Below are 55,924 nucleotides of genomic sequence, written 5' to 3' on the forward strand. Positions count from 1 at the left end.
CATCGGGTTGAGAATACGGTCCTTATGGGTGGAGTAACCATAGGCAAAACGGCCCTTGACGCAGGAATGACCGCGATTGGCCTTGCCATCCTTGTAAGGAACCATACGCACCACTTCTTCACCGCGCATTTCAGCTTTGAACGAGCAACCGACACCGCAATAGGCACAGGTTGTGACCTTGGAATGTTCGGGCTGTCCAATCTGGATAACTGACTTTTCAGTCAGCGTAGCAGTGGGGCAAGCCTGAACACAGGCACCGCAAGAGACACACTCGCTGTCGAGGAAATGCTCATGCATGCCGGGTGATACGCGGCTGGAAAAACCACGGCCCTCAATGGTCAGCGCGAACGTACCCTGCACTTCTTCACAGGCGCGGACGCAGCGCGAGCAGACGATGCATTTCGCCGGGTCGTAGGTAAAGTAAGGGTTGGATTCATCCTTCGGCATCCAGCGATCGTTGGAAACACCTTCGTTCTTTGCAAATACGTGGTTGTCGCCCTCATATCCATAACGCACATCCCGCAGGCCAACTGCTCCTGCCATATCCTGCAACTCGCAATCGCCATTGGCGGCGCAGGTCAGGCAATCAAGCGGATGATCGGAGATATAAAGCTCCATTACGCCTTTGCGGATATCCTTCAGACGCTTGGTTTGCGTATGGACGACCAACCCTTCCATCGCAGGGGTCGTGCAGGACGCCGGTGTGCCATTGCGGCCCTCGATCTCGATCAGGCAAAGACGGCACGAACCGAATGCATCGACCATATCTGTGGCGCAAAGTTTCGGGACCTGAATGCCAGCTTCCATGGCAGCACGCATCAGAGAGGTTCCCTCAGGAACGGTTACCTCGCTGCCATCAATGGTCAGCGTCACCATCTTCTCGGAAAGGGAAGCTGGCGTGCCGTAATCGATCTCGTGAACCAGGGACATGGTGAACTCCTATTCCGCCGCAACGGCGAGCGGTGCCGGGCGGAAATCTTCAGGAAAATGATTGAGCGCGCTCATGACGGGATATGGCGTAAAGCCACCCAAGGCGCACAGCGAACCAAACTTCATTGTGTTGCAAAGATCGGTGAGAACCGCGATCTGCTTTTCAGGCTCAATATTGGCTGCAAGACGGTCTACGACCTCAACGCCACGTGTCGAACCAATGCGGCATGGCGTGCACTTGCCACAGGACTCCACGGCGCAGAACTCCATGGCAAAGCGCGCCTGCTTCAGCATGTCGACGCTGTCGTCGAAAACAACGAGCCCGGCATGGCCGATCAGCCCGTCCTTGGCTGCAAAGGCCTCATAGTCAAAAGGCGTATCGAACAGCGCACGGGGGAAATAAGCCCCAAGCGGACCACCCACCTGCACAGCCTTGACCGGGCGTCCTGTCGCGGTACCACCGCCGATATCGTCGACAATCTCACCAAGGGTAAGGCCAAAAGCAGCTTCGAAAAGGCCGCCATATTTGACGTTACCGGCTATCTGCAGCGGAATGGTTCCGCGCGAGCGACCCATTCCGAAATCTTTATAGAAGGCTGCGCCGCGATCCATGATGATCGGTACGGAGGCGAGTGAAATCACATTGTTGATGACAGTGGGCTTACCGAACAATCCCTTATGCGCAGGAAGCGGCGGCTTGGCGCGGACAATACCGCGACGACCCTCCAAGCTTTCAAGCAAGGCTGTTTCTTCGCCGCAAACATAGGCACCGGCACCAACACGCACTTCCATATCAAACGCATAATTCGAACCAAGCACGCAAGCGCCCAGAACACCGGCTGTGCGCGCAACCTCAATAGCCTCGTTCATGACGGCAATGGCGTGCGGATATTCAGAACGGATATAGATGTAACCCTTGCTCGCTTCTACGGCGATACCCGCAATCGTCATGCCCTCAATGAGCACAAACGGATCGCCTTCCATGATCATCCGATCGGCGAAGGTGCCGCTATCGCCTTCATCCGCATTGCAGACGATATACTTCTGTGGAGCTTCGGTATCGAGAACGGTCTTCCACTTGATGCCTGTCGGAAATCCGGCCCCGCCTCGTCCACGCAGCCCGGACTCTGTCACCTGAGCAACGATTTCGGTCCGCGATAATGCCAAAGCATTCTGCAGCCCCTTCAAGCCATCATGGGCGCGATAATCATCCAGTGAAACCGGATCGGTGATGCCGCACCGGGCAAATGTCAGGCGGGTCTGCTTTGCAAGAAAGGGGAGATGATCGGTCAGGCCGAGCCAAAGTGGATGCACCCTGCCCTCAGCCAGACCACCATCAAGCAATGCGGCAACGTCCGAAGCCTTGACCGGCCCATAGGCCACGCGGCCATTGGGTGTTTCCACCTCGACCATCGGTTCAAGCCAGTACATGCCACGCGAACCATTGCGCACGATTTTTGCATCAAGTTTGCGAGCGGTAATTTCATTCTCAAGCGTCCTGGCGACTTTTTCAGCCCCAAGAGCAAGTGCGCCGGAATCACGCGGTACAAAAAAGGTGACGGTCATAAGCGCACCTCAACTGCGATTTCATCAAGCTGATCAGCATCGAGGCGGCCAATGACCTCGCCATCCAGCATCGCTGCCGGAGCACAGGCGCAAAGGCCGAGACAATAGACCGGCTCAAGCGTAACAGCGCCATCGGCGGTTGTGCCATGCCAATCAATACCCAGCAATTGGCGGGCACGGTCAGCCAATGCGTCACCGCCCATCGATTGACAGGCTTCGGCGCGGCAAAGCTTCAGGACATGCCGACCTGCGGGATGATCGCGATAATCATGATAGAAGGAAAATACGCCGTGAACTTCCGCCCGGGAAATATTGAGAGCATGTGCGATCAAAGGCAGAGTTTCTTGCGGCACATAGCCAAACTCATCCTGCAACTCATGCAAGATGGGCAGTAAAGGCCCTTCTTTGCCCTTGAATTGATCGATAATGCCTATCGCCCTTGCAGCGACATCGGTACTTGCGCTCTGCATTTTTAGCAGCGCCCTCCCTAAATTTCTCCTCGTGACTTAGAACAGATCAAAAAACTGATATATAATCAATATCGCAGACTCGTTAGTCGATAGAAAATTTCTATTAAGAAACATCCATTGTGAGGGCCAGCGCCCGTGCCTCGTGCAATAATGCGGAGACGAGCGGCGTATGCGGCTCACGATCTGCCGTAACGAGACCAACCAGATGGCGCGCATCCGGCTCAACGATGGGAATTGAACGGATCGGTTCGGCAAAGCCCAAAGTCTCGGAAAGATTGAGCGGCATGATGCTTACCCACTTGCCGGTGCGTATATGGGAGAACAGCACGATCATTGAATTCGACTCGAGTGTCGGGCTGACTTCAACGCCGGCATCATGCAAATGCTTGTTGATAAGACGCCGGTTCTGCATGTCTTTTGTGAGCAGACAAAGCGGCAATTGGCCAACCTCCGCCCAAGTGACAGATGTTCTGTCTGAATATGTATTCCCCGCCGCCGTTATCAGTTGATAGCGCTCGGCATAAAGAGGAACCGATGTGACGCGTCCTAACGGCTCGTTATCCAGGTAGCTAATGCCAGCATCTATCTCAAAATTACTGAGCAATGTCAGAACTTCGAGTGACGTGCGGGATGTAATGGAAAAAGTAACGTCGGGGTGTTTTTCCCTGAAAGGCGTGGTGAGCTTGGAAACCATCGCGAGAGCCGTTGGGATAGCGGCAATTTTCAGATGCCCGGCAAGCCCCGAATGCGCTGCACGGATTTCCTCACGCATTGTTCTGGTGTCACCGACAATGCGCCGCGCCCATTCGAGCACGCGCTGACCTTCGGAGGTCAGACCATTAAAACGCGACCCGCGTTGGACCAGAACGGCCCCAAGCGTATTTTCAAGCTGGCGAATAGCCGCTGAAAGCGTCGGCTGCGTAACACCGCATTCCTCTGCGGCCCGGCCAAAATGCTTGTGGCGAGCCAATGCAATAAAAAACTCCAGCTTGTCGATCATTCCGATTGCTCCCCCACACTGACTCTAATGGTGATCCATGCAAATGAGCAAGTCCCCCGATAGTCACGCCGCTTTGATCTGGCAAAGCGCATTGTTTGATGTATGTTGCCGTCAACACCCACGCTTCCAAGGACATGAAAATGGATATCCGTCAGATTGACGATCGCTATGCTGTGACTGGCCAAATTTCACCGGACGATGTTCGCGATATTGTTGCGGCTGGTTATGGCGCGCTTATTTGCAACCGCCCGGATGGCGAAACGCCGGACCAGCCCGATTTTGCCGAGATTGCAAGAGTGGCGGAAAAGGCTGGCATCCCTGTCTATTACGTGCCTGTCGTTTCCGGTCAGCTAACACAGGATGATGTGGACGCAATGGCTTCGGCTCTAGAACAGGCCGAAGGCCCGGTTCTCGCTTATTGCCGCTCCGGTGCGCGTTCTACCAATATTTACGGGATTGTGCAGCAGCAAAAGGACTGATCAGTGCGTCTAGCAAGCATTGCGCTGACATTCGCCTTTTCAGTGGCGCTGGCTGTTTCTGCCAGCGCCCAAGACAAACCAACGCCCGTCGAAAATGACAAGAAGCCTTTGGCTTCCATTAAAAAGCTGATGGATGATCTCGACAGGTTGTTAAAGAACAGCTCTACCGTGAAACCGGCAAGCAGCGGCAATATTGAAGATCGCATGATGAACGAGATTCAAGCCTGCTGGGCTCTTCCTGCTTATAAGCAGGGCGATATTTTGCCCGAAACGAAAGTTACCGTAAATGTCGGAAAAGACGGATCGCTACTCAGCGATCCGATTGTTTTGAAGTCTGGAACGGACCCTTTGGGTAAACAGCTTGCTGAAAGCGCTGTTCGAGCCATCAAGCGTTGCGCGCCCTTCAAAACAGTGAAAGACAATCCCGATTCCTATGAAAAACTTCGAACGATTGTCTTCAACTTCAAGCCGTCCGCATTATAATTCTGGATCAGAAAAACGCCTGAATGCCAGTCTGGGCTCGTCCGAGAATGAGTGCATGCACATCATGCGTGCCTTCATAGGTATTCACAGTTTCAAGATTTTGCGAGTGACGCATGACATGGTAACCGATCTGAATACCATTACCGCCATGCATGTCGCGTGCCACACGAGCTATATCCAATGCTTTGCCGCAATTGTTGCGCTTGACGAGACTGATCATCTCCGGTGCCATCCGGTCTTCATCCATGAGACGGCCAACGCGCAATGATGCCTGCAAGCCGAGGGTAATTTCGGTCTGCATATCGGCAAACTTCTTCTGGAAAAGCTGAGTGGCGGCCAATGGGCGACCAAATTGCTTTCGATCAAGGCCATATTGCACGGTTCGCTGCCAGCAATCTTCAGCAGCGCCTAGAACTCCCCAGGAAATGCCGTAACGGGCACGATTAAGACAGCCGAACGGGCCTTTGAGACCAGCCACGTTTGGCAGCACATGTTCTTCGCCGACGATAACGCCATCCATGACGATTTCACCGGTGATGGAAGCGCGTAGTGAAAGCTTGCCGTCAATTTTAGGCGCAGAAAGTCCTTTCATGCCTTTTTCAAGCACGAAGCCCTTGATCTGCCCGTCATGTGCGTCGGACTTGGCCCAGACAACGAACACATCAGCAATCGGAGAATTGGAAATCCACATTTTTGAGCCGGAGATGCTGTAACCATCCGCAACCTTGGTTGCACGGGTCTTCATGCCTGCCGGATCGGAACCAGCATCCGGTTCAGTCAGACCAAAACAGCCAATCCACTCACCAGAGGCGAGCTTTGGCAGATATTTTTTGCGCTGTTCCTCGGAGCCATAAGCGTAGATGGGGTACATCACCAGCGAAGATTGCACGCTCATCATTGACCGATAGCCACTGTCCACGCGTTCCACCTCGCGTGCGACAAGACCATAGGCAACATAAGAGGCGCCAGCCGTGCCGTATTCTTCAGGCAACGTGACGCCGAGCAGCCCTGCGCCACCCATGAGCCTGAAGAGTTCAGGATCGGTTTTTTCCTGGAGATAGGCCTCTTCAATGCGAGGCAGAAGCTCACTCTGGGCAAAGGAACGCGCACTGTCGCGAATCATCCTTTCATCTTCTGTCAGTTGATCTTCCAACAAAAAGGGATCGGTCCAGACAAAGGACGGCTTGGAATTTGCCATTAGGGTCTTCTCCTCGAATAGTTCTCAAGGACTATCATCAAATCTGTGCCGGTGGCCAGATGATAACATTGCTAATATTTGCTTGGATGATGAGCAGCACGCATGATTTGCACGTTTCAGTACTCAGCCGAATCCACTATATCTGGGCAATGGCAATCAAACATCTCACCGAAACCATCATAAACCAGATCGCGGCGGGCGAAGTTATCGAACGGCCTGCCAGCGTTGTGAAAGAGTTGGTTGAAAATGCCATCGACGCCGGTGCCACGCGTATCGATATCGTCACTGCCGGTGGTGGAAAGAACCTCATCCGCATAACCGACAATGGTTCGGGCATTCCTTCGGATGAGCTTGCGTTGGCCGTGTCACGGCATTGCACGTCCAAATTGACCGACAATGTGCACGACATCAGAGCTCTTGGTTTTCGCGGTGAAGCGCTGCCATCTATCGGGTCTATCTCGCGGCTTTCCTTGAAATCACGCGTGGCAGATGCTGATTCCGGATTTGAGATTGCCGTCAATGGCGGGCGAATGGATGGGCCACGCCCCACAGGCATGAATGGCGGAACGATTGCCGAAGTGCGTGATCTTTTCTTTTCAACGCCAGCACGCCTGAAATTCATGAAAACGGACCGCGCTGAAGCGACTGCGATCAGCGACGTCGTTCGGCGTGTTGCGATAGCCTTCCCGCATATCCGCTTCTCCATTACAGGCAGCGACCGTTCTCCGCTGGAAATGGCGGCCACCGGTATTGGTTCTGCTGGTATGCTGGAACGTATCTCGCAGGTTCTCGGCAAAGACTTTCCAGAGAATGCCATTGCCATAGATGCCATGCGCGATGGAGTAAGGTTGACTGGCTTTGCGGGCATTCCTGCTTTCAATCGCGCCAACAGCCTGCACCAATTTGCCTATGTGAATGGGCGGCCGGTGCGCGATAAACAGATTTGGGGCGCTACTCGTGGGGCCTATGCAGATGTCATGTCGCGCGACCGCCATCCGGTCGTCGTGTTGTTTCTTAATCTTGATCCCGAACTCGTTGACGTGAACGTTCATCCGGCAAAAGCAGATGTGCGCTTTCGCGATCCTGGCCTTGTGCGCGGCTTGATTGTCGGAGCAATTCGCGAGGCTCTCGGACAATCTGGAATTCGTGCAGCAACGACAGGCGCCGAAGGAATGCTGCACTCGTTTCGCCTCGGTGGCGCAGAACCTCGCCTTGCAGCGCAGTCATGGGGTAATGGGAACACCTATTCCAGTAATCAGAACTATTCGGCTCAGCAATCGCCGTTTCGACCCTTCGAGCAGACACCTGTCGCAGCCAATGATGGGCATGGGCTCGCCGAGGCTGTGCAGGAATTTCTTTATGACGGTGCTAATGCGTTAAGCGCTGATGCGCGGGCCAGCACGATTGCTGCACCGCCGGAACTGCTTGCCATGCCGCTTGGTGCCGCCCGCGCGCAAGTCCATGCAAATTATATAGTCGCCCAGACTGATGACAGCCTTGTCATTGTCGACCAGCATGCCGCGCATGAACGTCTCGTTTATGAAGCGTTGAAGAACGCACTTCATTCACGCCCCTTACCCGCGCAAATGCTGCTGATCCCGGAAATTGTTGATCTTCCTGAAGATGATGTAGGGCGGCTCGTCGCCCATGCCGAAACACTCCAACGGTTTGGACTAGGGATAGAGGCGTTCGGCCCGGGAGCAGTTGCCGTGCGGGAAACGCCATCCATGCTGGGCGAGATTGATACGCAACAGCTGGTTCGCGACCTTGCAGATGAGATTGCCGAGCATGACACTTCGGACGGATTGAAAGCCATTCTTGATCATGTAGCAGCGACCATGGCTTGCCATGGTTCGGTCAGGTCCGGAAGGCGGCTTAAGCCTGATGAGATGAACGCATTGCTTCGGCAAATGGAAGCGACGCCGGGATCAGGTACGTGCAATCACGGACGCCCGACCTATATAGAATTGAAGCTGACAGACATCGAGCGGCTGTTTGGCAGGCGTTAGAGCCAGAGCTTGACCGCGAAAGTCGTAAGGCCGTAAATAGCGGCTACTGATAAACTGGAACAGATGTAATGAACCGATTTGAAGGCCCCGGCTCGCGAGAAGCCAAGATTCGCTACCTTGATGGCGACTTTCAGGTTTTGTCGCCGGGTGCCTATGTGCTGTGTGCAGTTACCGCAGAAAAGATTGCTATCGATGAACTAAGATATTGGAGCGTCGCCCGGCAGGAGCCTTATGTCGATGCCCGTACATCGTTCAATCGCGAACTTCAGGAAAATCCCGATTTGCGGCAGCGGAGCAAAGGTTGAACATGCAGAACCGTCGTACGCTGCTGCTTTCCATTGTAGGTTTTGGCCTTGCTATCAGCGGTTGCGCGACCAACACTCCGGCTCCAGCCTATAGCGGGCCGACAAAAACTATTCGCGGTTATTTGCAAGGGCCACCCTATGCCCGGCTTACTGCCAGCACGGTTGTATTTATAACTGCATATGATGCCACCAATGGCGCAACGGGTTCCATGCCCAAAATCGGCGCGACCAGCTTTACGCTCAATCGCAATGGTTATTTCCCAGTCGCCTATGAGATCGAGATTCCGGCAAGCCATGCAGCACCGCGAATTTCGCTTGCAGTGGAAATGCGCCAGTATGGCAGGGTGACATTCACCAATGATCGGCAATACAGCCAGACGACCGGACGCAATCTCGACATACCCGTAAGAGAAGCGCCGCCACGGGTGAAAAGCCGCAATTACCTATAGAGTTTTGAGGGCTCGAGCCTTTGCACGCTCGCGCGTATCCCGGATAATGTTCTGTGCCGTTTGTGGATGGTTGAAAATCAGATCCACCTCCAGAACGAGCGTCTGTTCAGCGAGCTTTCTGGCAGTAGGGCTGCCGTCAAGCAATCGCACATGATCCTTTGCAGTCGTAATCAAAGTAAGGTGGTTCTCGGCAGCATCCTTGATTAAGTCTGCTGCCTCTTCATCCGTAAAAGGATGGTGATCCGGAAACGGCTTTGTTTGGACAATCTCAAGTCTTTCCTCATTCAAGGTTGTAAAGAACTTTGACGGATCGCCAATGCCGGCAAAAGCCAAGAAACGCTGCTGCGAAATGTGCTCAACCCCAACCGGTCGCAGTACAGCTTCGTAAATTGGTTTTGCCGCCCTTGCCGCACTGCGAACGACTTGGTCCGCGCCACTAGCAGTGCCAATCTTGAGCAGCGCGTCGGTCCGAACCAGTTGGTCAGTCAAGGGTGCACGCAAAGGCCCGGCAGGAAGAACTTTGCCGTTGCCTATGCCCCTGCCCGCATCCACGACCATAAGTGCATAATCGAAATGCAACCGGGCGCTTTGGAAACCATCGTCCATGATGATGAAATCACACCCGCCCTCGATCAGAGCTGACGCACCGGCAACGCGGTCAGCACAAACGACAACCTGTGCGTGACGTGCCAACAGGATAGGTTCATCGCCAACATGACGAGCGCTATCGTGCTCAGGGTCAACTTTATGCAAACCGGAGAACGCACCGCCATAGCCACGCGAAACGATGCCGGGCTTCAAACCGGCAGACTTCGCTGCCTTGGCAAGCGCAATGGATGTTGGGGTTTTACCGGCACCACCGACTGTGAAGTTACCAACACACAGTACCGGGACCGGAACTGTTGGCGGAGTAGCCCGCCGGATACGGCGGCCAGCAACAGCACCATATATCCTGGCCAATGGGCTCAGGGCCCGCGCGCGCCAATCCGGCTTTTCCCACCAGAATGGAGGCGCTTCCGACGTCATTTCCAGGTACTTTCACGATTGGATAGACGGGCTTGCAATACCAGAGGCTGCAGAAAGGGTTCCAATGCGGTCATGGTACGTGACAGTGATCCACGCATGTCCTCGACAGTCTTCAATCCCGCGTCGATCATGATCTGTCGTTCAGCAGGATTGTTGAACAGATAGTTCACCGCCCCGGCCAGCATATCCTTGTCGCGTACAAGTTTAGCTGCGCCATTCTTAATAAGGCGCTGGTAGGAGTCGCGGAAATTCTGAACATTCCGACCCGAGAGGATCGCGGATTTCAGCATGGCAGGCTCAAGCGGGTTCTGACCGCCTTGTGCAGTCAGTGAACGGCCAACAAACGCAATCTCCGCCATTCTCAGATAAAGCCCCATATCGCCTATGGTATCGCCGATAAAAATATCAGTTTCCGGCTCAATCGTATCATTGCGGCTGCGCAGGGCAACCTTCATTCCCATGGCTTCGATCTGGGTTGCCACTTCTGACGCACGATCAGGATGCCTTGGGACAAGGATCGTCAGCAAATCGCGATGCCTTGCCTTGAGCATTTGGTGAACTTGCGCAACGATTTCCTCTTCGCCCTGATGCGTAGAAATTGCCGCCCACGTCTTACGCGACCCGATCATCGTCTGAAGTTCTGCCAACTGCGAATTGTCTACAGGCGGAACAGCGGTATCGACTTTTAGATTGCCCGATACAGTAACCGGGCGCGCGCCAAGAGTACGAAAACGCTCGCCGTCAACATCGGACTGAGCAACAACATGCGCGAGATTCTCGAACAGAGCCTCTGCAATTGACGCCCGCTTGTGCCACGCAGCAAAGGAGCGATCCGACAGTCGCCCATTCACCAGAACCTGCGGCACCCGGCGGGTTCCAAGCTCGAGAATTGTCATCGGCCATATCTCCGACTCGCATATTACCGCAAGGTCCGGTTGCCAATGAGCAAGGAAACGATCGACTGCCGGTTTGAGATCAAGCGGCACATACTGGTGAATGACACGATCTCCAAGACGATCCTGAACCATCTTCGCGGACGTCACTGTGCCAGTGGTCAAGACCACATGGATTCCCATTTCGACGATAGCTTCAACCAGAGGTGTCACAGCCGAGGTTTCACCAACGCTGGCGGCGTGAACCCAGACCAATGGTCCCGAAGGACGCGCCACACTGGCTACGCCATAACGTTCGCCCTGGCGGCCACGCTCTTCCTTGCCTTTGCTGGCACGGAAAGCAACATAGGCACCGACAACGGGGAAAATAATAGCACCTGCCCACCGGTAAGTTCCCAGTGCTAGCCTAGCCCACCTCTCGCTCATGCCGCGCCATCCACAAGCTGGTGCACGCGGAGCGTATTCGCATTCAGGCTGTCCGTAAGTTCAACGCGCTTGGCTTCCAGCATGGCGTCATCAGCATCCTGAGGTACAAAAATCGGGTCGCCGACAATCAATCCAGATTTGCCGAATGGCAATGGAATAGTTGTCTTATCCCAACTCTTTTCAAGAACCTTACGACGCGAGGTCAGGTAGCAGATAGGAAGAATCGGACGTCCCGATAATTTTGCAAGCAGAACAACACCTATGCCTGACTGGCGAGGCGTACCATGGGGAATATCAGCAATCATTGCAGCAGTCTTGCCATCCTTCAGCGCCTTTTTTAGGGCAAGCAATGCACGAGCACCGCCCTTCTCTGTGCCTTTTGTGCGATCCCTTCCGCCCGAACCACGGATAATCTCAACACCAAAACGCTCGGCAACGCGAGCATTCAACTCTGCGTCCTTACTGCGCGAGAACATTGCAACAAAACGAACATTGCGCGGCATCAAAAACGGAGCCATCAGATGCTGGCCGTGCCACGCAACAGCGATGAACGGCTCGCCGCCACGCTTCATGTCTTCAACGTCGGATGAGCCTGCAAGGCGGGGATTAGTAGCATTCACCAGTCGGAAAAACTGGGTGATGAGCCAAACAATCATCGAGCGCACGACCGGCGAATTGGCCAAAGGTCCACGGACAGAACGCCAGAAGCGCTTCAGCAGTCCCTTTTTCTTCTTAGGGGAAGATTTGGAGGTCACCGTGATTTCGCTAACTGGCATTTCGTTGTCTTGTGGGGTCACACGATCAACCTGATTTACCCGTTACCGGGTCGAGCAGCTTGTGCATGTGGACAATGAAATAGCGCATATGCGCATTGTCTACCGTCTGTTGAGCTTTGGATTTCCAGGCGCGCTGTGCAGTCTCGAAGTTTGGATAGATGCCAACAATATCCAGATTGTCGAGATCGCGGAACTCAACCCCGCCCAACTTCTTAAGCTCACCACCAAAAACCAGATGCAGCAGTTGTTTTGGATCGGATGTTTCTTCGCTCATAATTACTTGTCCAGATTTTAGTCAAAGATTGGGAAGGTTAGACTATTTAGCCGAAGGCCGTGCCCGCTACAATGTTCAGCATGTTATCCATTAGTAGACCACTTGCCGCAACCAAAGCACCGTGCCGGTAGTCGCCCGTCTGCGTATTGCGCAGACCGTAGGTGAGTGCTTTACCTTCCGCTGTCAAGACATTGCCACCAGCTTCCGACAAAATGAGATCGGCAGCGGCAAGGTCCCAATCGTGAGAATTCGGCCTCACGATTGTTCCGGCGAGATCACCACGGGCGACCATTGCGAGCCTGTATGCCAGGGAAGCAATATGTGGGGCACGTTCAATCGAGCCGAGGAAGTATTCCGGCAGCTTGTTAAGATAATTACCCGGGGCAGCCACCTTGAAAGGGCGATTTTCTGCCTGAACGCGGATTGCGCTGCCGTTCTGATCCGCTCCACCGCCCGGCAATGCACTTATCGTTTCATTGCGTGCAGGACATTCGAGTACACCTGCAACCGGGCGACCATTCTCGATGACAGCGACGCTAACGCACCACACGTCGATACCCTCGATAAAAGCGCGCGTCCCATCAATCGGATCAACAACGAAAAAGCGCTGCCTTGAAGAAACAGCCGCCCGCTCGTCCAGCGTTTCTTCAGATATCCAGCCATAATCCGGGCGCGCGGTAAGCAATATGTCCTTGAGATACTTATCCGCTGCAAGATCAGCTTCCGTAACGGGCGAATTGCCTGTCTTGAGCCAAATCTGTGGTGACTGCCCATAATAGGACAGCGCGATTTTCCCGGCTCCGGCAGCAGCCTCAAGGATCAGGTCAAGATCGTCACGATTTTGTTTACTTGCCGGCAAGTGTCATGCCTTCAATGAGCAGTGTGGGGCTTGCCACGCCGAAATTGCGATCAATGTCATTTCCAACGGTAAGATTGAGGAACATTTCCTTCAGATTCGACGCCAAGGTGACTTCGCTTACGGGGAATGCCAATTCTCCATTCTCAATCCAGTATCCACTGGCACCACGGCTATACTCGCCGGTTATCATATCTACACCCTGCCCGAACAATTCGGTAACGTAAAAACCCGTGCCAACGTCACGAATAAGTTCTTCCGGCGTCTTCTCGCCGGGTTCGATAGCGAAATTCGTCGAAGAAGGCACGACCGTGGACCCCGAGCGCGTGCCGCGTCCATTGGTCGTCAAACCAAGCTCTTTGGCTGTCGATGTGGACAAGAACCAATGCTTCAATATGCCGTTTTCAACCATGTTCAATGGTGTGCCCTCGAGGCCTTCTCCGTCGAAAGGTCTCGACGCGGACCCGCGCGCGCGCAAAGGATCATCAGTTACATTGATCGTATCGCGAAGAATTTTGGTTTCCATCCGGTCCTTGAGAAAGCTGGTTTTGCGCGCAACCGATGCACCATTGATTGCACTTGCCAGATGTGATGCAATGCCGCGGGCAACGCGTGGGTCATAAACCACATTGACCTTACCGGTCTGAGCCTGACGCGCATTCAGCCGCTTTACCGCCCGTTCGCCGGCAGAGCGGCCGATAGACGCGGCGTCTTCCAACTCATCAAAATAAATACGCGAAGAAAAATCATAGTCGCGCTCCATCCCGGTTCCGGTTCCGGCAATCGCACTGACGGAACGCGAAAACCGCGAACCATTATAAGAGCCGGCAAAGCCACCAGATGTGACCAGAACAAGCCCGCCCATTCCGGCGGAAGCAGAGCCACCCCCGGAATTGGTTACACCCTCAACGCCCAACGCTGCTTCTTCCGCGGCGAGAGCAGCTTCGGTCAATTGCGCCGCGTCCACACTGGTTGGATCATAAAGCTGAAGATCGCGAATATTGCGAACGAGCTGGTCCCTTGCCGCCAGCCCTTCATATGCATCGTCCGGTGAGACCTTGGCCATTGCAACGGCACGCTCGGCCAGGACTTTGGGATCAGACCCCGCATTGGCGGAGATACTTGCGATCTTGCGTCCCACGAAGACCCGCAGTGAAAACTCATCGCTTTCGGAAGATTCTGTCGACTCTACTTTTCCCAGACGCACGCTGACAGCGGTAGAGCGCGAACGGATGACGACTGCATCTGCTGCATCTGCTCCCGCACGCCTTGCGGCCTCTACAAGCGCTGTGGCATTGTCTACAAATTCGCGGGAATTTACCGGCTCGACCATATTCATCTCTAAGGTTGATTGCATGATAGGATGCGAGGACTTATCTGACAAAAGTCAGATGATGTACTCCACCCTATATGGTGCAAATCAGGGTCTATCAAGGCAAACACACGCAACATTTTTTCAGGTCCGGATTACGAGCACATGCTTTCACAGAGCGGCAACCTCTACTTTCAGGCACTTGCACTCCTCGCAGGAGCGATCATTGCCGCTCCGCTTTTCAAACGTCTCGGGCTGGGAACAGTGCTGGGTTATCTCGCCGCCGGGCTATTGATCGGGCCGCTGGCCAATCTCATCACAGACGGCGAACAAGTCCTCCACTTTTCTGAACTCGGCGTTGTCTTTCTGTTGTTTGTCATCGGTCTTGAACTCAAGCCATCACGCCTCTGGACATTGCGCCATGCGATCTTTGGTCTCGGCGCAGCACAGGTGATCATTACGGGTAGCCTGTTGACCGGCCTCATCCTTGCGCTGTCTCTGATGAACTGGCAGGCCGCACTGATTACAGGCTTTGGACTTGCCCTCTCCTCCACGGCCTTTGCAATGCAAATTCTCGAAGAGCGCGGCGAGACTACGATGCCGCACGGCCAGACATCTTTTGCAATTCTGCTGTTTCAGGATTTGGCGATCGTTCCGCTACTGGCAATGATTCCTGTTCTTGCACCTGGCTCAGCGACCCGCGAGGCAGATCCGCTGGGCAAGTTTCTGATTGCCGTCATATGTGTCGGTGCAATCATCGCTGTGGGACGCTACCTTCTCAACCCGCTCTTTCGCTTTATCGCCAATACTGGCGCGCGGGAGGTCATGATTGCTGCCGCCCTGTTCGTGGTTTTGGGTGCAGCAACGTTGATGCAGTTTGCCGGTCTCTCAATGGCTATGGGCGCTTTCATCGCCGGGGTTCTCCTGGCCGAATCGTCCTACCGGCACGAGCTGGAAGCTGATATCGAACCCTTTCGCGGCGTATTTCTCGGCCTGTTTTTCATGGCCGTCGGGCTTTCGCTTGATCTGGATGTCATCCTGCAGAATTGGCAGGCCATTCTTTTGGCAGTGCCCGCCTTCATGGCAATCAAAGCTTTTGTGGTCTATGTGTTGGCTCGGCTGTTCCGCAACAACCATAATGATGCGATCCGCGTCGCGTTCTTTTTGCCTCAAGGCGGTGAATTCGGGTTCGTCCTGTTTTCAGCAGCAGCGGCAGCGGGTCTGATGACCGATTCGAGCGCCTCCGAACTCGTGGCAGTGACAACGCTCTCCATGGCAGTCATGCCGCTGTCGGTTGCTCTTGGAAACCGCTTTCTGGTGGACCACAACAAAAAAGACGAGATTGACGAAGACTTTGATGGTGCCGGAGCAGATGTCATGATGATCGGCTTCTCGCGTTATGGTCAGATTGCAGCGCAAATACTTCTGGCTGGTGGCAGCGACGTGACCGTCATCGATGCATCAGCCGATCGCATACGCGCTGCAAGCAAGTTCGGATTCCGCATCTATTTTGGTGATGGTACGCGTAAGGAAGTGCTTGAAGCGGCAGGTATAAGACGCGCAAAGATTGTGGCAGTCACGACGCACAAAAAGGAAACAACCAACCAGATCGTTGAAATGATCCAAGCCGAATATCCGGATATCAAGTTGTTCGTTCGCTCCTATGACCGTGTGCATACATTGAAGCTGCGGGCTCGCGGAGTGCACTATGAGTTACGTGAAACCTTTGAGTCCGGTCTGGTGTTCGGCAGGCGTGCGCTTGAGGAACTCGGCGTAACGGAAGAACTTGCCTATGAAATCATGCAAGATATTCGTCAACGGGATGAGGACCGGCTGCACCTGCAGGCAGCAGAGGGCCTGTCCGCAGGAAATGATCTGCTTCTGACGAGGCCTGTGACCCCTGAACCTCTCGTCAAACCGACCCGGGAAGCGCAGCGCATCGATACCGTTTTGGACGAAGAGATCGACGCCAAACCGGTACCTACGCCCGCCGAGTAATACTCAAGATTGCGGCGGTCCGACAATCAACACCGCAGGGCTGGTTAAAAGCAGCTTCTGCGCTGCGGCCTTAACCTGCTCCAGGGTTACCGAGTTGATAAGGTCAGCACGCTTGTCGATATAATCACGACCAAGCTTTTGATCCTGCAAGCCTACCAGTGTGCTGGCAACGGCTGAGGAAGAGTCCAGATTATTTACGGCGTATGAACCCACCAGATACTTTTTAGCCTCAACAAGCTCATCTTCGGTCGGCCCATCCTTGGCCATACGTGCGACTTCGTCCTTGAGGATTTGCAATGTCTCATTGGACCGGTCCGCCCGTGTAGCTGTCGATATGATCAGTGCGGACATATGATCCTTGGTGGCGAGAGTTGAGCCTGCCGAATAGGCAAGGCCCCGTTTTTCGCGGACTTCATTATAAATGCGGGATGAGAAAGTACCGCCGCCAAGAATATGATTCATGATAAAAACCGGGAAGAAATCCGGATCCTGCCGGCGAACTCCTGGGTAGACCATGGAAATGGAGGTTTGCGGTAAAACATAATCAACACGGGTGGTTTGATCAAAACCAAGCTTGGCTTCGCTGATCTTTTTCAATTGTGCCTTTTCTGGAAGATTACCGAAAACCTTGTCCAACAGAGTGGCCAGATCCTCCGGGCTGATCGAACCAACTACACCTACGATCAGATTATCTTTGGCAAAATTGCTCTTATGGAAAACAGCAAGGTCATCATATTTGATGCTGTTCAGAGTTTCGACTTTCCCCTCGGATTGGCGGCCGTAGGGGTGGTCACCATAAAGTGCTTCGGCAAATTTACGGCCTGCAATGGTATTGGGGTCACGTTCGGACGCCTTTATCCCCGCCACCACCTGCTGCCGGATGCGATCAATAGGGGCCTGATCGAAGCGTGGCTTATTGACTGCCAGCGCAAGCAGATCGACAGCAGCGTCACGTTTGTCAGAAAGCATGCGGACTGTGCCCGATATCGCATCATCATCCGCGCTAAAGCTCATCTCCGCGCCAACATCATCGAATTGCTGTTGAAAGGCCTCTGAGTCCAGATCACCGGCCCCCTCATCGAAAAGGCCTGTCATCAGATTTGCAAGCCCGTCCTTACCTGCCGGATCCTGGGATGAGCCACCCTTGAATGAGAAGCGCATTGAAATGAGCGGAACGAAGTCATCCTGCACCAGCCAGGCCCGAATTCCCTTCGGAGAGACAACCTCTTTGATCTCGACGGCATAGGCAGGAGCTATGGTAACAACAACGAGCAAGATTGTTGCGGCTAACCGCTTCATGATTGATGCAGTCATTGGACAACTCCCTGCGCTGGCGCTCCGGCATCGGGCTCGCCTGTATTTTGAGTCTGTTCGGATTTTTGATCCGGCGAGCCAGCTTCCGGCATAAGATAACTTGTGACGGAGCGGCTATCGACCAGATATCGTTTCGCCACGTCCTGAATATCCTGAACTTTTACGGCTTTGATCCGATCCGGCCATTCATCAATATCCTTGATCGTCTGGCCTGTAGAAAGGGTCGACCCATAGATACGGGCCATGCCGGTTTGACTATCGCGAGCAAAGATAACGCTTTTCAGGAAGCGATTTCTGGCTTTTTCCAGTTCGTCCTCAGTCACGCCGTCCTTGATGATGCGAGAGACCTGCGCGTCGATACCATTCTCGACGTCCTTCAAAGTTGCATCACCACGGGGAGAACCATAGACACCAAAACTGCCATCATCGAGCGATGCACCCTGATAATAGGCTCCGGCATTGGCAGCAGAGCCATCCTTGACAACCAGATTCTGATAAATACGACTGCGCGACGAACCACCAAGAATCTCGCTTAACAAGTCGAGTGCTTCAGCTTCGCCCGGCTTTGCGTTTGTATAGGATGGAGCAAGCCACATTTTCTGGAAACTTGGTTGAGAAACACGGGGATCAGCCAGCGAAACTGTACGCTTGGTGTTCTGTTCAGGCTCCTGCGGGCGCTCACGCTTTCCCGGTTCGGCACGGCGTGGAACTTTCCCATACGTCTTTTCTGCCAGAGCTTTGACCGTTGCGCTGTCTACATCACCCGATACAACCAGTGTTGCATTATTTGGCGTGTAGTATTTTTGATAGAACGCTAAAGCGTCTGTCAGGTTCAATTGCTCCATCTCGTGCAGCCAACCGATTACCGGCATGCGATATGGATGGTTCTGATAGAGCGTGGCATTTACTTCCTCAGAAAGCAGTGAAGAAGGATTACTGTCCACGCGTGAACGGCGCTCTTCCAGCACTACATCACGTTCCGTCTTCACCACATCATCATTGAGAATGAGGTTTTCCATGCGGTCCGCTTCGTAGGTCATTGCCATTTCCAGCGCCTGTGGAGCAAGTTGCTGGTAGAATGCCGTGTAATCGTAGGATGTGAATGCGTTTTCCTGACCACCGATCTCAGCGACTTTGCGCGAGAATTCACCTGCCGGATAGGTCTTGGTTGCTTTGAACATCAGATGCTCAAAAAAATGTGCAATGCCGGATTTACCCGGCGCTTCATCGGCAGAACCGACATGATACCATAACATGTGCGTAACCACAGGCGCACGATGATCGGGAATGACGACAACTTCCAACCCATTATCCAAATGGAACGAGGAAACATCCGTCTTGAGCGACGCCTCGGTTGCGGACACTTTTGTTTCCGCACGCACTGGGAATGTTGAAATCGAGGCGACAAGTACGCCGGACAAGACAAATGCCGCAAAGGTGCGGCCTTTAGCAAGAAGCATTCAAATCAATCCAATTCTGTTTTACAGACATCGCTGCAATAATGGACTTACGACTTCCCAAGTCATTACGACTTCAATGTGACAAGTCTTATAATGGTGCCGCCATAGGGCCGCTCTTCAACAATTTCAAAACGGGGATCAAGTTCAATAGTTGCCTCGGCTTCTTCTTCGAGAATAAGAAGTGAATCCGGCTTGAGCCATCCACCGTCCAATGCGGCTTTAAAAGCAATTTCGCCCAACCCTCTGCCATAGGGCGGGTCGGCAAACACCAGATCGAAGGGTTCAACATTGCCCGCATCGCCAAGCTTTGTCGCATCGCGGCTAAAAACTTTGGTAGCGCCCATAAGTCCAAATGCTTCGATGTTTGTACGTATGAGCCCGCGCCCTTGCGCAGACTCTTCTATAAAGATTCCGTAACGCGCACCGCGGGACATTGCCTCAAGGCCCAAAGCGCCAGTACCGGCAAACAGGTCGAGCACCCGCGTGGACTCGAACTTCTCCGGATAATTATGGACCAGTATATTGAACAGGCTTTCACGCGTCCGGTCAGTCGTCGGCCGGATCGCGTTTGTTTCTGGCGTCGCCAAGCTGCGTCCGCGAAATTTTCCGCCTACAATCCGCATAGGAGACCTTAGCCTTTAGGCTTGCCGCCACGTGGCGGTCTACTTCCACCGGAGGGGCCACTGCGAGGTGCACCTTTCGGACCCCCATAAGGACGATCGCCACTACTGCGGCCATCTTGCCTGCCCGGCGCGCGCGTCGGCTTACCACTCGCGCCGTAAGGGCGTTCGCCACGATTTGGACGGTCGCTCTGCGCAGGCGCATCACCGCGGGCTTCACGCTCCTTCAACTCCGCACGCTCACGCTTGCCAACCCGCGGCGGGCGCGGCGCGTTCCGCGAGCCTTCCGGCCGATCCGAGCCGAATGAACGTTTTGGACGTTCAGCATTATCTCCGCCCTCGCGTGGTGGTCGCGGAGAATAGCTGCGTGGCTTGTCGCCGGAATAACCACCGGGCGTACGAGGTCCGCTTGATCTTTCACGATCTTCGCGCGGACGATCCGAAGAAGCTGGACGGTCACTAAATGTCCGCTTCGGCCTGTCAGCACTGTCAGACCGTCCACGTGCTTCGCGGGCCTCAACGGCTTTCGCCCTTGCCTTACCCATGGGTCGAGCACCTGGAGCCATCCACACATTCGCAGAACGCGAACTGCGGGGAGCCATGGCTTCGTCTTCCTTGCGTTCCCGGTCAGCTTTTGAGTTTATCCCGCGAGGCTTCTGGTCGCCATCGCGTGCTGGACGAGTTGGTCGTTCATCCCTGCCCGCCCGGACAGGTCGTTCATCACGACCTGTCCGCGGCGTAGCCGGGCGATCAGTACGATCAGTCGTCCAGCGGGACAGATTTTCTTCGCGTTGCTCATCCTTGGATTTGCGGGGCGCGCGCCGTTTTTCTACCGGTGCACTGGAAATCCACTCCGAGCGTTGAGCAGGAGCCGGACGCTCGCTTGGCTGCTGCACTGCCTCGCCTTTGACCGCTTCATTGGAAAATACATTGATGATCGGAGCATCGAAATCGGCACCGGATTCTTCAATCAGACGTTCACCCAGCTGATCGCGCAGTGTACGGCCGTTCATTTCGCGAACGGAGCCTTCCGGTAAATCACTCAGCTGGAATGGGCCATAGGAAATTCGAATGAGCCGATTTACTGACAGGCCCAATGCACCGAGAACGTTTTTGACTTCGCGGTTCTTGCCTTCGCGCAACCCCATCATGATCCAGACATTCGAGCCCTGCTCGCGTTCCAAATGTGCCTCGATCGCACCGTAGAACACACCATCGACAGCAATACCGTCTTTTAATGTATCGAGCTTTTCCTGCGTGATACTTCCATGCGCACGAACACGGTAACGGCGCAGCCAACCGGTTGAAGGCAATTCCAAAGCGCGGGACAGACCACCATCATTCGTCAGCAGCAGCAGGCCTTCAGTGTTTATGTCAAGGCGGCCAACAGACAAAACGCGTGGCATATCCTTCGGCAAGGATTCGAAAACGGTTTGACGCCCTTCTGGATCGCGATTGGTGGTCACAAGGCCAGCTGGCTTATGATAAAGCCACAGACGCGTACGTTCTTTCTCGGGTAACGGCTTGCCGTCAACCTCGATACGATCACTTCGTACCACGTTGATCGCTGGTGTTGTCAGGCGCTTGCCATTGACGGAGACCCGGCCAGCCGCAATCATTGTTTCGGCTTCGCGGCGGGAAGCAATACCAGCCCGTGCCAGACGTTTGGCTATACGCTCGCCCTCTTCCGGCTGTGCTTCTTCTTTGCGCGCTTCGAAAGAGCGCTTTGCTGGAGCAGCGCCATCAAATTTGCGTGGCCCCTTGGGGCCGTCATTGCCGCGCTTGTCGAAGCTGCGCTTTTCAAAGGGGCGTTTGCCGCCCTTGCCGTCGTCATTTGAACTTGTCATGGAATGTTTGCCTTTCAGCAGGGCTCACTACCAGCTATGGAGTGTGCTTGCGAGTAAATTCTGGATAATGAGCCGCCTGTGACCCAAAAAATTGATCCGATGAGCATAGCTTTGGCACAAGCCCATGCAGCGGCGGCGCGGGGCGAAGTGCCAATTGGCGCTGTTCTGGTAAAAGACGGAGCGATTATTTCGGCCGCGGGCAACCGAACACGGGAGCTTAATGACCCTACCGCCCACGCGGAAATTCTCGTTATCCGAGAAGCCTGCCAGACGTTCGCGGACGAGCGGCTGCCGGGATGCGACCTCTACGTCACGCTTGAGCCCTGCACTATGTGCGCTGCCGCAATCTCTTTTGCGCGCATTCGGCGTCTCTATTATGGTGCCCAAGACATTAAGGGTGGCGGTGTGGAAAACGGTGCTCGCTTCTTTTCTCAGCCCACCTGTCACCATGCACCCGAAGTTTATTCGGGTTTTGGCGAAGCAGAGTCCGAAGCTTTGCTGAAAGAGTTTTTCCGGGCCAAGCGACTCTAATTATCGCTACGTATTCTTACCGAGAAATCCGAGGCTGTATCTGCGTTTAACGCGCGTTGGTTGATCAGGGCAGCGTTTATGACCTCTTCCAAGGGCTTTTGATTATCGATGGCACCATGATCGTAAAGATAGCCCGGCAGATAACCGGAAAGAAGAACACGATAATCAATAGGAATATCCGGAGTGATCGCCCGCATCATATCAAAAATGACCGTAGTGCAATTGGCGGTCACCGTGTTGTAGAAGCTGGCTTTTTCAGCCAGATGATTGGCGTTATCGACATATGACAGGAACAATGCCTGACGCATTTCAGGTTTCATATTGATACGATAGCGATATACATCCTCTTTGCGGATGTTGGTTCTAAGCCGAACAATATCCCGTTCATCAGCCGCGATCATTCCAAGCTCGAATTCCTTGAAAAAGCCGCCGATCTCCGCAAACTCTTCGTGCCGCTCCTTCCTTATCTCGGCGGAGAAAACGACATGCTGACCATCGTTGAAGCCAAAGCTGACAAGCGTGTGTGCAATCGCTGGATTGGACCAGTAAGACAGGAACACATCGACTGACGCGAGGTCCTCCATGTCGTAAGCGCGCACTTCCCATCGAGGGGTAAAGTCTTCCCGTGTCCGCCACTCGAAATTCCGCACATTGGATAGCACAACCTGATTGCCATTCAGTTGGCCAGTAACAGTCTGTGCAACATCATCGGCCCAGATGCGGGTCAGCGATGGAGTAATCGTGGCCCACCAATAAAATAAACCAGCCATTACCGGTACGAGCACAATCAACGCGCGAAACGATCTGCCTTTGACCTCTAGCCACAATACGGAGAAGGCAATTGCAGTCCAGACTGCAAGGCAACCAATTACGCCTGAAATACCGAAAGGAAGCTGATACCAAAGGGCAAAAGCGCCCCAAATAAAGAATAGAATCGAAATGAGGACGAGGACAATCCGCCCGGCCAATCTGAAAATGAACAATTGGAAAACCCTCGACTAACGTAAAGACGTACCCTTTGAAGTGGAACAACGAAGCTCAGATATTTCTGTTCCAAATTTTGGCACAAAGCTTCGTCGATTGCACTCTAAAGTGCAACCATTACAACAAGTAAGGGATCAAGATCTTTGAAATCAGTTCCAGGGAATCAGGTTTTTGAAACTGAAGCCTTTTTCTTTCTTGGCGGCAGCCTTGCGTTCACGTTCCTTCTTGACTTCATCCTTGCCAAGATCGTCGGTAGCGGCAGTCGGTGCTGGAGCGCGATATTCGAGTGGCGGCTCGCTCAGATATCTGCGTGTTGTCGGCGAGCCTGCAGTTGACGCAAGCTTACGCGCACGGAATTCGCTGCTTTGCGCAGCTTGAGGTGCACCTGCGGGCACGACGCGCGGTGCTTTGTCGTTATTGGGGCCATAATCCGCCCAATGTGATGATTTGGAGACCGCAGGAATGTCGTTTTCGACTTCCGGTACAAAGTTCGGATTGTTCTGGTTGGCGGTTGCAGTATCGCGAATTCGCTTGCGACGCTGCTCCGGTGATTCCGGCCAATTTGCACTATTTTCCGCTACGGCATTATTCTGCGGTTGCGGCAATTGCGAGCCTTCTGCTGCGCCAGTAGCCGGCCGCACAAGTTCGGGCCTTGGATTGTAGGCGATGGTATTCTTCTTTTTACTGAAAGACGCGATGTTGGATACGTCATCTAGCAATTGCGCGCCTGACGTCTTGTCTGTGCCATAGGTGGGCGATGATGCACAGCCGGCAATTGCCAGTGATGCAAACAATGCACTTAGAACCGTAATGCGTCCGTTCAAATTCATACTCGCCACTTCCACCCAAGCCTGAGCACTGATGCCCGCCAAAAAATCCGCTTGATCTATGCCCTGCCTCTAAATTCAGGCAACTCAATGGCAGCCTTTTACATGAGGCCCATGGCATTAAGCAAGCCGAGGCTCTTTTTTGTTAATAACTGCGGACTACCGCAAGGGGTAATCCGCAGTTTTCATTCAGGCAAGCTTTCCGAGCTTTGCCAATTCATGCAGCGCTGCTGCATCCCGTGCCGATACATCTGGATAAGCACTATCCGACCCAACGTCATGGGTGTACCGCCATGAGCGAGCGCACTTTGTACCGGTTGCCCGTTCCGACACGACAGCAACGCCTTTGACATCATCAGCGACAAATGCTTCTCCCGGTGCTGATCCGTCTTTAATGGCTATTGCACTTGTGATGCAGATTTCAGCCATATCAAGGTCTTTCACGGCAGCAAGCAACTCGGGATCGTTGATGAAAACCAGTGGGGCAGCTTCAAGCGATGAACCCAAGGTTTTCTTGGCGCGTTCCAATTCCAATGCACCGGTGACGACGCGGCGTACATCGCGCACTTTCCGCCACTTTGCGGCCAGTGCATCATTTTTCCATTCTTTCGACGTATCCCTGAACTGTTCAAGGTGAACAGACACGGCATCCTTATGCAGATCGAGCCATGCCTCTTCCGTTGTGAACGGCAGCATTGGAGCCAACCACGTAACAACGCGATCGAACAAATGCCTTACAACCTGCAGTGACGCTTTCCGTTTGATGCTTGAAGGCGCATCGCAATAAAGCGCATCCTTTCGAATGTCGAAATAGAACGCTGACAATTCCACATTGAGGAAATCGATCAATGCGCGGGTTATGCGTTTGAACTCGAATGTATCGTAGCCCGATCGTACAAGCTCATCCAGCTCAGCCAAGCGATGCAACATCAACTGTTCAAGTTCCGGCATATCCGCATAGGCAACTTCGTCGCCTTCGTCATGCGCCAAAGTTCCCAGCATCCAGCGGATAGTATTTCGGAGCTTGCGATAGGCATCGATATTTGTCTGGATGATGTTTTTGCCCAGACGCTGATCTTCCCAATAATCTGTGGTCATGACCCAAAGGCGCAGAATATCCGCGCCGGAATCCTTGATCACGTCTTGAGGTGTGACCGTGTTACCCAGCGACTTGGACATTTTACGTCCCTCTTCATCCATGGTGAAGCCATGGGTGACGAGAGTGTTATAGGGCGCTCGGCCACGTGTACCGCAGCTTTCAAGCAGCGATGAGTGGAACCAGCCACGATGCTGGTCGGAACCTTCCAGATAAACATCTGCAGGCCATTTCAGATCAGGACGATCCTCAAGTGTAAAAACATGCGTCGAGCCTGAATCAAACCAGACATCAAGAATATCGCGCACCTGCGTCCAAGGCTCGTTGGCTTTCTCACCAAGGAAACGCTCACGCGCACCTTCCGCAAACCACGCGTCGGCGCCTTCTTGTTCAAAAGCTTCAAGGATACGTGCGTTAACGGCATCGTCCTTGAGTACATTGCCATCTTCATCGGCAAACACGCAGATAGGTACGCCCCATGCACGCTGACGCGACAGAACCCAATCGGGACGATCCTCGATCATCGCACGGAGGCGGTTTTGTCCACCAGCCGGAACGAAACGGGTTTCATCGATGGCAGCAAGGGCTCGCGATCTTAATGTGGTTTGATCACCGAGGTCCTTATCCATATAGACGAACCATTGCGGCGTGTTGCGGAAAATGACCGGCTTTTTTGAACGCCACGAATGCGGATAAGAGTGCTTGATGCGGCCACGGGCAAACAACATGCCGCGATTGATCAGCTCTTCGATCACGGCTTTGTTGGCATCGCCCTTCTTGCCATTATCGTCGATTACACGCGCTGGGCCGCCGTCGCGATCAGGGCCAAAACCCGGAGCATCCTTGGTGTAATAGCCTGCATCGTCAACAGTAAACGGGATCGCTGGAGAAATGCCGCGGGCTTCAAGATCGCTGCGCGCATCCATCCATGCGTCAAAATCCTCACGGCCGTGACCGGGAGCAGTGTGCACGAAACCTGTACCGGCATCGTCAGTGACATGATCGCCGGCAAGCATCGGCACTACAAATTCATAACCCCCGCCATAGCCCTTGAAAGGGTGAGCAAGGATGGCACTCGTAAATTCATCAGCAGATACAGTCCTGATGCGCTTGAATGTCAGTTTTGCTTTTGTCGCAGAGTCATCAGCCAAGGCATCGGCAAAAATTAACAGCTCACCGGGGCGCGGACCAAAATCATTTTCTGCCGTTTCAACCTTGTAGAGTCCATAGGCGACGCGCGGCGAATAATTGACTGCGCGATTTCCCGGGATGGTCCAAGGGGTTGTCGTCCAGATGACGACAGAAGCTGACAGCAGGTCTTCTGGGCCTGTCGTTACAGGGAACTTTACCCAGATTGTATCGCTCTCGACGTCCGCATATTCGACCTCGGCTTCAGCCAAAGCAGTGCGTTCGACCACGGACCACATGACGGGCTTGGAGCCGCGATAGAGCTGATCCGACATGGCAAACTTCAGCAGCTCCCCAGCGATCCTGCTTTCGGCGTGGAAAGCCATAGTCGTATAAGGATTCTCAAAATCGCCTTCGATACCGAGCCGCTTGAACTCTACCGATTGAACCTTGATCCAGTTCGCTGCGAATTCACGGCATTCCTTGCGAAACTCATTGATCGGCACCTGATCCTTGTCTTTGCCCTTGGCGCGATATTGCTCTTCGATCTTCCATTCGATGGGCAGACCATGGCAGTCCCACCCTGGAACGTAGTTGGAGTTATACCCGCGCATCTGGAAGGAACGCGTGATGACATCCTTGAGGATCTTGTTCAGCGCATGGCCGATATGGATATTGCCATTGGCATAGGGAGGACCGTCATGCAGCACATAAAGCGGACGGTCCTTACCATCCTCACGCAACTTGCGGTAAAGATCCATATCCTGCCAACGCTGGACAAATTCCGGCTCCTTGGCTGGCAGGCCAGCACGCATCGGAAAATCAGTCTGTGGCAGATAAAGGGTTTTCGAATAGTCGATCGGCTTGGACGTATCGTTCATTGTTCTTGGCTTTTCTTGGGCCCGCGCGGTATCGCTGCGAGCAAGGATTTGAAGAAATCGAGAATAAAGCGCAAAGGCGCCGCCCGGACCTTCAACACCGCGAAGCATAAAGCTTCAGGATTAGGTGAAGGCCGGGCCAGTAATTCGTATGGTCTGAATCGGTGTGGACTTGGGAAAAGTCCCGCAAACGGTTTTCATGATCGCGCTTTTAGCAATCACGCTCGCGAGAATAAAGGGGCAGACGCAATAAACTTCGTTAAGGGCGATACGAGCCGCTGGCGAGGCTCTATTTCAATTGCTCGCGCAATGTTTCTTCCACGACATTATCGAACGAGTTTTTATCGGTTTTCCCGGTAATCTTTGTTTTTTCGGCAAGATAGCGGTCACGCTTCCTGACCAGATCCGTCATGTCCCCTTCCATCGCGCCGCGTTCAGCCGACTGTTTGTCGATGTAAGACTGAAGTTCCGCCTTGGATTTTCCACGCAATTCCTTTGGCAGCTCATTTTCATCGACGGAGTCGAGCTTCGTTGACCCATTTTTGACGTCAGTCAAAAGGTCGCCGCCACCAGTAACAACTTCCTTGGCACCAGCTTTCTTTGAGTAATAGCGTGAGTTATCTACCTGAACAGAGGCTGGAGCCATCGCCTTGGTCTCCATTTTGGATCGGATATTCTCTTGTGCCGCGCGATCGCCATAAGGAATGACCGTTTTGTCGATTTTCTGCTGCAGGATAATGATTTGATTATCGAACGGGGTTTCGATGATTGTAATGCGCCCCCCATCTTGGGGAATCGCCATGTATCGACCATGGCCAAGTTGAGCTATTTCACGCCAGACCTTGGTAGTATCCGGATCGTCGCCTGCCTGAATCGCATTGACCGTAATGTCATCCTGCTTCGCGCGCTTCAACACATCGGGATATTTCGGCGCATTATCGTAATCCATATGTGGTGGCGCATCCCCAACCAAGAATACAATTTTCTTGGTGTTATCGTCTTTGCTCCATTTGATTTTACGAACAGACGTGTCGAGTGCTTCGTTGACTGATTCCGGTGTATCGCCACCTCCATCCGCAGTCAGTTTAATGAGGTTGCCATAAAGACCTTGAACATCCGAACTCATATCGAATGTTTTAAGCACGTAGGCGTCGCCCTGATCCCGGTAAGCAATCAAAGCCATGCGGATGTCCGCGTCGAGGTTCACATCAATAATCGTGTTGGCAATTGACCAGATTTTACGCTTCGCACCGTCAATCAAATCCGCCATGGACCCCGTAGTGTCGAGGACAAAGGCAATTTCTATTTGCGGGCGGTTGGGGCTGGAAAAAGCGCCAGGACTATAGGAGATAGTTGCAAGACAGCTGGAAAGACCCAAGATCAAAGCACGAGACAATCTGAACATCATATCTCTCCAAAAAGTGATCAAACATTCTTCAGAATTGAATGAGGTTTAATTTTGGAGACCTGAAAGCTGGTATGAAGGGTCGAAAAACCAAGCAAACTGCTGGTAATATATGTCAGTATACTTGAATAGTTCACTCGGCACGCTTGCACAAAATGGTGAGAATACGGCAAAGCATGACTTCGCCGTATTCATGCAGGTGAAACTGGAACGCCGTAAATATTAAAGTGAAAAGTCGAAGCGATAGGTTGCTTGGAGGCCAAAGGTTGCTTGATTGGCCGATCCACGCTCTTTGACAAGACTTGAGTCCGCAGCCGGTCCCATCAAACGGCTATACTCCGCATAGGCGCTTGTGGTGATCTTATCGGTCGTTTTCCAGGTGATCTGCCCGCCTATGCCGAGTGACTTCAAGCCACCTCCGGGCCTGTATTCCTTCAGACCCGATGCAGCGGACTCGGCAGGGTTAACACCGTAATATTCTCGGAAGTAATCCTTGGTCGCTACTGTTGCGCGTGGACCGGCCGATACACGAATAGTTGGCGTGATATCGGTGAAGGCGTCAACGGCAAAATCCGCAACAACGCCATCATGCGCACCAATACCGCGACGCACTTCAACACGGCCGCGAATATTGTCTGTGGGATAGAACTCAGCAAAACCACCGACCTCAACGCCCCAATCGGTATCGTGTAATCCCTTCAAATCACGGGAATCATCATCGTCACGACCGGAGACCAGTTTGCCTGTCAAACCTGCGCGAAACACGCCTGTGTCAACAAAACCTATGGAGGCATTGTCATTGAGAGAGGAGAACTTCTCGCTTTTTCCGGCGCGGCCAAGCGATATAACTGGCGCGGCAAGCAGACGGTAGTCACTTGCTCCATCATAGCGCGGAGCGACAAAGCCCTTTGCGCCCAATGTTAAATACCAGTCTCCAGACCACCAGTGATCGCCTCTTGGGCTACTGGTCGTTGTTTCAGGGTCACTATAATATTCATCAGCAAGAACTATTGCGGGAGACGCGAAAAAGACTGCGCCGGCAAGGGCGCCAATTAAACGTATAGACATATCAAACTCCGAAATTTGCCTTGGGAGACGGCAATTCCGGGCCAAGCTACGGAATGATAGATAAAATTGGATTTATTCTTATGGTAAACAATTTGCCATTTCAGACAAAATTAATCCTGTCGTCGAGTGGGGAGAGCGGCTTCACGCCCTGCAAAAGCCCCCGCGCCTCTTCTTCATCTTTTCTGATCTGCAGCATCATTGGTTCGAGGCCATCAAATTTTTCTTCGCCGCGAAGATAGGCGAAAAACGATACTGCGCAGGTTTCTCCATAAAGGTCGCCGGAGAAATCAAAGACATAGGTTTCCAGCAATGGCTCTCCATCAGTATCGACCGTCGGCCTGCGGCCAAAACTTGCAACCCCGTCGTAAAGAGTGCCATCCCCGCGCCGGAAACGGACGGCATAAATACCATGTTTCAAATGGGTTTCAGGCGGCAAAACCATATTGGCAGTGGGAAAGCCAATCGTCCGGCCAAGCTGCTTGCCATGTACCACTTCGGCACGAATACGATGGCGATACCCCAAAAGTCCGGCCGCTTCCACAACTTCACCATCTCCGAACAGCGAACGGATACGGCTCGATGAAACCGCCTGCCCGCCTTCATCCCGAAATGCATCAACCAGCGTAACGTGAAAGCCGCGCTTTTCACCAGCTTCCATCAGGAAAGCGGGGCCGCCCTGGCGATTCTTCCCGAAATGGAAATCAAAACCCGTGACAATGCGGCTAGCGCCCAGTGCTCCGACCAGAATTTGATCCACGAAATCATCCGCGGTCAATTGCGAGAACTCGCGGGTGAAATGGCATTCAACCACCGCGTCGAAACCCAGAGCCTCAAGAATGCTGGCTTTTTCCGCAGCCGGTGTCAGCCTGTCCACGGGTTGGTCCGGTACAAAAACGCTCCGGGGATGCGGCTCGAACGTCAATACCAGTGAGGGCTTTCCTGCCGCTTGCGCAGCTTCGAGAGCCCGCCCCAGAACAGCCTGATGGCCGCGATGAACGCCGTCAAAATTGCCTATGGCAACAACAGCGCCCCTCAAGTTAAGGGGCAACTGCGAAGGGTCGCTCAAACGCAGAATTGTCATGAACCTTGTCCTCAGGCCAAAGCAGGCATGGTAGCAACGGGATTACTCCCGTGTTTTTTCAAGAAGGCCAACAGTTTTTCGACGTCGTGCACACCCCCATCGACGTAGTCTCCTGCGTGAATGCCCCCGGAAATGTAAAGTACATCGATACCAAAAAGGTCGGCTCCTTTGACGTCTGTCAACATACCATCGCCGATGGCTATGACACGGCTGAGGTCAACAGGTTTGCCTCGAACCTCTTCTGCCGCTGAAATCGAGGCTTCGTAAATCGGGCGATGTGGCTTGCCGGCAATCAACGTCCTACCACCAAGCTGGCCATAATCCCGGGCAAGTGCACCAGCACACCAGATCAGACGGTCACCGCGCTCTACGACAATGTCAGGATTGGCGCATATAAACGGCAGATCACGTGAACGAAAGCGCGTCAACATTTCAGCGTAATCAGCTGGCGTTTCCGTCTCGTCATCAAAGTACCCGGTACACACAACGACATCGGCCTCGCGTTCTTCTACCAGATCAACGTCCAGCCCTTCATAGAGCGTTTCATCGCGCTCCGGCCCGAGGTGAAACACACGGCGCGGTGCATTGCGGATCAATTCACGTGTAACGTCTCCCGATGTAACGATGCGATCATAGGCATTTTCAGGTACACCAAGCTCATGAATTTGCGCGGCCACGCTATCAAAGCGCCGCGGTGCATTGGTTATCAGAATCACAGTCAGGCCTGCAGTTCGAGCGCGGGCCAATGCTTTTGATGCGGCAGCAAAAGAATCAACACCATTATGCAAAACACCCCAAACATCGCAAAGAAGCACGTCATAACGATCGATCAAGCCGTCAAGACTTGCCAAGTGTACCATGTCGGTCATGCCGATCTTTCTCCATGCCGGTAATCCAGTTGCAACACCGCTTACCTGATTGCACGAAAAGTGTCACTCAGGATCGCAACCAAAAGCTGTTTGGGCAGGTTGACAACAAACATATGAATAGATATCGATATGTTTGTTGTCAAATGAGGTTCACATGACGCATTCCCACGGCGATCACGCACATGATCATGCTCCCAAAATAACTGCTGATAATCAGCGCAAGGTTCTGATCGCTTTTCTGATCACATTTACGTTCATGATTGTGGAAGTTATCGGCGGCGTTTTGTCGGGCTCATTGGCTTTGATTGCCGATGCTGGACATATGCTGACAGACGCGGGAGCTTTGGCTCTCTCCTATGCGGCCTTCCGCTTCGGCAAACGTGCCGCCGATGAACGCCGTACTTTCGGATATCTGCGATTTGAAGTGATTGCCGGTCTGATCAATGCGATTGCGCTTTTCGCTATCCTCGTCTGGATCGCGATTGAAGCCTTTGAACGCTTCCGCAATCCTGGCGAAGTGCTTGCAGGTCCAATGTTTATAGTTGCAACCATAGGTCTGCTGATAAATATTGGCGTCTTCTGGATTCTAACACGCGGCGATAAAGACCACGTCAATATTAAAGGCGCGATCCTGCATGTTCTTGGCGACCTGCTCGGCTCGGTTGCCGCCATAAGCGCCGCTATTGTCATTTACTACACCGGCTGGACTCCAATCGATCCGATCCTTTCGGTCCTCGTTTGCTTGCTGATCCTGCGCAGTGCCTGGGCGCTTTTGCGCAATTCACTTCACATATTGCTTGAGGGTGCACCGGAAAATGCTGCACCGGAAGAAATTGAGCAGCACCTTATGAAAACAATCCCCAATCTGGCCGGTGTACGTCACGTCCATGTTTGGATGATTACCTCGGGCAAAGCTTTGGCTACGCTTCATGTCCGTCCCAAAGATGGGGCTGATCCTCGTCTGCTAGTAAAGGCTGTAGAAGCGGAGCTGGTTAAAAAGTTTGAAATCGAGCACTCAACTATTGCCATCGACTTTGCTGATTCTGTTGTTGATTGCTGCCTCGGCACCGAGACTTCCGATGAGCATGATCACGCGGAACATGATCACACCGGTCATGGTGATCATGAACACGCGGCACACGACCACAGCCATGAGGGTCACAAACATTGAGCACGGTATCGGTACCATCCCAACTCGATACGACTATTCTGGCAGAAACTTTCAAACTGCTGGGCGACCCGACGCGGCTACGAATCCTGTTCTTCTGTCTTGATGCTCCCCGCTCGGTTGGCGATATCGCGGCAAGTCTGGATATATCCCAGTCACTGGTCAGCCATCATTTGCGCTTGCTGCGCGGCGCGCGGCTGGTGCGTGGCAACCGGCAGGCAAAGCAGATCTTCTACGAGTTGGCTGACAAGCATGTCAGCGACATGCTCGTCGATATGGCTCACCATGTTTGCGAGGATCATGGTGAGGACTGACCTGCCGGGCTAGAAACCCGACAAGACGATTTTGCCTTTGGCAGTGCCACTCTCAATCAAAGCGTGCGCTCTTTTGAGATTAGCGGCATTAATAGGTCCGAAATCATCGCTGAAGGTGGTTCTGATTGTTCCCTTGTCCACAAGCGCTGACACTTCATTGAGCAAGCGATGCTGTGCATCCATATCCGCTGTTTTGAACAATGACCGGGTGAACATCATCTCCCAATGAAGCGAAATGCTCTTTCGTTTGAACACGACCGCATCAAGCGATTTCGGGTCATCAATCAGAGCAAACCGGCCTTGTGGTGCAATCAATTCCACAAGTTCGCTCAAATGATCGATAGTATTGGTCGTCGAGAACACAAAGGCCGGCGCATCAATGCCAAGCGCAGCGACTTGCGCCGCAAGTGGTTTGGAGTGGTCCAAAACGTGATGCGCTCCAAGATCGCGAACCCACTCTTGAGTTTCGGGACGCGAGGCTGTGGCGATGACCGTGAGGTCAGTTAACTGTCTCGCAAGCTGCACGGCAATCGAGCCGACGCCGCCAGCTCCACCGACAATAAGAATCGCGTTAGCTCCGCCGGCTACCGGCGACTTTACATCAAGCCGATCAAAGAGCGTTTCCCATGCCGTAATCGAGGTCAGTGGCAAAGCCGCTGCGGAAGCGAAATCCAGCGAAGCTGGCTTTTTTCCGACGATTCGCTCATCGACGAGATGAAATTCAGCATTGGTACCTGACCGATCCACGGCTCCAGCATAGAATACTTCATCACCCGATTTAAAGAAGGTTACGTCAGGCCCGACAGCAGCAACGATGCCCGCGGCATCCCAGCCTAGCACTTTTGCCGAGCCCTCATCCGGTTTCACACCCTTGCGAATCTTGGTATCGACGGGATTAACCGAAACAGCCTTTACCTCCACCAGAATATCCCGGCCTGTCGCCTCAGGCTTGGGCAAGTCGACATCGACGAGCGAATTTTCTGCCGTAACGGCCTGTGGTTCGAAATAGGCAACTGCACGCATTGTTTTGCTCCGTATTGAATGAGGTCTGGCCTATTTGCGCGCAAAGGTTTAAATGTGCAAGAACGCACATTTTCTGTATATAGTGTCAAAAAGGATACTGTAATGGCTCGTATTCGACACCCCAAACCAAATGCCTCTCCCGGTTGCAGGGTCGAGCGTGTTCTTGATCTGATCGATGGTAAGTGGAAAGGCGTGATCCTTTATCAGTTGATGACCGGGACGCTGCGCTTCAATGAAATCCGCCGCAAAATGAATAATGTCACTCAGCGCATGCTGACCAACCAACTTCGTGAGTTGGAAGCGGATGGGCTGATCGTTCGTAAAGTCTATGCGCAGGTCCCGCCCAAAGTAGAATATTCTTTGTCGGAGCGTGGCCGTAGTCTGGAGCCGGTTATCAACTCCCTGAAAGCGTGGGGCGAGGCTCACTTGCCGGCACTGGAGAGCGATCAGGATGTTGCGGCGTAGTTGTGGAATACTCCCGCATTGACATCCTCCCATCATATTTTCATGCAAGCATGTGAAACGGCGACAATTTTGCTTTGACACCACTAATTTTTTTGAGGTCTGCGAGAAAGTTTTCACCAAGCCTTCCCTTGACTCTTCCGACCCCTCCCACTATCTCCAGCTCCAGTTAGCACTCACTGATAGCGAGTGCTAATAAAGCGAATGGCTAAGCTGTTTGCGAAACCGTTTTGACACCAACCATCAAGGGTTCTAACCATGGCCAAGACCAAGTTCCGCCCGCTTCACGACCGCGTCGTTGTACGCCGCGTTGAATCGGAAGCAAAGACTGCAGGCGGCATCATCATTCCGGATACTGCCAAGGAAAAGCCACAGGAAGGCGAAATCGTCTCCGTAGGCACAGGCGCTCGTGACGAAGCTGGCAAGCTCGTACCACTCGATGTCAAGGCAGGCGATCGCGTCCTGTTCGGCAAGTGGTCCGGTACGGAAGTCAAGATCGGCGGCGAAGACCTGCTGATCATGAAGGAATCCGACATTCTCGGCATCCTCGGCTAATCACCGTCACCCAATAATATTTCGATCAAACCGGGTTAAATCCCAGGAGAGATAAAATGGCTTCTAAAGAAGTAAAATTCGGCCGCGACGCGCGTGAGCGCATGCTGCGCGGCGTTAACATCCTTGCAGATGCTGTCAAGGTAACGCTCGGCCCGAAAGGCCGTAACGTTGTTATCGACAAGTCCTTCGGCGCTCCGCGCATCACCAAGGACGGCGTGACTGTTGCCAAGGAAATCGAACTTGAAGACAAGTTCGAAAACATGGGCGCACAGATGGTCCGTGAAGTCGCTTCGAAGACGAACGACATTGCTGGTGACGGCACCACGACTGCTACTGTTTTGGCCCAGGCTATTGTTCAGGAAGGTGGCAAAGCTGTTGCTGCCGGCATGAACCCAATGGACCTGAAGCGCGGTATCGATCTTGCTGTTGCTGAAGTTGTCAAGCAGCTCGGCAAGAGCGCCAAGAAGATCAAGACTTCCGAAGAAGTTGCGCAGGTTGGCACGATCTCTGCCAATGGCGAGACTGAAATCGGTGAAATGATTGCCAAGGCAATGCAGAAGGTCGGTAACGAAGGTGTTATCACCGTTGAAGAAGCCAAGACCGCTGACACCGAACTCGAAGTCGTTGAAGGCATGCAGTTCGACCGCGGCTACCTGTCGCCATATTTCGTGACCAACCCTGAAAAGATGGTTGCTGATCTCGAAGACGCCTACATCCTTCTTCACGAGAAGAAGCTTTCGAACCTTCAGGCCCTTCTGCCTGTTCTCGAAGCCGTTGTTCAGACTTCCAAGCCACTCGTCATCATTTCTGAAGACGTAGAAGGCGAAGCTCTTGCTACGCTCGTTGTCAACAAGCTGCGCGGCGGCCTGAAGATTGCTGCTGTCAAGGCTCCTGGCTTCGGCGATCGCCGCAAGGCAATGCTGGAAGACATCGCTATCCTCACCGGTGGTCAGGTTATTTCCGAAGACCTCGGCATCAAGCTCGAAAGCGTTACGCTCGACATGCTCGGCCGCGCCAAGAAGGTGTCGATCACCAAGGAAAACACCACGATCGTTGACGGTCATGGCAAGAAGGGCGAAATCAACGCCCGAGTCGGCCAGATCAAGCAGCAGATCGACGAAACAACTTCCGACTACGATCGTGAGAAGCTGCAGGAACGTCTTGCCAAGCTCGCTGGCGGTGTTGCAGTCATCCGCGTTGGCGGTGCAACTGAAGTTGAAGTGAAGGAAAAGAAGGACCGCGTCGACGACGCTCTCAACGCAACTCGCGCTGCTGTTGAAGAAGGTATCGTTCCTGGCGGTGGTGTTGCTCTTCTCCGCGCTTCTGCAAACCTGACGCTCAAGGGTGCAAACTCTGACCAGGACGCAGGCATCAACATCGTTCGTCGTGCTCTGCAGGCTCCGGCTCGCCAGATCGCAACAAACGCAGGTGATGAAGCTTCTATCGTCATCGGCAAGATCCTCGACAACAAGAAAGACACCTACGGCTACAATGCAGCCAACGGTGAATATGGCGATCTGATCGCTCTCGGTATTGTTGATCCGGTCAAGGTTGTTCGTACTGCTTTGCAGGATGCAGCATCCGTTGCTGGTCTTCTCGTAACAACAGAAGCCATGATCGCCGAAGCTCCTAAGAAGGACAATGGCGGCGCACCACAGATGCCAGGTGGCGGAATGGGCGGCATGGGCGGTATGGACTTCTAAGAAGTCATCCCCTCACAATTACGGAAAAGGCGGGTTTTGACCCGCCTTTTTTGTTGTCCGATGTATCAAATGGATTTCAAGCTCATGCGTTCTTCCAGCACCGCTGCCTTTTCCTTACGTTCGCTGTAACGGTCCGTAAGATAGGAAGACGCATCGCGGCTGATCAGTGTAAATTTCACAAGCTCCTCAATGACATCTACTACGCGATCATAGTAGGCGGAAGGTTTCATGCGGCCCTGCTCGTCAAATTCCTGATAGGCTTTGGCAACAGACGACTGGTTTGGAATTGTGATCATTCGCATCCACCGACCGAGTACCCTCATCTGGTTCACTGCGTTAAATGATTGAGAGCCACCGGATACCTGCATGACTGCCAGGGTTCGCCCCTGTGTTGGCCTTATCGAACCGACTGCCAGGGGTATCCAGTCAATTTGCGATTTCAGCACCCCCGACATCGCGCCATGGCGCTCCGGACTGATCCACACCTGCCCCTCTGACCATAGTGATAATTCCCTCAGTTCTACGACCTTGGGATGGTCTGCTGGCGCGCCATCGGGTAACGGCAATCCGGCTGGATCAAAGATCCTCGTTTCAGCACCAAGTGCTCTGAGTAGTCGTTCAGCCTCCTGAGCGAGAAATCTGCTGTAGGATCGATCCCGCAATGATCCATAAAGTATTAAAATCCGCGGAGCATGGCTGGAGATTACGGGTGTTAATTTCGATCTCTCAATCGGACGAAACTGATTGGCGGCAATATTGGGCAAGTCATTCATCACCCCCGCCTCCTTTCCGCAGCATCGAGCAATGACCGCACTGTCTCCGACGGGCGACAAAGCTTTGTAGCGCTGGCAGTAACAACAATTGGGCGATTCATGAGTATCGGATGCACCACTATGAAATCGATCAACTCGTCATCACTCCATTTGGGATCGCCGAGGTTCAATTCCATATAAGGCGTGCCTTTTTCGCGTAAAACATCGCGAACACTTCCTCCCATCGCCGCGACGAGTTCAAGCAACTTCTCGCGTGTAGGAGGTATCTTCAGATAGTTGATGATTTCCGGCTCTTCTCCGCTCTGGCGAATTATTTCCAGTACGTTACGTGACGTGCCGCATGAGGGATTGTGATAAATTATGACAGACATTGAATAATGAATCCGAAACTTGAGGAGGATCGAAAGTCAGCAGCAGGATCGTCGCTTATCATCGGATAGGGTTTGCAAGAGTGGCCCGCAGATTTCAGCACGACCTCCGCAACAATCTTCAAGTAAAAATGCCAGCAAGGCCCCTATGCCCGAATAATCCGCACGATAGATTACGCTTCTGCCTTCCCGCGAAGCAGCGATAAGGCCGGAACGCGTCAGGATCGCCAGATTGGTGGATGTTGTGTTTTGTTTGCCTTGGATGGCATCTGCGATTTCACCCGCAGCAATGCCATCTGCGCCAGCTTTTACCAACAGCCGAAGAATATCGAGACGAGACCGCTGGGAAATCGCGCCAAAGGCTTCAAGTGCTTTTTCTGTATCCATATATCTAGAAAACCAGATATATGGATACATGTCAACTTCAATGTTATTCGGCTGCTTGGGCGAATGGCGCCACCAGTTCAACACCATTTGTCGAGTCGAATTTCGCACGTGCAGTGGCTATGCGCACTTCATTCTGGATGGCAAAATCGGCCAAACCGCGAACAGGCACAAGCAACTCACGGCCAAGATCGGTAAGTTCATAATCGACACGTGGCGGGATGGTTGGAAAAACAGTCCGCGTTACAAATCCGTCGCGTTCCAGACCACGCAAAGTGCTGGTCAGCATTTTTTGTGAAATGCCGTCGATCGTGCGCTTCAACTCGTTAAAACGCATCGACCCGGCACCGAGATAATTTACGACGAGCACAGTCCACTTATCTCCCACACGGGAAAGAATTTGATGAACTGCGCCACAAGCAGGAGTTACCTCAAAGTGCTTCGGTTTCAAAAAAGTGCCTCCTTGCTTCAGCTTTCTTCAGTCACTTATATAGCTCCGGTCACAAATAGTTACCACCCCAAGACAAGGATTTCTGAAAATGGCAAAATTAAAAATCGGCGTTATCGTCGGCAGCACACGTATTGGCCGATTTGCCGAGTTTCCTGCCAAATGGATCGCAGAAGTTGCCGGACAACGCGATGATGTTGAAGTCGAAATTATCGATCTTCTGGACTATCCCATGCACTTCTTCGGCGAAGAGCGCAGCACCACCGCCGAAACCGAGACGGCAGAACGCTGGAAGAAAAAGCTTCGTTCACTCGACGCCTACATTTTCACAGTCGCTGAATACAACCATGCCCCGACCGCTGTCCTGAAGAATGCCATTGATCTGGGCGAGTTCATTCAGAAGCCAGTGGGTTTTGTCGGTTATGGCGGGGTTGGCGGCGCTCGCGCCGTGGAACATCTACGCCTCATATTTGTCGAGATGGGTGCGGCATCGGTTAAAACCGGCGTTCACATTTCTTTCCCCGAATATCTGACCGTCGTTAAGGCAGAGAAGAAGCTGGGCGACTATGCTCATCTTAATGAAGCAGCCGGTGCACAGCTCGATCAGCTTGTCTGGTGGGGAAATGCTTTGAAGGCCGCTCGCGGCGCCTGATGCAATGGCGGCTGTCCAAGGCAGCCGCCTCTCTTACCTGTCAGACCACACGGCCAGTTCGTAGCCTTCCGGATCACGGAAATGGAATCGCCGGCCGCCCGGAAAATCAAATATTTCTTTTGCTATTGTACCGCCTGCGGCTTTGACATGTGCCAGGGTCTGCTCAAGATCGTCTGCAAAAAGAATAACCAATGGCCCTCCCGTTTTCACACCATCGGAATGAGCAAACCCGCCTTTCAGATTACCATCGTTGAATTCGCAATAGCCGGGACCGTAATCCGTAAAAGTCCAACCGAAAGCATTGCCGTAGAAATCTTTCGCGCGTGAAACGTCATCGACATTGAACTCGATATAGTTGATTTGTTTATCGCGTCCCGGACTGTCTGCCATAAGTCACTCCACCAATTGCGCTTCCAATAAATCGCGCAGTTTTTGCAAATCGCGCATTACCCACGCCGCATCTGCCGTGAACTTTTCATCGTCCATGCCCGGCAGCCGAAACAGGGTGAATATTACCTCCGAAGCATCACCATTGGCGACGACTCGCAACGGAATGTAAACATTCTCATCTGTTTCAGTGATCACCCAATGATCCAGTACGCCGAATTCGTTTTCCGGTGCAAAACGGAGACGCAGTTTACCGGCAGGCCCGTCCGCCAACCATTCATTGCCGGATTTTTGCAGGCCCGACGTTAGCCCCGAAGCCCATTCCGGCAAATTCTCAGGCAGACTTGCATATCGGTAAACGTCCTGCCAGTTGCGTTGAATTGCAATTTGCAGGCTTCGTGCTTCATGCGCTGTCATGGCGTGTCCTCCCATGAATGCTATAATCGATTTTATCCCAGAGCAAGTTTTGCTTATATAGAGTCATTCTGCCGGAGGGAATCCGCGGGCAAGGTCGAGGGATTTAGCAAGGCCGATGTTTACCCATCGGACGATGCTAAAACCCGAAGGATTTGGCCCGAATTCACCCGGCCCTTCGGGTTTCTGGCTAACGGCCAACCACTTTGTCAGGCAGCTTCGTCCGATGGATAAACATCGACCTCGCTACCTTCCGCGTGGATTGTCTCGTCATCCAAGAAACAGAATTGGCTCTATATAAACAAAATTTGCTCTAACAGCTTACGAAATCCAGACCAACATTGCGTGCTCAAACCTTGCCTCCCGAAGCGCTTCGCAGTAGTCATTGCGCCAACTGTCACAGGAAAATTATACGATGACTTCTACACGCACCGAAACCGATACGTTTGGCCCAATCGAAGTAGCTGCCGACAAATATTGGGGCGCGCAAACCGAACGTTCCCTGCACAACTTCAGGATTGGCGGCGAACGCATGCCAATTCCGTTGGTTCGGGCACTCGGCATTGTAAAGCGCGCTGCTGCAGAAACCAATATGGCTCTCGGCAAGCTGGATGAAGTCACGGGGCGCGCAATTACAGTTGCTGCGGAAGAGGTAATTGAAGGCAAACTCGATGAGCATTTCCCGCTGGTCGTATGGCAGACAGGCTCCGGAACCCAGTCGAATATGAATGCCAATGAAGTCATTTCCAACCGCGCCATCGAAATGCTCGGCGGTGCGAAAGGCTCAAAGAAGCCGGTTCATCCGAACGATCATGTGAACATGAGCCAGTCGTCGAACGATACGTTCCCGACGGCAATTCATATTGCTACTGCTGTGGAAGCAACAGAGCGGCTTTATCCGGCACTTGCCCACCTGACCGAGGCGCTTGCCAAGAAGGAAAAGGCATTTGCCGACATCATCAAAATTGGCCGCACACATACACAGGATGCAACGCCGGTAACCTTGGGCCAGGAGTTCTCCGGATATCGCGCTGCGCTTGAATATGCTCGCAAGCGTATCGAACAGAGCCTTGCGGACGTATTCCTGCTTGCGCAGGGTGGCACTGCAGTCGGCACGGGACTGAATGCTCCCGTCGGCTTCGAAACCGGTTTTGCAGAAGCTGTATCCGACATTACCGGCCTGCCCTTCATAACTGCGCCAAACAAGTTTGAGGCACTGGCAAGCCACGGCGCCCTGGCAAATTTCCACGGTAGCCTGAACTCTCTTGCCACTGATCTTTTCAAGATCGCCAATGATATCCGCTTCCTCGGTTCCGGCCCACGTTCGGGTCTGGGCGAGCTAAAGCTGCCGGAAAATGAACCGGGTTCTTCGATCATGCCAGGCAAGGTGAATCCGACTCAGGCGGAAGCACTGACAATGGTAGCCGCCCAAGTCTTTGGCAATCAGACAACAGTTACCGTTGCCGCGAGTCAGGGACACTTTGAACTGAATGTGTTCAAGCCGGTCATTGCGTTGAATGTTCTTCAATCAATTCGTCTGCTTGCCGATTCAATGGTGTCTTTTGCCGATAATTGCGTTGAAGGAATCGAAGCAGATGAAGTCCGCATCAAGGACCTGCTTGAACGATCGCTGATGCTTGTCACAGCCTTGGCTCCAGCCATTGGCTATGACAATGCGGCCAAGATTGCCAAAACCGCACACAAGAATGGCACCACCCTGCGGGAAGAGGCATTGGCAAGCGGGCATGTCTCAGCGGAAGACTATGATCGCCTTGTACGTCCGGAGCGTATGATCGCTCCAGAATAAGCGGTGGATTTGTTGAACAATCTGTTGTCGAAAAAGTGACTTTAGTAAACAGTATACTTCGCGTACTGACCGCGCAGTCACTTTTTTGGAGAAATACCTATGTCTAACAATGGCATTCTGGTTCTTATCGGTCGCATTCTGCTTTCGGTCATGTTCATCATGGCTGGCTGGGGCAAACTTACAGCTATCAGCGGCACTGGCGCTTATTTTGGTAGCATGGGTCTGCCGGCACCGACTGTTGTCGCAGTGCTTGTTGGTCTGCTTGAGTTCTTTGGCGGCCTTGCTGTTCTCGTGGGTTTTCAGACCCGCATCGCTGCATTGCTGCTCGGCCTTTTCACATTGGCAGCAACCGCAACAGCGCATCTGAACTGGACTGGCGATGCCGGTATGGTCCAATTCATGTTCTTCCAGAAGAATCTCGGCGTTGCTGGTGGCTTCTTCATTCTGGCAGCTTACGGAGCCGGTGCACTTTCGATCGACGCGAAACGCGGTTGATTGCAACATAATTCAAGAAAAAGGCCGCTTGAAGCGGCCTTTTTCTTTTGGCGGTCTATCAGTTGGTAGCTTTTGCATCGCTTACCAGCACTGGCTTTTCCCTGTACTCCTGCGGGAAAAGTTTGCTCAGACCTTCTATCTTGGGCAGATCATTATAAACGATATATGGCTGCGTCGGATTGATGGTCAGATAATCCTGATGATAGGCCTCGGCGGGATAGAAACCTTCCAGCGACGACACCTTTGTCACAATAGGGTCAGAATAGACTTTGGCCTTGTCGAGCTGAGCTATATAGGCTTTCACCACTTTTTCCTGATCAGCGTTTGTCGTGAAAACCGCAGACCTGTATTGTGTGCCTGTGTCCGGCCCCTGCCGGTTCAGCTCAGTGGGATTATGGGCAACCGAGAAATAGACCTGCAGAATTTTACCCAGACTGACCACCTTGGGATCAAAGGTGACCTCAACGGATTCCGCGTGGCCGGTATCGCCCCCGCTCACCAACTCATAATTGGCCGTATCTTTTTTACCGCCGGAGTAACCTGAAACGGCGTTGCTGACGCCTTTCATGTGTTGATACACGCCCTGCACACCCCAGAAGCATCCACCGGCGAGAACTATTTTCTCAATCTTGGTCGAGACTGTCTGGTCCATGGCAGGCGGAGGTACCATTGTTACGCTTTCGGCAAAGACTGTAGCTGGAGCAAACAAAAGACTGGTAGCAAGCAAAAGGGTACGAAGTTTCATATTGTTTTCCTTCGAATTGTTTCAGGCGGCAGCCGGATTGAATTTCATGGCGACGCCATTCATGCAGTAGCGCAGTCCCGTAGGCTCGGGGCCGTCATTAAAGACATGACCCAGATGGCCGCCGCATCGATGACATTCCACAGCCGTGCGCACCATGCCGAACGAACTGTCAGATTTTTCGATCACGGCACCCTTCATCGGCTGCCAGAAGCTCGGCCAGCCAGTGCCACTATCAAACTTTGTATCGGACTCAAAAAGCGGCTGATCACAACCAGCGCAAGCAAATATGCCCTTACGTTTCTCGTGGTTCAGAGGACTCGTGAAGGGTGTTTCAGTGCCTTCCTGACGCAAAACATCGTACTGATCAGATGTCAGCAGCTTCTTCCATTCCGCATCGCTATGTTCAACCTCGAATTTACCCGCGGCCTGAGCCTTGGGCATCGCTGCAAAGCGCGTGGCAACAACCGCACCAAGCGCAGCAACAGCACTTCCGAACAGGTTTCGACGTGTCATCATGGGTAAACTCCCTGCATGATTATACCGATTTATTTCGGTCTCATGCAGGGAGATACGAAGGAAGAGCCGAAAAGGTTACATTCCAGCTGGCAGATCACAGAGAGTTGATACGTTCAGTACGAATCCAGAGCAGCTTTTATACGCTGCGAAAGGTCAGCAACAGCCTTGGCATCAACGGCTGTGCGGGAAGAAATCAGGCAGGCTTCCGACTTTAAAATAATCCCGTCATCGAGCACCTTGAGCTGATTTGCGCGCAGGGTCGAACCCGTTGACGTAATATCGACGATGATATCCGCTGCGCCTGATGCTGGAGCGCCTTCGGTGGCGCCAAGGCTTTCCACAATACGATAAACCTGAATGCCGTGCATCTGCGAGAAAAACTGCTGAGTAAGCCGCCAGTATTTCGTGGCGATACGCAGACGGCGACCATGACGCTGACGGAAATCCGCCGCAACATCGTCAAGGTCTGCCATGGTTGAAACATCGTACCAGACCTCTGGAACTGCTACGATCACATCGGCATGGCCAAAGCCGAGCCGCGCCTCGATCTGCACCCGATCATCGGCAGATGACAGGGTCTCGCGAACAAGATCCTCGCCGGTCACGCCAAGATCGACACTGCCATAGCCGAGCTCGCGGGCAATTTCCGACGCCGAAAGGAAAAGAATATCAATCTGGCTATCGCCCGCGACCTGCGCCCTGTAATTGCGCTGGTCGCTGGGCAGGATTACCTCAAACCCGGCATTCTTCAAGACTTCGAGGGACTGCTCCTTGAGCCGTCCTTTGGAAGGAAGCGCCAATGTTACGGTCACGGCCTATCTCCCGATATCTGCTCGAGGCGATCCAGCCAGATGGAGAATCCAACGCCGGGAATGGAACCTACCGCGCCGAGCATAGTCAAAAGACGATCATATCGCCCGCCACCAACAACAGCGCCAAGAGCTGTGTTGTTTACGGCACGGGTCTCGTAAACCAGCCCTGTATAATAATCGAGCGGCCGGCCGAACGACGCGTCGTAAATAATCGTCTCGTGTCCGATACCTGCTTCGACCACTGAAGCGGCCCGCGCCTCAAACTGCTCCAAGGCTGGACCAAGATCGAACTCGTTGGCTCGTGCAAATTGCAACAAGTGTCCTGCCGCCGTTTGTAGAGGAATACGGATTGCAAGAAAATCCTGTAGCGCTGAAAACGCCTTTGGTTGCAGCCGCACAGAGGCAAGAGCAACTTTATCAATCAGGCGCCGGGCGATTTCTACCGGTGTGCGCCCTGCTCCGGGAGAAATTCCAGCGGACTGCATATCTTTTTCCAGCTCGGCGGCGAGAGCCACCTCATCCCCCTTGGCAATCAATGCGTTCAGATGATCCGGCACATCCCCCTTCTGCCTGTCGGATGATAAATCCTGCAAGAGGCTTTTCAGCTGGCTCGGATTGCCGAAAGCGCGGGCAAGCTTTTTCTGCCATCCACGTGGCAGACCGAGAGCCGCCAAGACGGCCTCAAATATTGCCTGATCGCCGAGCAAAGTTTCAAGCTGCGCATTGGGTGCAACGAGGCGAACGGAAGCAAGAGCATCAGCCAGAGAGCGCGCATCAGCGCGAGCGCGATTGGCATCACCCAAATCTTCAATACCTGCCTGGAAGAACTCATTGCCACCCTCGCGCCGTTGGCGGAAAACTTCGCCAAGATAGGCATAGCGCTTCGGAGTTGCAGCGTTCAGCTCGATATGATTGCGACAGACCGGAATTGTGAACTCGGGACGCAGACACAGGCTTTGGCCCGTTTCATTCTCCGTCAGGAAAATACGGCGGCGCAGATCTTCCCCGGCCATATCGAGAAACTGATCAGCGGGTTGGATGACAGGAATATCGACAAGCTCCGCATCCCTGCCCGCAATCAATGCGGCAAGACTATTGCTAAAGGCAGGAGCGCGGGAGGCAACCATCGGATGTTAGGACGCTTTTGCTGCGTTGGCGCGATCTTCGGCCTGCGCGTCGAGAATCTTGCGAACCTCAGTGACGATATCGCCTTCCTTCGCAGTGATTTGAGCAGGGCGGCTTTCGCGCCAGGTTATATTGTCTTCGATTTCAGCTGAAAGACGCGCACCTTCAATCAAATCCTTGATCTGCACTTCACCAAGGTCCCGTTCCTGTGAACCCTGAATTATGACACATGGCGCACCACGACGATCAGCATATTTCATCTGCGGCTTCATACCGGAGCCACCAAGATACATTTCAGCGCGAATGCCAGCCTGACGCAGGTCAGATACCATTTTCTGATAGCGGCCAAGGCTTTCCGTATCACGATCCATAACCATGACCACGACGGGGCCGATATTATCGGACGTATCGAGTTTGCCGAGGTTCTTGAGGGCCGTCATCAAACGGGAAACGCCGATGGAAAAGCCTGTGGCTGGCACCGGCTCTGACCGAAACCGCGACACAAGGCCATCATAGCGTCCACCGCCACCGACAGAGCCAAAGCGCACGATCTGACCGTCCTCATTCGGAATTTCGGCCAGTAGCTCAGCTTCGAATACCGGGCCAGTGTAATACTCAAGACCACGGACTACGGAAGGGTCAATCTTGATGCGGCCATCATAGCCAGCGGCTGAACAAAGCGCCTCTATTGTGTTCAGCTCTGCTACACCTTCAGCGCCCTTGTCATTGCCCGTGACAACCTTTTCCAAGTTGGCAATGGTTGCGCTGCCTGTGGTGCCACCAGCAGCCGTGAAATCAAGAACTTTTTTGATAGCAGCTTCGTCCAGATTTGCACCTTTGGTGAAATCGCCACTTTCATCTTTTCGGCCTTTTCCAAGCAATTCGCGAACGCCCTCAACGCCGAACTTATCCAGCTTGTCGATGGCACGCAGCACCGTCAGACGCCTGCCAGCATTTTCATCGCCCCCAAGTCCGATTGCCTCAAGCACACCATCAAGAACCTTGCGATTATTGACCCGGATTACATAGTCACCACGCTTGATACCAAGCGCTTCCATGACATCGGCCATCATCATGCACATTTCAGCGTCAGCCGAGACATTCGGTGCGCCAACCGTATCAGCGTCAAACTGCATGAACTGACGGAAGCGGCCCGGACCCGGCTTTTCGTTACGGAAAACCCATCCGGCGCGATAACTGCGATATGGCTTAGGGATGCTTTCATAATTCTCGGCGACGTATCGTGCCAGTGGCGCGGTCAAATCGTACCGCAGTGAGAGCCATTGCTCATCATCATCCTGAAACGAGAACACACCTTCGTTAGGACGATCCTGATCGGGAAGGAATTTTCCGAGCGCATCGGTATATTCGATCAATGGGGTTTCGACTGGCTCAAAACCATAAAGTTCATAGACTTTGCGGATTTCAGCCATCATCTTTTCGGCAGCACGCAGATCATCCGGTGTACGGTCCACGAAACCGCGCGGCAGCCGCGCTTTTACCCTGTCTGCCTTGGTTGCCATGATAATGATCCGATACCCTGAAATGAAGCTGATTGCTGAAGCGGTTTTGCTCTAGACCATCAAGCCTTCAAGGGCAAGGATATCAGCGTCATTTCGGCCTTTTGAAGCTCGCGCGCATGGTTTCAATTTCCTGACGGCATTTGCAACCTTCTACATGATCATTGACGAGACCCATTGCCTGCATATGCGCATACATCGTCGTCGGGCCAACGAAACTCCAGCCGCGCTTCTTCAAATCCTTCGAAAGCCGGACAGACGTCGGCGAGGTCGGATTGGCAATCAAGGTCGCATAATCAACGACCTTGGGGCGTTCATCCGCAGGTGGTTCAAAAGACCAGAAATACGCGGCAATCGACCCCGTTTCCTTGACGAGTTCGATAGCGCGATTGGCATTGTTGATAGCAGAGTTAATCTTGCCTCGATGGCGTATAATGCCCGCATTACCAAGCAGTCTCTCAACATCTTTATCCGTATAACGGGCAATCTTGCGATAATCGAAACCATCGAAAGCCTCCCGAAAGTTCTCACGCTTGCGCAAAATGGTCAGCCAAGACAGACCGGATTGAAAACCCTCAAGGCAAACTTTCTCGAACAGACGGATATCATCTGTCACTGGTCTTCCCCACTCGTGATCGTGGTAATGAATATACTCGGGCAAGGCTCCCGGCCAGGAACAGCGTGTGACACCGTCATCACCCTTTATAAGGCCCGTCTTCACCGGAGTATCTTCGCCCATGGGAAGCCCTTTTCAGTTTTACCGGTGATTAACCAGCTTTCAGCACAGATCGGTAACCATACCAAATGGTTTCAGCCCAAAATTGCGCTTTGTTGATTCTCATTCACTTTTTTCTACCCTGCCGATGGCAAACTCAATCCGAAAACTGACAAAACCTGTCAGCAGAGTTTTTATACGAGACTGGTTCCGATGAAGTTTGCGTGCCTGCTTCTATTATCCTGCCTGAGCCTTACTGTGACATCCGGTGCGATCGCCAGCGAACGGTACGCAACACGACCACCTGTCGTCATGAGCCCTGACCTGTCAGCTCCCTGGGTCATGCAGCTGCGTCAACGGCCTGTTGGCACCCCGGTCAATCCCCGTGGCTATGTTGTCTTCGATGAACAGCCCGCCCCGCGCGTCAAACAACGCGACCGCCGCGCTGTGCGCCGTAGCATTGATCCCAATCCTGCTGTACGCGAAGTCTCTTTCCAGCGCCCTAATACGCCGACTGCGGATGTCCAACCCAAAAAACGTGAAATGGACCCGAAGTTTCTACCTCAAAGCGTAGCCTATGACGGGCCCGAGCAACCGGGAACAATCGTCATCGATACATCGGAACATTTTCTCTATCTCGTCGAAGCCGGTGGTACCGCACAGCGCTATGGCGTTGGCGTCGGCAAGGAGGGTTTCGGCTGGTCGGGGACGAATACCATCAGCCGCAAGGCAGAGTGGCCATCATGGTATCCCCCTGCAGAAATGATCAAACGTGAGAAGCGGAAAGGCCGTATTTTACCAGCGCATATGGAAGGCGGTATCGAGAATCCGCTCGGTGCACGCGCGCTCTATCTTGGCTCAACGCTTTATCGAATTCACGGCACAAATGCTCCATGGACAATCGGCCAATCAGTGTCGAGCGGTTGCATCCGCATGCGTAATGAAGATGTCACTGACCTCTATGAGCGCGTCAATGTCGGTACAACAGTCATCGTCAGATAATGGGGGCCGGCATCAGGGGTGATGCCGGAAACGGGCAGCGGCGCAGTCAATGTGCCGCTGCCCTTTTTATTCTGCAGCTGTCAGGACAGGCTTTTGTAATGAAATCCCGGATGGCTGAGGCCCACCATAGGCCCAATCCAGCAATTCCACCGTATGAACGACAGGTAATTTCGACCCGCTGGCAATTTGGGTAATGCAACCAATATTGCCGGTAGCGATCAGACTGGCTCCAGTTGCTTCGATGTTCTTTACCTTTCGATCCCGTAGCGTCCGCGCGATTTCCGGCTGCATGATATTGTAGGTGCCTGCCGAACCGCAGCAGAGATGGCCCTCTGCCGGGTCTTTGACAATGAAGCCCGCTGCCTTCAGCAAGTCCTTGGGCTGGCGGGTTATTTTCTGACCATGCTGCATGGAACAGGCCGAATGATAGGCAACTGTAACGCCAGCTGAATATTCCGCCGCCGGCAAACTGAGTGTTGTCAAATATTCAGTGATATCCTTGGCCAAGGCAGAAACCCGTGCGGCTTTTTCCTGATAATCAGGGTCGAGCCGCAGCATATAACCATAATCCTTGATCGTTGTGCCGCAGCCTGATGCGGTAATAACTATAGCGTCAAGTCCACCGGTTTCCAGTTCGCGCGTCCAGACATCGATATTGCGGCGGGCGTCGTCCAACGCTTCCTCTTCCCGGCCCATGTGATGCACCAGTGCGCCACAACAGCCCTCACCTTTCGGCACGATGACCTCGACACCGAGTCTGGTCAGGAGGCGGATCGCTGCCTCGTTGATGCCGGGATCAAGAACAGGTTGAGCGCAGCCTGTGAGAATGGCGACACGACCTCGCTGCAACGCTTTTGTCTTATGAACACCTGGCGTCGCATAAAGAGATTTTGCTGCAATGGATTTAGGTGCAAGTTCCAACATCGCAGCCATCGGTTTCAAAGCAGAAATGGACTTGAGTAGCGGCACCAACGGCCTGCCAAGTCTCGCTGCACTCAAAGCCAGACGGAAACGCGCGGGATATGGCAGCACCATCGCCAGCAAGGCCCGTATCGATCGGTTCATGAATGGGCGTTTGTAGGTTTTCTCGATATGGGCCCGGGCATTATCCACCAGATGCATGTAATTGACACCTGATGGGCATGTGGTCATGCAGGCGAGACAAGACAGACACCTATCCACATGCTTGACGATCTGCTCATCTGCCGGGCGATCATTTTCCAGCATGTCCTTGATCAGGTATATACGGCCGCGTGGGCTATCAAGCTCATTGCCCAAGGTAACATAAGTCGGGCAGGTTGCTGTACAGAACCCGCAATGCACACATTTACGAAGTATCTTTTCAGACTCTGAAACAGACGGATCAAGCAATTGCTCAGGAGTGAAATTTGTCTGCATCTTAGACTCCCGCAACCATGCGACCGGGATTAAGTATCCCGTTTGGATCAAACTGCTGTTTCAATCTTTTGGACAGGGCTGCCAGCGGAGCGGGCTGCGGCTCGAACACCGGCACTGCCGCGCGTACAGCCACAGAAGCACGGACCAACGTGGCATGGCCGCCGCCATATTTTGCAACGAGCGCACGCACAGCGTCTGCCTCCGGATCACCTTCCATACGCAGCCAGATGAGCCCGCCCTGCCAGTCGTAAAACGCATCAACAGCGGCCCCCATACGCAAAGAAGCCACCAACTTATAGGCCTCCATCGGAGCCATCGACACTCGCCAGACCGGCCGCTCCGTGCCGTCCGCATATGGCGCAACGTCACGAATTTCACGCCACAACTTTCTGGAAGTATCCCCAGACAGCTGCTCAATCGTGCCAGCTGTAGCAAGCAGCTTGATCAACATGGCCGTACGATCCGTGACAGATGGAGCAAATCCTTCCAAGCGTAACAATGTGGAAGCTTCACTTTGGAGTATGCCTCCAATCATCCGGCTGGCGACATTGGCGGGCAAATGTGCTGCCGACGCCACCTCACCACTTGAACCCATCGCAATCGCCATGGCACGGGTGGCTTCATCGTCCGCAAGGCCGCGCAGAATAAGTGTTGTTTCAGTCTCCGGTGCCGGCAGCACTTTGAATGTGATTTCTGTAGCGATACCAAACGTGCCCCACGAATGGGCCATGCCCTTCGATAAGTCGTAGCCAGTCACATTCTTGACGACGCGCCCGCCCGATTTGAATAGTTCACCTCTGCCGGAAACCACGCGCACGCCTAGAACATGATCTCGGGCAGAACCTGCCTTGAGACGTCGTGGACCGCACAAATTGGTAGCAAGCAGACCGCCAAGACTGCCTTGTCCGGTTGGTCTCCCAAGCAGCGGACCGTAGTCCATTGGCTCGAATTGAAATGCCTGACCATTATTCGCGAGCAATGCTTCAAGTTCTGCCACCGGTGTACCTGCTTTTGCAGCCAGCACCAGTTCATCCGGCTCATACAAAGTGACCCCGGAATAGTTTGAGAGTGCTATCGTATGCTCAGTCTGCAAAGGACGCCCAAGTTCGCGCTTTGATCCACGTCCGATGATTTCGACCGGCGCTTCTTCGGACAATGCCCATTGCACCGCCTCGACAACCTCGCTTTCCGTTGAAGGTATGAACGTTGTCATTTCAATTCCTTGAGCAAGCTTTGGCCACGAAGCGATAGCTGGTAGCCAATGTCGAGGCTTATCGTGAGACCAAGCTCCTTGAGCTTGCGCACATCTCGTTTGAATTTGAGTTTTTCGACGCCGAGCAATTTTGCAAGTTCTATTGCCGCCACGCCGGGGTGTTGAGAGATGATGCGTAAAATGTTCGCATGATAGCTCTCAATAGGCGCGGTTTTATCCCAGCGCGCAAGCGAAGTGGCTAAAGCGGCAGCTTCATCAATTGCGAGTTCTTCATTTTGCCGACTTAACCGCTCGTCGGATTCAACACCGGCCAGCTCAACTCGGAAAATTTCTCGATCCTTGCCCGTTCTCAGATCATCCATGAGCGCGGTAACGTTGTTGAAACCCGCACGCCTTACATCTTCGCCACTTATTTCAGCCAAACCGATTGACGTAACTTTCCCGACTACTATGGCACCTATCGAGGTTCGCAACCGTGTTCCCTCTTTGATTGTAGGACGCGCCCAGCTTCGGAACACCAAATCAACCTCACCGTGGGCAATACGTTCGAGAACCTTAGCCTTTAAAAGCATGGGTCAGAATCTCGGAATATCTGGAAAAGGAACCTGTCCGCGATGCACATGCATCCGACCAAGTTCAGCACAACGATGCAATTGAGGAAAAACTTTGCCGGGATTAAGCAGGTGCTTGTCATCAAAGGCGCATTTCACGCGGATTTGGTGGTTCAAATCAGTTTCGTTGAACATTTCCGGCATAAGATCACGCTTCTCAACGCCAACGCCGTGTTCACCCGTCAATACACCGCCTACCTTGACGCAAAGCCGCAATATATCCGCACCAAAGCTTTCCGCCTTGTGCAATTCGTCGGGGATATTGGCATCGTAAAGGATAAGCGGGTGCAGATTGCCATCACCGGCATGAAAGACATTGGCGACGCGCAGTCCGTATTTTTGCGAAAGCTCCCGCATTCCCGCGAGCACTTTTGGCAACTCTTTGCGCGGGATCGTACCATCCATACACAGGTAATCAGGCGAAATACGCCCAACCGCTGGGAATGCAGCCTTTCGCCCCGCCCAGAACGCCATGCGCTCCTCTTCGCTTTGCGACACGACGCAGGTTGTCGCACCATTCTTTCGGCCGATTGCCTCGACCATATTGATCAGATGATCCACCTCGACAGCAGGTCCGTCCAACTCAACGATGAGCAGTGCCTCGACATCAAGCGGATAGCCCGCGTGAACGAAGTCCTCCGCCGCATGAATGGCGGGACGGTCCATCATTTCCATACCGCCCGGAATGATTCCTGCGGCAATAACTTCCGCCACGCATTGACCAGCTTCTTCGCTCGTAGGGAACCCCACCATAAGCGCCCGTGCTGTCGTTGGCTTTTGGAGAATTCGAACAGTCACTTCGGTGACAACGCCGAGCAACCCTTCGGAGCCGGTCATGAGACCAAGAAAATCATAGCCTTCGCTATCGAGATGCTTGCCACCAAGCCTGATGACTTCACCAGTGATCAGCACCATCTCGAGACCCAGCAAATTGTTGGCCGTCAATCCGTATTTCAGGCAATGCACGCCGCCGGAGTTCTCAGCGACATTACCGCCAATCGAACAAGCGATTTGCGAGGACGGATCTGGCGCGTAGTAGAAACCTTCGTGCTCGACGGCCTTTGTGATCCCGAGATTGGTAACCCCCGGCTGCACAACAGCAACCCGGTTTGGATAGTCAATTTCGAGAATTCTGTTGAAGCGCGACATAACCAGCAATACCGCATCTTCCAGCGGCAGGGCGCCGCCTGACAGCGATGTACCTGATCCGCGCGGCACGACTTTCACGTCGTTCTCATGACAATATTTAAGGACCCGCGAAACCTGCGCTACTGTCTGCGGCAGTACCACCACGAGCGGTAATTGACGGTACGCGGTCAAAGCATCCGATTCGAACACGCGCATTTCATTGGTTGCGTCGACAACGCCTTCGCCTGGAACGATGGCTTGCAGCGCTGCAACGATAGCTGCACGGCGCGACAGGGTAGCTGTATCAGCCTCGGGCATAACAAGTCCGGACATCGTTCCTCCCAGTCACGGTCTCGGGCGTTCAATGTCGCCTTATCATGTAGTCTATAGCATCCCGATAGTCCGGATAGGCTGCGTCATGCTGTTCCAGTCTGGAATTATTACAATCATGTTTGTCAAAGCCGCAAACCATGCAAAGATTTGATTTTGAAGCAGCACTCTATGTGAGCCATGAAGACAATCGATTTCAAACATGCCCGTGGCCCCGATAAACTACGCGTCTATGCGATAGGCGACGTTCACGGCAGACTTGACCTATTGCAGGAAATGCATCGGTTAATCCACATAGAAAACCAAAAATCACCACCCTTCGATTGGATTGTGGTGCACTTGGGCGATTACGTTGACCGGGGGCTCCAGTCGCGTGGTGTCATCGATTTTCTGATTGATGGACAGCGCAAAAACCACCGAATTCTCGCCCTTACAGGCAATCACGATGCCGGTTTTCTTGATTTTCTCAATACTGGTGACACCTACGGGCTTTTTGCTCGCCACGGTGGGCGCCAGACCGCTCTTTCTTATGGTGTGAATATCGACTTCAACAATGACCAATCCATCGCATCAGGCCGCGAAGCATTGAAGAAAGCAGTACCGACTGCACATATCGATTTTATACGGCGACTGCCTCGATCAATGGTCTTCGGTGATTTTTTCTTTTGCCATGCCGGTATTCGACCCAGCGTTGACCTTGATCGACAAGACCCGGAAGATCTGATCTGGATCAGGTCAGAATTTCTGGACGACATGCGCCTGCAAGCCAAAGTCATTATCCACGGGCACACACCTGCGACCGAAGTCGAAGTGAGACCAAACCGGATCAATTTGGATACTGGAGCTTATGCGAGCGGGCGACTCAGTGCCATCATGATAGACGGCTCGAACAAGTCGTTTCTGGAAGCGACTGTCTAAAAGAAACTTTTAGCGGAAAGAGGTGCTGACGCCGTAGCCGTCACTCGACACCTTGTGTGCACCTGCATCTACAGAAAACAACCCAACGCCCATAAACAGGATCGCTGACAGCATGAAGGCAGTCAAAAGGGCGGCACTCTTGGTAGTCATTTGGGCGTTTCCATCACTAGACTTGGTCTGGCTTGCTGCCAGTTGTGATGCCCACTAAAGGACACACTCCTTACCAACTAGTGAATTGAAGACACGTTCCACATATTTGCAGGTAGTAATGCCAATTCAGAATCCACCTGTTGCAGAGCTGCAACTAAAGTCGATGCTTAGCGCTGAATTAGAGCTACCCAAGCCCGAGCGATAGCGAGGCCGACGGCGTCCGCAGTTGCGCCATCCTTGGCCACGTTACCCGCATAATTTGCCAGCCAATCCGGGTAGTTCTCAACAATCTGGTGGTGAAAAACATGCCTCCATTCTTCAACCAGATTTGTGTCGGCTTCGAAGTGGAATTGGATGCCGTATACAGCGCGTCCAATACGGAAAGCCTGATTGGGTGTCATGTCGCTTGAGGCCAGATGCACCGCCTGGTCTGGCAAGGTAAAAGTATCGCTATGCCAATGGAAAATCGGAAATTGCTCCGCTACGGTCGAAAGCACAGGGTCTGAAGCCGCATCCTCCGTGCGCCTCACTTCTTTCCAGCCGAATTCCGCAGGCTTCCCAAGAATATTTTCAGCGCCATATCCTCGAGCCACCAGCTGGCTGCCAAGACAAATGCCAAGCACAGCCTTGTCTGCATCACCAAACTCCTTGATCAATTCTGCCAGCCGCGGAAGGTAAGGATAGGCGTCGTCAGCCAAGGCGTTCTGATCGCCGCCAAGCACGACTATCGCATCGTAATCAGCGTGGGTTTCAGGCAGAGGCTCGCCAAGATAGGCTTGGCGTAAATCAACTAATGCACCCGCTTCATTCAATGCAATTCCGACTTGCCCCAAGCCGGTATCCTGATAATTCTGAACGACGAGAACCCGCATGATGCCTCTTATGTGCATTGTTCCGGTTCCCGGATAGCATGGAGAATCAACGACCGGAAGCCGTAAGATGCCCCTGCAAAATCGTGTCACACCCTTTGGCGACATAATCGCCGTAGAAAATCGCGGCTCTGTGATGGGCAATCGCGGTATTATCCATAATCCCTCCACGAAAACGCTTCTTAAAAAGCGGTGGTCATCGCGCGCATGGATTATTTGCGTTTGCCAGTTTAAGAACGTGCGCCGCAATGTGATGGCACGTCGCAGCTGGACAGAATTGTTTTTCCTTGATGAAGCAACTGCTTTGAGCGCCGGGCATAGACCGTGTTTTTATTGCCAGAGACAAAGAGCAAAAGAATTT

Annotated in this window: 59 protein-coding genes (2 of these 59 only partly in view); 18 read left to right on the forward strand and 41 right to left on the reverse strand. The window is 53.1% G+C overall.

Annotated features, from left to right (window positions below; genetic code table 11):
- The 4 genes from fdhF to PMI41_RS12975 form a co-directional block, all read right to left on the reverse strand.
- Positions 1-930 carry the 5' portion of a formate dehydrogenase subunit alpha gene (gene fdhF, locus PMI41_RS12960; RefSeq protein WP_008125449.1) on the reverse strand. Its footprint begins 1,947 nt before the window's first position, so 930 of the gene's 2,877 nt are visible here — the first part of the coding sequence; the start codon lies at positions 928-930; its stop codon lies beyond the left edge, outside the window.
- Between the two features lie 9 nt (positions 931-939).
- Positions 940-2,496 carry an NADH-quinone oxidoreductase subunit NuoF gene (locus tag PMI41_RS12965; protein WP_008125451.1) on the reverse strand — a complete coding sequence of 519 codons (1,557 nt, stop codon included), beginning with the start codon at positions 2,494-2,496 and terminating at the stop codon, positions 940-942.
- A complete protein-coding gene (locus tag PMI41_RS12970) occupies positions 2,493-2,966 on the reverse strand; it encodes a formate dehydrogenase subunit gamma (protein WP_008125453.1) in 474 nt (157 codons plus the stop codon). The genes PMI41_RS12965 and PMI41_RS12970 overlap by 4 nt, the downstream gene beginning before the upstream one ends.
- Positions 2,967-3,069: 103 nt before the next feature.
- Positions 3,070-3,966, reverse strand: coding sequence for a LysR family transcriptional regulator (locus PMI41_RS12975; RefSeq protein ID WP_008125454.1), 897 nt, complete (start codon positions 3,964-3,966; stop codon positions 3,070-3,072).
- Positions 3,967-4,106: 140 nt separating this feature from the next.
- Here PMI41_RS12975 and PMI41_RS12980 point away from each other — a divergent pair, with 140 nt between their 5' ends.
- Together PMI41_RS12980 and PMI41_RS12985 are read left to right on the forward strand one after the other, a co-directional pair.
- Positions 4,107-4,445, forward strand: a complete 339-nt coding sequence (locus PMI41_RS12980; RefSeq protein WP_008125455.1) for a TIGR01244 family sulfur transferase — start codon at positions 4,107-4,109, stop codon at positions 4,443-4,445.
- Between the two features lie 3 nt (positions 4,446-4,448).
- Complete coding sequence (locus tag PMI41_RS12985; protein WP_008125456.1) at positions 4,449-4,928, forward strand: cell envelope integrity protein TolA; 480 nt, start codon at positions 4,449-4,451, stop codon at positions 4,926-4,928.
- 7 nt (positions 4,929-4,935) lie between these two features.
- Here PMI41_RS12985 and PMI41_RS12990 read toward each other — a convergent pair whose 3' ends face one another.
- Positions 4,936-6,126 carry an acyl-CoA dehydrogenase gene (locus tag PMI41_RS12990; RefSeq protein WP_008125457.1) on the reverse strand — a complete coding sequence of 397 codons (1,191 nt, stop codon included), beginning with the start codon at positions 6,124-6,126 and terminating at the stop codon, positions 4,936-4,938.
- A gap of 149 nt (positions 6,127-6,275) precedes the next feature.
- Between PMI41_RS12990 and mutL the strand changes: the two genes are divergently transcribed.
- The 3 genes from mutL to PMI41_RS13005 all read left to right on the forward strand — a co-directional run bounded on the left by mutL (position 6,276) and on the right by PMI41_RS13005 (position 8,889).
- Positions 6,276-8,135: a DNA mismatch repair endonuclease MutL gene (mutL, locus tag PMI41_RS12995; RefSeq protein WP_040854827.1), complete on the forward strand. Its 1,860-nt coding sequence runs from the start codon at positions 6,276-6,278 to the stop codon at positions 8,133-8,135.
- 68 nt (positions 8,136-8,203) lie between these two features.
- A complete protein-coding gene (locus PMI41_RS13000) occupies positions 8,204-8,440 on the forward strand; it encodes a DUF2093 domain-containing protein (protein WP_008125459.1) in 237 nt (78 codons plus the stop codon).
- 2 nt (positions 8,441-8,442) lie between these two features.
- Positions 8,443-8,889 carry a hypothetical protein gene (locus PMI41_RS13005; RefSeq protein WP_008125460.1) on the forward strand — a complete coding sequence of 149 codons (447 nt, stop codon included), beginning with the start codon at positions 8,443-8,445 and terminating at the stop codon, positions 8,887-8,889.
- Here the strand turns inward: PMI41_RS13005 and lpxK are convergent.
- Genes lpxK through PMI41_RS13035 form a run of 6 tightly spaced genes read right to left on the reverse strand, consistent with a single transcriptional unit; the run spans position 8,884 to position 14,473 of the window.
- Positions 8,884-9,915: a tetraacyldisaccharide 4'-kinase gene (gene lpxK / locus PMI41_RS13010; protein WP_008125462.1), complete on the reverse strand. Its 1,032-nt coding sequence runs from the start codon at positions 9,913-9,915 to the stop codon at positions 8,884-8,886. The genes PMI41_RS13005 and lpxK overlap by 6 nt on opposite strands.
- Complete coding sequence (waaA, locus tag PMI41_RS13015) at positions 9,912-11,234, reverse strand: lipid IV(A) 3-deoxy-D-manno-octulosonic acid transferase (RefSeq protein ID WP_008125464.1); 1,323 nt, start codon at positions 11,232-11,234, stop codon at positions 9,912-9,914. The genes lpxK and waaA overlap by 4 nt, the downstream gene beginning before the upstream one ends.
- Positions 11,231-12,010 carry a lysophospholipid acyltransferase family protein gene (locus PMI41_RS13020; protein ID WP_052025892.1) on the reverse strand — a complete coding sequence of 260 codons (780 nt, stop codon included), beginning with the start codon at positions 12,008-12,010 and terminating at the stop codon, positions 11,231-11,233. The genes waaA and PMI41_RS13020 overlap by 4 nt, the downstream gene beginning before the upstream one ends.
- Before the next feature lie 25 nt (positions 12,011-12,035).
- The gene (locus tag PMI41_RS13025) at positions 12,036-12,284 is read right to left on the reverse strand and encodes a DUF4170 domain-containing protein (RefSeq protein WP_008125469.1); all 249 of its coding nucleotides are present in this window, start codon (positions 12,282-12,284) and stop codon (positions 12,036-12,038) included.
- Positions 12,285-12,330: 46 nt separating this feature from the next.
- A complete protein-coding gene (locus tag PMI41_RS13030; RefSeq protein WP_008125472.1) occupies positions 12,331-13,143 on the reverse strand; it encodes a 3'(2'),5'-bisphosphate nucleotidase CysQ in 813 nt (270 codons plus the stop codon).
- Positions 13,130-14,473 carry a TldD/PmbA family protein gene (locus tag PMI41_RS13035; RefSeq protein ID WP_008125474.1) on the reverse strand — a complete coding sequence of 448 codons (1,344 nt, stop codon included), beginning with the start codon at positions 14,471-14,473 and terminating at the stop codon, positions 13,130-13,132. The genes PMI41_RS13030 and PMI41_RS13035 overlap by 14 nt, the downstream gene beginning before the upstream one ends.
- Positions 14,474-14,617: 144 nt before the next feature.
- Here PMI41_RS13035 and PMI41_RS13040 point away from each other — a divergent pair, with 144 nt between their 5' ends.
- A complete protein-coding gene (locus PMI41_RS13040) occupies positions 14,618-16,450 on the forward strand; it encodes a monovalent cation:proton antiporter-2 (CPA2) family protein (protein WP_008125476.1) in 1,833 nt (610 codons plus the stop codon).
- Positions 16,451-16,453: 3 nt separating this feature from the next.
- Here PMI41_RS13040 and PMI41_RS13045 read toward each other — a convergent pair whose 3' ends face one another.
- The 4 genes from PMI41_RS13045 to PMI41_RS24255 form a co-directional block, all read right to left on the reverse strand.
- Complete coding sequence (locus PMI41_RS13045; RefSeq protein WP_008125477.1) at positions 16,454-17,764, reverse strand: pitrilysin family protein; 1,311 nt, start codon at positions 17,762-17,764, stop codon at positions 16,454-16,456.
- Entirely contained in the window at positions 17,761-19,224 is a 1,464-nt protein-coding gene (locus tag PMI41_RS13050; RefSeq protein ID WP_008125479.1) for a pitrilysin family protein, read from the reverse strand. Before PMI41_RS13050 ends, PMI41_RS13045 begins: the two co-directional genes overlap by 4 nt.
- A 65-nt stretch (positions 19,225-19,289) precedes the next feature.
- The gene (rsmD, locus tag PMI41_RS13055; RefSeq protein WP_008125481.1) at positions 19,290-19,847 is read right to left on the reverse strand and encodes a 16S rRNA (guanine(966)-N(2))-methyltransferase RsmD; all 558 of its coding nucleotides are present in this window, start codon (positions 19,845-19,847) and stop codon (positions 19,290-19,292) included.
- Between the two features lie 8 nt (positions 19,848-19,855).
- Positions 19,856-21,691, reverse strand: coding sequence for a pseudouridine synthase (locus tag PMI41_RS24255; protein WP_008125483.1), 1,836 nt, complete (start codon positions 21,689-21,691; stop codon positions 19,856-19,858).
- Between the two features lie 99 nt (positions 21,692-21,790).
- On the opposite strand from PMI41_RS24255, the gene PMI41_RS13065 reads away from it, so the two are divergent.
- On the forward strand, positions 21,791-22,222 hold the full coding sequence (locus PMI41_RS13065) for a nucleoside deaminase (RefSeq protein WP_086003526.1): 432 nt from the start codon (positions 21,791-21,793) through the stop codon (positions 22,220-22,222).
- Here PMI41_RS13065 and PMI41_RS13070 read toward each other — a convergent pair.
- From PMI41_RS13070 to PMI41_RS13100, 7 genes are all read right to left on the reverse strand, one after another.
- Positions 22,219-23,205 (reverse strand): DUF4105 domain-containing protein, encoded by a 987-nt coding sequence (locus tag PMI41_RS13070; RefSeq protein ID WP_008125487.1) that lies wholly within the window; start codon positions 23,203-23,205, stop codon positions 22,219-22,221. The genes PMI41_RS13065 and PMI41_RS13070 overlap by 4 nt on opposite strands.
- Before the next feature lie 150 nt (positions 23,206-23,355).
- The gene (locus tag PMI41_RS13075) at positions 23,356-24,036 is read right to left on the reverse strand and encodes a hypothetical protein (RefSeq protein WP_008125489.1); all 681 of its coding nucleotides are present in this window, start codon (positions 24,034-24,036) and stop codon (positions 23,356-23,358) included.
- 186 nt (positions 24,037-24,222) lie between these two features.
- Positions 24,223-27,138: an isoleucine--tRNA ligase gene (gene ileS, locus PMI41_RS13080; protein ID WP_040854836.1), complete on the reverse strand. Its 2,916-nt coding sequence runs from the start codon at positions 27,136-27,138 to the stop codon at positions 24,223-24,225.
- Between the two features lie 286 nt (positions 27,139-27,424).
- Entirely contained in the window at positions 27,425-28,543 is a 1,119-nt protein-coding gene (locus PMI41_RS13085; protein WP_244423937.1) for a vWA domain-containing protein, read from the reverse strand.
- A 219-nt stretch (positions 28,544-28,762) separates the two neighbouring features.
- Positions 28,763-29,608: a MipA/OmpV family protein gene (locus tag PMI41_RS13090; protein ID WP_008125494.1), complete on the reverse strand. Its 846-nt coding sequence runs from the start codon at positions 29,606-29,608 to the stop codon at positions 28,763-28,765.
- A gap of 100 nt (positions 29,609-29,708) precedes the next feature.
- Positions 29,709-30,689, reverse strand: coding sequence for a bifunctional riboflavin kinase/FAD synthetase (locus PMI41_RS13095; RefSeq protein WP_008125495.1), 981 nt, complete (start codon positions 30,687-30,689; stop codon positions 29,709-29,711).
- 11 nt (positions 30,690-30,700) lie between these two features.
- On the reverse strand, positions 30,701-31,558 hold the full coding sequence (locus PMI41_RS13100; RefSeq protein ID WP_008125496.1) for a TIGR01459 family HAD-type hydrolase: 858 nt from the start codon (positions 31,556-31,558) through the stop codon (positions 30,701-30,703).
- A 154-nt stretch (positions 31,559-31,712) separates the two neighbouring features.
- Between PMI41_RS13100 and PMI41_RS13105 the strand changes: the two genes are divergently transcribed.
- Together PMI41_RS13105 and PMI41_RS13110 are read left to right on the forward strand one after the other, a co-directional pair.
- Positions 31,713-32,729 (forward strand): cation diffusion facilitator family transporter, encoded by a 1,017-nt coding sequence (locus tag PMI41_RS13105; protein ID WP_008125497.1) that lies wholly within the window; start codon positions 31,713-31,715, stop codon positions 32,727-32,729.
- Positions 32,726-33,040: a metalloregulator ArsR/SmtB family transcription factor gene (locus PMI41_RS13110; protein WP_008125498.1), complete on the forward strand. Its 315-nt coding sequence runs from the start codon at positions 32,726-32,728 to the stop codon at positions 33,038-33,040. The genes PMI41_RS13105 and PMI41_RS13110 overlap by 4 nt, the downstream gene beginning before the upstream one ends.
- Positions 33,041-33,049: 9 nt before the next feature.
- Here the strand turns inward: PMI41_RS13110 and PMI41_RS13115 are convergent, their stop codons facing one another.
- Complete coding sequence (locus PMI41_RS13115) at positions 33,050-34,063, reverse strand: zinc-binding alcohol dehydrogenase family protein (protein ID WP_008125500.1); 1,014 nt, start codon at positions 34,061-34,063, stop codon at positions 33,050-33,052.
- Positions 34,064-34,165: 102 nt separating this feature from the next.
- On the opposite strand from PMI41_RS13115, the gene PMI41_RS13120 reads away from it, so the two are divergent.
- From PMI41_RS13120 to groL, 3 genes are all read left to right on the forward strand, one after another.
- Positions 34,166-34,528 carry a helix-turn-helix domain-containing protein gene (locus tag PMI41_RS13120; protein WP_008125501.1) on the forward strand — a complete coding sequence of 121 codons (363 nt, stop codon included), beginning with the start codon at positions 34,166-34,168 and terminating at the stop codon, positions 34,526-34,528.
- Between the two features lie 255 nt (positions 34,529-34,783).
- Entirely contained in the window at positions 34,784-35,080 is a 297-nt protein-coding gene (gene groES / locus PMI41_RS13125; protein ID WP_008125504.1) for a co-chaperone GroES, read from the forward strand.
- A gap of 56 nt (positions 35,081-35,136) precedes the next feature.
- Positions 35,137-36,783 (forward strand): chaperonin GroEL, encoded by a 1,647-nt coding sequence (gene groL / locus PMI41_RS13130; protein ID WP_008125505.1) that lies wholly within the window; start codon positions 35,137-35,139, stop codon positions 36,781-36,783.
- A gap of 65 nt (positions 36,784-36,848) precedes the next feature.
- Here the strand turns inward: groL and arsH are convergent, their stop codons facing one another.
- Genes arsH through PMI41_RS13150 form a run of 4 tightly spaced genes read right to left on the reverse strand, consistent with a single transcriptional unit; the run spans position 36,849 to position 38,759 of the window.
- A complete protein-coding gene (arsH, locus tag PMI41_RS13135; protein WP_008125506.1) occupies positions 36,849-37,556 on the reverse strand; it encodes an arsenical resistance protein ArsH in 708 nt (235 codons plus the stop codon).
- Positions 37,556-37,927 (reverse strand): arsenate reductase (glutaredoxin), encoded by a 372-nt coding sequence (gene arsC, locus PMI41_RS13140; protein WP_008125507.1) that lies wholly within the window; start codon positions 37,925-37,927, stop codon positions 37,556-37,558. The genes arsH and arsC overlap by 1 nt, the downstream gene beginning before the upstream one ends.
- A 36-nt stretch (positions 37,928-37,963) precedes the next feature.
- A complete protein-coding gene (locus PMI41_RS13145) occupies positions 37,964-38,311 on the reverse strand; it encodes a metalloregulator ArsR/SmtB family transcription factor (protein ID WP_040854850.1) in 348 nt (115 codons plus the stop codon).
- Positions 38,312-38,354: 43 nt separating this feature from the next.
- A complete protein-coding gene (locus tag PMI41_RS13150) occupies positions 38,355-38,759 on the reverse strand; it encodes a helix-turn-helix domain-containing protein (RefSeq protein WP_008125509.1) in 405 nt (134 codons plus the stop codon).
- 88 nt (positions 38,760-38,847) lie between these two features.
- Here PMI41_RS13150 and PMI41_RS13155 point away from each other — a divergent pair, with 88 nt between their 5' ends.
- Positions 38,848-39,408 (forward strand): NAD(P)H-dependent oxidoreductase, encoded by a 561-nt coding sequence (locus PMI41_RS13155; RefSeq protein WP_008125510.1) that lies wholly within the window; start codon positions 38,848-38,850, stop codon positions 39,406-39,408.
- 33 nt (positions 39,409-39,441) lie between these two features.
- On the opposite strand, the gene PMI41_RS13160 is transcribed toward PMI41_RS13155, so the two are convergent.
- Together PMI41_RS13160 and PMI41_RS13165 are read right to left on the reverse strand one after the other, a co-directional pair.
- On the reverse strand, positions 39,442-39,798 hold the full coding sequence (locus PMI41_RS13160; protein ID WP_008125512.1) for a VOC family protein: 357 nt from the start codon (positions 39,796-39,798) through the stop codon (positions 39,442-39,444).
- A gap of 3 nt (positions 39,799-39,801) precedes the next feature.
- A complete protein-coding gene (locus tag PMI41_RS13165; RefSeq protein WP_008125515.1) occupies positions 39,802-40,212 on the reverse strand; it encodes an SRPBCC family protein in 411 nt (136 codons plus the stop codon).
- A gap of 412 nt (positions 40,213-40,624) precedes the next feature.
- Between PMI41_RS13165 and fumC the strand changes: the two genes are divergently transcribed.
- Positions 40,625-42,016, forward strand: coding sequence for a class II fumarate hydratase (gene fumC, locus PMI41_RS13170; RefSeq protein ID WP_008125517.1), 1,392 nt, complete (start codon positions 40,625-40,627; stop codon positions 42,014-42,016).
- 99 nt (positions 42,017-42,115) lie between these two features.
- The gene (locus PMI41_RS13175; RefSeq protein WP_008125519.1) at positions 42,116-42,511 is read left to right on the forward strand and encodes a DoxX family protein; all 396 of its coding nucleotides are present in this window, start codon (positions 42,116-42,118) and stop codon (positions 42,509-42,511) included.
- A 58-nt stretch (positions 42,512-42,569) separates the two neighbouring features.
- On the opposite strand, the gene msrA is transcribed toward PMI41_RS13175, so the two are convergent.
- From msrA to PMI41_RS13205, 6 genes are all read right to left on the reverse strand, one after another.
- Positions 42,570-43,256 (reverse strand): peptide-methionine (S)-S-oxide reductase MsrA, encoded by a 687-nt coding sequence (msrA, locus tag PMI41_RS13180; RefSeq protein WP_008125520.1) that lies wholly within the window; start codon positions 43,254-43,256, stop codon positions 42,570-42,572.
- Between the two features lie 21 nt (positions 43,257-43,277).
- On the reverse strand, positions 43,278-43,772 hold the full coding sequence (msrB, locus tag PMI41_RS13185) for a peptide-methionine (R)-S-oxide reductase MsrB (RefSeq protein WP_008125522.1): 495 nt from the start codon (positions 43,770-43,772) through the stop codon (positions 43,278-43,280).
- Positions 43,773-43,885: 113 nt separating this feature from the next.
- On the reverse strand, positions 43,886-44,584 hold the full coding sequence (gene hisG / locus PMI41_RS13190; RefSeq protein WP_008125524.1) for an ATP phosphoribosyltransferase: 699 nt from the start codon (positions 44,582-44,584) through the stop codon (positions 43,886-43,888).
- The gene (locus tag PMI41_RS13195) at positions 44,581-45,711 is read right to left on the reverse strand and encodes an ATP phosphoribosyltransferase regulatory subunit (protein ID WP_008125526.1); all 1,131 of its coding nucleotides are present in this window, start codon (positions 45,709-45,711) and stop codon (positions 44,581-44,583) included. Before PMI41_RS13195 ends, hisG begins: the two co-directional genes overlap by 4 nt.
- 6 nt (positions 45,712-45,717) lie before the next feature.
- The gene (hisS, locus tag PMI41_RS13200) at positions 45,718-47,232 is read right to left on the reverse strand and encodes a histidine--tRNA ligase (RefSeq protein WP_008125529.1); all 1,515 of its coding nucleotides are present in this window, start codon (positions 47,230-47,232) and stop codon (positions 45,718-45,720) included.
- Positions 47,233-47,320: 88 nt separating this feature from the next.
- Positions 47,321-47,968: a DNA-3-methyladenine glycosylase I gene (locus PMI41_RS13205; RefSeq protein WP_008125530.1), complete on the reverse strand. Its 648-nt coding sequence runs from the start codon at positions 47,966-47,968 to the stop codon at positions 47,321-47,323.
- A 189-nt stretch (positions 47,969-48,157) separates the two neighbouring features.
- Between PMI41_RS13205 and PMI41_RS13210 the strand changes: the two genes are divergently transcribed.
- Positions 48,158-48,946: a L,D-transpeptidase gene (locus tag PMI41_RS13210; protein ID WP_008125533.1), complete on the forward strand. Its 789-nt coding sequence runs from the start codon at positions 48,158-48,160 to the stop codon at positions 48,944-48,946.
- Positions 48,947-49,012: 66 nt separating this feature from the next.
- On the opposite strand, the gene glcF is transcribed toward PMI41_RS13210, so the two are convergent.
- From glcF to PMI41_RS13230, 4 genes are read right to left on the reverse strand one after another with little or no spacing between them, the layout of a single operon-like run.
- Positions 49,013-50,344: a glycolate oxidase subunit GlcF gene (gene glcF / locus PMI41_RS13215; protein ID WP_008125535.1), complete on the reverse strand. Its 1,332-nt coding sequence runs from the start codon at positions 50,342-50,344 to the stop codon at positions 49,013-49,015.
- A gap of 1 nt (position 50,345) precedes the next feature.
- Positions 50,346-51,557 (reverse strand): FAD-binding protein, encoded by a 1,212-nt coding sequence (locus PMI41_RS13220; protein WP_008125537.1) that lies wholly within the window; start codon positions 51,555-51,557, stop codon positions 50,346-50,348.
- Complete coding sequence (locus PMI41_RS13225; RefSeq protein WP_008125539.1) at positions 51,554-52,129, reverse strand: hypothetical protein; 576 nt, start codon at positions 52,127-52,129, stop codon at positions 51,554-51,556. The genes PMI41_RS13220 and PMI41_RS13225 overlap by 4 nt, the downstream gene beginning before the upstream one ends.
- A 3-nt stretch (positions 52,130-52,132) precedes the next feature.
- Positions 52,133-53,629: an FAD-linked oxidase C-terminal domain-containing protein gene (locus tag PMI41_RS13230; protein WP_008125540.1), complete on the reverse strand. Its 1,497-nt coding sequence runs from the start codon at positions 53,627-53,629 to the stop codon at positions 52,133-52,135.
- A 177-nt stretch (positions 53,630-53,806) separates the two neighbouring features.
- Here PMI41_RS13230 and PMI41_RS13235 point away from each other — a divergent pair, with 177 nt between their 5' ends.
- Positions 53,807-54,544: a metallophosphoesterase family protein gene (locus tag PMI41_RS13235; RefSeq protein WP_008125543.1), complete on the forward strand. Its 738-nt coding sequence runs from the start codon at positions 53,807-53,809 to the stop codon at positions 54,542-54,544.
- A 9-nt stretch (positions 54,545-54,553) separates the two neighbouring features.
- Here PMI41_RS13235 and PMI41_RS25255 read toward each other — a convergent pair whose 3' ends face one another.
- Together PMI41_RS25255 and PMI41_RS13240 are read right to left on the reverse strand one after the other, a co-directional pair.
- Complete coding sequence (locus tag PMI41_RS25255) at positions 54,554-54,694, reverse strand: hypothetical protein (RefSeq protein ID WP_008125545.1); 141 nt, start codon at positions 54,692-54,694, stop codon at positions 54,554-54,556.
- 167 nt (positions 54,695-54,861) lie between these two features.
- A complete protein-coding gene (locus PMI41_RS13240) occupies positions 54,862-55,566 on the reverse strand; it encodes a type 1 glutamine amidotransferase (protein WP_008125546.1) in 705 nt (234 codons plus the stop codon).
- Between the two features lie 67 nt (positions 55,567-55,633).
- Between PMI41_RS13240 and PMI41_RS13245 the strand changes: the two genes are divergently transcribed.
- Positions 55,634-55,924 carry the 5' portion of a hypothetical protein gene (locus PMI41_RS13245; protein WP_008125549.1) on the forward strand. It continues 315 nt past the right edge of the window, so only the first 291 of its 606 coding nucleotides appear in the window; its start codon is at positions 55,634-55,636; its stop codon lies off the right edge, out of view.

The organism is Phyllobacterium sp. YR531 (assembly GCF_000282595.1).
GTDB lineage: Bacteria > Pseudomonadota > Alphaproteobacteria > Rhizobiales > Rhizobiaceae > Phyllobacterium.

Excerpts from the sequence above, each read along its gene's own strand:
- PMI41_RS13195 (WP_008125526.1), bottom strand. The coding sequence starts at position 45,711 with ATGGTTGCCTCCCGCGCTCCTGCCTTTAGCAATAGTCTTGCCGCATTG.
- PMI41_RS13005 (WP_008125460.1), top strand. The coding sequence starts at position 8,443 with ATGCAGAACCGTCGTACGCTGCTGCTTTCCATTGTAGGTTTTGGCCTT.
- PMI41_RS13040 (WP_008125476.1), top strand. The coding sequence starts at position 14,618 with ATGCTTTCACAGAGCGGCAACCTCTACTTTCAGGCACTTGCACTCCTC.
- arsH (WP_008125506.1), bottom strand. The coding sequence starts at position 37,556 with ATGAATGACTTGCCCAATATTGCCGCCAATCAGTTTCGTCCGATTGAG.
- PMI41_RS13090 (WP_008125494.1), bottom strand. The coding sequence starts at position 29,608 with ATGTCTATACGTTTAATTGGCGCCCTTGCCGGCGCAGTCTTTTTCGCG.
- PMI41_RS13165 (WP_008125515.1), bottom strand. The coding sequence starts at position 40,212 with ATGACAGCGCATGAAGCACGAAGCCTGCAAATTGCAATTCAACGCAAC.
- PMI41_RS13160 (WP_008125512.1), bottom strand. The coding sequence starts at position 39,798 with ATGGCAGACAGTCCGGGACGCGATAAACAAATCAACTATATCGAGTTC.
- PMI41_RS12965 (WP_008125451.1), bottom strand. The coding sequence starts at position 2,496 with ATGACCGTCACCTTTTTTGTACCGCGTGATTCCGGCGCACTTGCTCTT.
- PMI41_RS13045 (WP_008125477.1), bottom strand. The coding sequence starts at position 17,764 with ATGACTGCATCAATCATGAAGCGGTTAGCCGCAACAATCTTGCTCGTT.
- PMI41_RS13105 (WP_008125497.1), top strand. The coding sequence starts at position 31,713 with ATGACGCATTCCCACGGCGATCACGCACATGATCATGCTCCCAAAATA.
- fumC (WP_008125517.1), top strand. The coding sequence starts at position 40,625 with ATGACTTCTACACGCACCGAAACCGATACGTTTGGCCCAATCGAAGTA.
- msrB (WP_008125522.1), bottom strand. The coding sequence starts at position 43,772 with ATGATGACACGTCGAAACCTGTTCGGAAGTGCTGTTGCTGCGCTTGGT.
- PMI41_RS13205 (WP_008125530.1), bottom strand. The coding sequence starts at position 47,968 with ATGGGCGAAGATACTCCGGTGAAGACGGGCCTTATAAAGGGTGATGAC.
- waaA (WP_008125464.1), bottom strand. The coding sequence starts at position 11,234 with ATGAGCGAGAGGTGGGCTAGGCTAGCACTGGGAACTTACCGGTGGGCA.
- PMI41_RS25255 (WP_008125545.1), bottom strand. The coding sequence starts at position 54,694 with ATGACTACCAAGAGTGCCGCCCTTTTGACTGCCTTCATGCTGTCAGCG.
- PMI41_RS13220 (WP_008125537.1), bottom strand. The coding sequence starts at position 51,557 with ATGACAACGTTCATACCTTCAACGGAAAGCGAGGTTGTCGAGGCGGTG.
- PMI41_RS13085 (WP_244423937.1), bottom strand. The coding sequence starts at position 28,543 with ATGATGTTCAGATTGTCTCGTGCTTTGATCTTGGGTCTTTCCAGCTGT.
- glcF (WP_008125535.1), bottom strand. The coding sequence starts at position 50,344 with ATGCAGACAAATTTCACTCCTGAGCAATTGCTTGATCCGTCTGTTTCA.
- PMI41_RS12975 (WP_008125454.1), bottom strand. The coding sequence starts at position 3,966 with ATGATCGACAAGCTGGAGTTTTTTATTGCATTGGCTCGCCACAAGCAT.
- PMI41_RS13175 (WP_008125519.1), top strand. The coding sequence starts at position 42,116 with ATGTCTAACAATGGCATTCTGGTTCTTATCGGTCGCATTCTGCTTTCG.
- PMI41_RS12980 (WP_008125455.1), top strand. The coding sequence starts at position 4,107 with ATGGATATCCGTCAGATTGACGATCGCTATGCTGTGACTGGCCAAATT.
- PMI41_RS13020 (WP_052025892.1), bottom strand. The coding sequence starts at position 12,010 with ATGCCAGTTAGCGAAATCACGGTGACCTCCAAATCTTCCCCTAAGAAG.
- PMI41_RS13240 (WP_008125546.1), bottom strand. The coding sequence starts at position 55,566 with ATGCGGGTTCTCGTCGTTCAGAATTATCAGGATACCGGCTTGGGGCAA.
- PMI41_RS13000 (WP_008125459.1), top strand. The coding sequence starts at position 8,204 with ATGAACCGATTTGAAGGCCCCGGCTCGCGAGAAGCCAAGATTCGCTAC.
- PMI41_RS13210 (WP_008125533.1), top strand. The coding sequence starts at position 48,158 with ATGAAGTTTGCGTGCCTGCTTCTATTATCCTGCCTGAGCCTTACTGTG.
- PMI41_RS13095 (WP_008125495.1), bottom strand. The coding sequence starts at position 30,689 with ATGACAATTCTGCGTTTGAGCGACCCTTCGCAGTTGCCCCTTAACTTG.
- ileS (WP_040854836.1), bottom strand. The coding sequence starts at position 27,138 with ATGAACGATACGTCCAAGCCGATCGACTATTCGAAAACCCTTTATCTG.
- PMI41_RS13115 (WP_008125500.1), bottom strand. The coding sequence starts at position 34,063 with ATGCGTGCAGTTGCCTATTTCGAACCACAGGCCGTTACGGCAGAAAAT.
- PMI41_RS13225 (WP_008125539.1), bottom strand. The coding sequence starts at position 52,129 with ATGCTTTTAAAGGCTAAGGTTCTCGAACGTATTGCCCACGGTGAGGTT.
- rsmD (WP_008125481.1), bottom strand. The coding sequence starts at position 19,847 with ATGCGGATTGTAGGCGGAAAATTTCGCGGACGCAGCTTGGCGACGCCA.
- PMI41_RS13235 (WP_008125543.1), top strand. The coding sequence starts at position 53,807 with ATGAAGACAATCGATTTCAAACATGCCCGTGGCCCCGATAAACTACGC.
- PMI41_RS24255 (WP_008125483.1), bottom strand. The coding sequence starts at position 21,691 with ATGACAAGTTCAAATGACGACGGCAAGGGCGGCAAACGCCCCTTTGAA.
- PMI41_RS12990 (WP_008125457.1), bottom strand. The coding sequence starts at position 6,126 with ATGGCAAATTCCAAGCCGTCCTTTGTCTGGACCGATCCCTTTTTGTTG.
- groES (WP_008125504.1), top strand. The coding sequence starts at position 34,784 with ATGGCCAAGACCAAGTTCCGCCCGCTTCACGACCGCGTCGTTGTACGC.
- PMI41_RS13075 (WP_008125489.1), bottom strand. The coding sequence starts at position 24,036 with ATGAATTTGAACGGACGCATTACGGTTCTAAGTGCATTGTTTGCATCA.
- PMI41_RS13050 (WP_008125479.1), bottom strand. The coding sequence starts at position 19,224 with ATGCTTCTTGCTAAAGGCCGCACCTTTGCGGCATTTGTCTTGTCCGGC.
- PMI41_RS13025 (WP_008125469.1), bottom strand. The coding sequence starts at position 12,284 with ATGAGCGAAGAAACATCCGATCCAAAACAACTGCTGCATCTGGTTTTT.
- groL (WP_008125505.1), top strand. The coding sequence starts at position 35,137 with ATGGCTTCTAAAGAAGTAAAATTCGGCCGCGACGCGCGTGAGCGCATG.
- lpxK (WP_008125462.1), bottom strand. The coding sequence starts at position 9,915 with ATGACGTCGGAAGCGCCTCCATTCTGGTGGGAAAAGCCGGATTGGCGC.
- PMI41_RS13155 (WP_008125510.1), top strand. The coding sequence starts at position 38,848 with ATGGCAAAATTAAAAATCGGCGTTATCGTCGGCAGCACACGTATTGGC.
- mutL (WP_040854827.1), top strand. The coding sequence starts at position 6,276 with ATGGCAATCAAACATCTCACCGAAACCATCATAAACCAGATCGCGGCG.
- msrA (WP_008125520.1), bottom strand. The coding sequence starts at position 43,256 with ATGAAACTTCGTACCCTTTTGCTTGCTACCAGTCTTTTGTTTGCTCCA.
- PMI41_RS12970 (WP_008125453.1), bottom strand. The coding sequence starts at position 2,966 with ATGCAGAGCGCAAGTACCGATGTCGCTGCAAGGGCGATAGGCATTATC.
- PMI41_RS13120 (WP_008125501.1), top strand. The coding sequence starts at position 34,166 with ATGGCTCGTATTCGACACCCCAAACCAAATGCCTCTCCCGGTTGCAGG.
- arsC (WP_008125507.1), bottom strand. The coding sequence starts at position 37,927 with ATGTCTGTCATAATTTATCACAATCCCTCATGCGGCACGTCACGTAAC.
- PMI41_RS13100 (WP_008125496.1), bottom strand. The coding sequence starts at position 31,558 with ATGACCGACATGGTACACTTGGCAAGTCTTGACGGCTTGATCGATCGT.
- PMI41_RS13035 (WP_008125474.1), bottom strand. The coding sequence starts at position 14,473 with ATGGTCGAGCCGGTAAATTCCCGCGAATTTGTAGACAATGCCACAGCG.
- PMI41_RS13065 (WP_086003526.1), top strand. The coding sequence starts at position 21,791 with ATGAGCATAGCTTTGGCACAAGCCCATGCAGCGGCGGCGCGGGGCGAA.
- PMI41_RS13145 (WP_040854850.1), bottom strand. The coding sequence starts at position 38,311 with ATGGATACAGAAAAAGCACTTGAAGCCTTTGGCGCGATTTCCCAGCGG.
- PMI41_RS13230 (WP_008125540.1), bottom strand. The coding sequence starts at position 53,629 with ATGTCCGGACTTGTTATGCCCGAGGCTGATACAGCTACCCTGTCGCGC.
- hisS (WP_008125529.1), bottom strand. The coding sequence starts at position 47,232 with ATGGCAACCAAGGCAGACAGGGTAAAAGCGCGGCTGCCGCGCGGTTTC.